The organism is Paenibacillus sp. MDMC362 (assembly GCF_003269305.1).
Lineage (GTDB): Bacteria > Bacillota > Bacilli > Paenibacillales > Paenibacillaceae > Paenibacillus_AQ.
In genome coordinates this window covers 1-57,671 of sequence record NZ_QLYT01000038.1, presented here as the reverse complement: position 1 = coordinate 57,671, position 57,671 = coordinate 1, and the positions used below count along the sequence as shown (strand labels likewise).

The 57,671-nt window shown below is 49.9% G+C and carries 47 protein-coding genes and 2 pseudogenes (1 of these 49 running past the window's edge); 6 read left to right on the top strand and 43 right to left on the bottom strand.

Translation table 11 applies throughout. From position 1 onward, the window contains the following. From DP091_RS19305 to DP091_RS19290, 4 genes are all read right to left on the bottom strand, one after another. Nucleotides 1-249, bottom strand: partial view of an RICIN domain-containing protein gene (locus DP091_RS19305; RefSeq protein WP_113059825.1) — the start only. The gene continues 1,455 nt to the left of window position 1, outside the view; 249 of the gene's 1,704 nt are visible here — the first part of the coding sequence; its start codon is at nucleotides 247-249; its stop codon lies off the left edge, out of view. A 36-nt stretch (nucleotides 250-285) separates the two neighbouring features. Then, entirely contained in the window at nucleotides 286-1,809 is a 1,524-nt protein-coding gene (locus DP091_RS19300; RefSeq protein ID WP_113059824.1) for a glycoside hydrolase family 43 protein, read from the bottom strand. 45 nt (nucleotides 1,810-1,854) lie between these two features. After that, the gene (locus DP091_RS19295; RefSeq protein WP_113059823.1) at nucleotides 1,855-2,895 is read right to left on the bottom strand and encodes an endo-1,4-beta-xylanase; all 1,041 of its coding nucleotides are present in this window, start codon (nucleotides 2,893-2,895) and stop codon (nucleotides 1,855-1,857) included. A gap of 94 nt (nucleotides 2,896-2,989) precedes the next feature. Then, a complete protein-coding gene (locus DP091_RS19290; protein WP_113059822.1) occupies nucleotides 2,990-4,297 on the bottom strand; it encodes an endo-1,4-beta-xylanase in 1,308 nt (435 codons plus the stop codon). Nucleotides 4,298-4,605: 308 nt separating this feature from the next. Between DP091_RS19290 and DP091_RS19285 the strand changes: the two genes are divergently transcribed. Next, a complete protein-coding gene (locus DP091_RS19285; protein WP_113059821.1) occupies nucleotides 4,606-5,385 on the top strand; it encodes a helix-turn-helix domain-containing protein in 780 nt (259 codons plus the stop codon). Between the two features lie 110 nt (nucleotides 5,386-5,495). Here the strand turns inward: DP091_RS19285 and DP091_RS19280 are convergent, their stop codons facing one another. The 13 genes from DP091_RS19280 to DP091_RS19220 all read right to left on the bottom strand — a co-directional run bounded on the left by DP091_RS19280 (nucleotide 5,496) and on the right by DP091_RS19220 (nucleotide 25,423). Beyond that, nucleotides 5,496-7,160, bottom strand: a complete 1,665-nt coding sequence (locus DP091_RS19280; RefSeq protein WP_113059820.1) for a glycoside hydrolase family 43 protein — start codon at nucleotides 7,158-7,160, stop codon at nucleotides 5,496-5,498. A gap of 171 nt (nucleotides 7,161-7,331) precedes the next feature. Continuing rightward, the gene (locus tag DP091_RS19275; protein ID WP_113059819.1) at nucleotides 7,332-8,954 is read right to left on the bottom strand and encodes a response regulator; all 1,623 of its coding nucleotides are present in this window, start codon (nucleotides 8,952-8,954) and stop codon (nucleotides 7,332-7,334) included. Beyond that, nucleotides 8,947-10,698, bottom strand: coding sequence for a sensor histidine kinase (locus DP091_RS19270; RefSeq protein ID WP_113059818.1), 1,752 nt, complete (start codon nucleotides 10,696-10,698; stop codon nucleotides 8,947-8,949). The genes DP091_RS19275 and DP091_RS19270 overlap by 8 nt, the downstream gene beginning before the upstream one ends. A gap of 86 nt (nucleotides 10,699-10,784) precedes the next feature. Then, the gene (locus DP091_RS19265) at nucleotides 10,785-12,470 is read right to left on the bottom strand and encodes an extracellular solute-binding protein (RefSeq protein WP_113059817.1); all 1,686 of its coding nucleotides are present in this window, start codon (nucleotides 12,468-12,470) and stop codon (nucleotides 10,785-10,787) included. A gap of 162 nt (nucleotides 12,471-12,632) precedes the next feature. Continuing rightward, the gene (locus DP091_RS19260; RefSeq protein ID WP_113059816.1) at nucleotides 12,633-13,577 is read right to left on the bottom strand and encodes a carbohydrate ABC transporter permease; all 945 of its coding nucleotides are present in this window, start codon (nucleotides 13,575-13,577) and stop codon (nucleotides 12,633-12,635) included. Between the two features lie 15 nt (nucleotides 13,578-13,592). Next, nucleotides 13,593-14,510: a carbohydrate ABC transporter permease gene (locus tag DP091_RS19255; protein WP_113059815.1), complete on the bottom strand. Its 918-nt coding sequence runs from the start codon at nucleotides 14,508-14,510 to the stop codon at nucleotides 13,593-13,595. Next, on the bottom strand, nucleotides 14,507-17,065 hold the full coding sequence (locus tag DP091_RS19250; RefSeq protein ID WP_113059814.1) for a DUF5696 domain-containing protein: 2,559 nt from the start codon (nucleotides 17,063-17,065) through the stop codon (nucleotides 14,507-14,509). Before DP091_RS19250 ends, DP091_RS19255 begins: the two co-directional genes overlap by 4 nt. A gap of 12 nt (nucleotides 17,066-17,077) precedes the next feature. Continuing rightward, entirely contained in the window at nucleotides 17,078-17,704 is a 627-nt protein-coding gene (locus DP091_RS19245) for a Yip1 family protein (RefSeq protein WP_007130191.1), read from the bottom strand. After that, nucleotides 17,701-19,161: an NHL repeat-containing protein gene (locus DP091_RS19240; RefSeq protein WP_113059813.1), complete on the bottom strand. Its 1,461-nt coding sequence runs from the start codon at nucleotides 19,159-19,161 to the stop codon at nucleotides 17,701-17,703. Before DP091_RS19240 ends, DP091_RS19245 begins: the two co-directional genes overlap by 4 nt. Nucleotides 19,162-19,178: 17 nt before the next feature. Beyond that, nucleotides 19,179-20,042 carry a carbohydrate ABC transporter permease gene (locus tag DP091_RS19235; protein ID WP_181469880.1) on the bottom strand — a complete coding sequence of 288 codons (864 nt, stop codon included), beginning with the start codon at nucleotides 20,040-20,042 and terminating at the stop codon, nucleotides 19,179-19,181. A 14-nt stretch (nucleotides 20,043-20,056) separates the two neighbouring features. Then, nucleotides 20,057-21,016 carry a carbohydrate ABC transporter permease gene (locus tag DP091_RS19230; protein ID WP_113059812.1) on the bottom strand — a complete coding sequence of 320 codons (960 nt, stop codon included), beginning with the start codon at nucleotides 21,014-21,016 and terminating at the stop codon, nucleotides 20,057-20,059. Between the two features lie 20 nt (nucleotides 21,017-21,036). Then, complete coding sequence (locus tag DP091_RS19225) at nucleotides 21,037-23,928, bottom strand: extracellular solute-binding protein (RefSeq protein ID WP_113059811.1); 2,892 nt, start codon at nucleotides 23,926-23,928, stop codon at nucleotides 21,037-21,039. Nucleotides 23,929-24,025: 97 nt separating this feature from the next. Then, nucleotides 24,026-25,423, bottom strand: a complete 1,398-nt coding sequence (locus DP091_RS19220; RefSeq protein WP_113059810.1) for an ABC transporter substrate-binding protein — start codon at nucleotides 25,421-25,423, stop codon at nucleotides 24,026-24,028. 295 nt (nucleotides 25,424-25,718) lie between these two features. Between DP091_RS19220 and DP091_RS19215 the strand changes: the two genes are divergently transcribed. Then, nucleotides 25,719-26,414 carry a helix-turn-helix domain-containing protein gene (locus DP091_RS19215; RefSeq protein ID WP_113059809.1) on the top strand — a complete coding sequence of 232 codons (696 nt, stop codon included), beginning with the start codon at nucleotides 25,719-25,721 and terminating at the stop codon, nucleotides 26,412-26,414. 73 nt (nucleotides 26,415-26,487) lie between these two features. Here the strand turns inward: DP091_RS19215 and DP091_RS19210 are convergent, their stop codons facing one another. The 6 genes from DP091_RS19210 to DP091_RS19185 all read right to left on the bottom strand — a co-directional run bounded on the left by DP091_RS19210 (nucleotide 26,488) and on the right by DP091_RS19185 (nucleotide 34,200). Beyond that, nucleotides 26,488-28,131, bottom strand: a complete 1,644-nt coding sequence (locus DP091_RS19210) for a response regulator transcription factor (RefSeq protein WP_258394631.1) — start codon at nucleotides 28,129-28,131, stop codon at nucleotides 26,488-26,490. Nucleotide 28,132: 1 nt separating this feature from the next. Next, the gene (locus DP091_RS19205) at nucleotides 28,133-29,884 is read right to left on the bottom strand and encodes a sensor histidine kinase (RefSeq protein WP_113059807.1); all 1,752 of its coding nucleotides are present in this window, start codon (nucleotides 29,882-29,884) and stop codon (nucleotides 28,133-28,135) included. A gap of 103 nt (nucleotides 29,885-29,987) precedes the next feature. After that, nucleotides 29,988-30,908 carry a carbohydrate ABC transporter permease gene (locus DP091_RS19200; RefSeq protein ID WP_007130200.1) on the bottom strand — a complete coding sequence of 307 codons (921 nt, stop codon included), beginning with the start codon at nucleotides 30,906-30,908 and terminating at the stop codon, nucleotides 29,988-29,990. Nucleotides 30,909-30,920: 12 nt separating this feature from the next. Then, nucleotides 30,921-31,820 (bottom strand): ABC transporter permease, encoded by a 900-nt coding sequence (locus DP091_RS19195; RefSeq protein WP_028404878.1) that lies wholly within the window; start codon nucleotides 31,818-31,820, stop codon nucleotides 30,921-30,923. Between the two features lie 70 nt (nucleotides 31,821-31,890). Further along, nucleotides 31,891-33,600 (bottom strand): extracellular solute-binding protein, encoded by a 1,710-nt coding sequence (locus DP091_RS19190; RefSeq protein WP_113059959.1) that lies wholly within the window; start codon nucleotides 33,598-33,600, stop codon nucleotides 31,891-31,893. 327 nt (nucleotides 33,601-33,927) lie between these two features. Next, complete coding sequence (locus DP091_RS19185) at nucleotides 33,928-34,200, bottom strand: hypothetical protein (protein ID WP_113059806.1); 273 nt, start codon at nucleotides 34,198-34,200, stop codon at nucleotides 33,928-33,930. Between the two features lie 841 nt (nucleotides 34,201-35,041). Here DP091_RS19185 and DP091_RS19175 point away from each other — a divergent pair. After that, complete coding sequence (locus DP091_RS19175) at nucleotides 35,042-35,251, top strand: hypothetical protein (protein ID WP_071219080.1); 210 nt, start codon at nucleotides 35,042-35,044, stop codon at nucleotides 35,249-35,251. A gap of 653 nt (nucleotides 35,252-35,904) precedes the next feature. Here DP091_RS19175 and DP091_RS19165 read toward each other — a convergent pair. The 10 genes from DP091_RS19165 to DP091_RS19120 form a co-directional block, all read right to left on the bottom strand. Continuing rightward, nucleotides 35,905-36,378 (bottom strand): HIT family protein, encoded by a 474-nt coding sequence (locus DP091_RS19165; RefSeq protein ID WP_113059803.1) that lies wholly within the window; start codon nucleotides 36,376-36,378, stop codon nucleotides 35,905-35,907. 148 nt (nucleotides 36,379-36,526) lie between these two features. Next, entirely contained in the window at nucleotides 36,527-37,003 is a 477-nt protein-coding gene (locus DP091_RS19160; RefSeq protein WP_113059802.1) for a GNAT family N-acetyltransferase, read from the bottom strand. Between the two features lie 65 nt (nucleotides 37,004-37,068). After that, the gene (locus DP091_RS19155) at nucleotides 37,069-37,662 is read right to left on the bottom strand and encodes a GNAT family N-acetyltransferase (protein WP_113059801.1); all 594 of its coding nucleotides are present in this window, start codon (nucleotides 37,660-37,662) and stop codon (nucleotides 37,069-37,071) included. 7 nt (nucleotides 37,663-37,669) lie between these two features. Then, nucleotides 37,670-38,281: a TetR/AcrR family transcriptional regulator gene (locus DP091_RS19150; RefSeq protein ID WP_113059800.1), complete on the bottom strand. Its 612-nt coding sequence runs from the start codon at nucleotides 38,279-38,281 to the stop codon at nucleotides 37,670-37,672. Between the two features lie 236 nt (nucleotides 38,282-38,517). Then, complete coding sequence (locus DP091_RS19145; protein WP_113059799.1) at nucleotides 38,518-40,392, bottom strand: cache domain-containing sensor histidine kinase; 1,875 nt, start codon at nucleotides 40,390-40,392, stop codon at nucleotides 38,518-38,520. Beyond that, nucleotides 40,385-42,025 (bottom strand): response regulator, encoded by a 1,641-nt coding sequence (locus DP091_RS19140; protein WP_113059798.1) that lies wholly within the window; start codon nucleotides 42,023-42,025, stop codon nucleotides 40,385-40,387. The genes DP091_RS19145 and DP091_RS19140 overlap by 8 nt, the downstream gene beginning before the upstream one ends. A gap of 25 nt (nucleotides 42,026-42,050) precedes the next feature. Continuing rightward, a complete protein-coding gene (locus DP091_RS19135; RefSeq protein WP_113059797.1) occupies nucleotides 42,051-43,307 on the bottom strand; it encodes an FAD-dependent oxidoreductase in 1,257 nt (418 codons plus the stop codon). Nucleotides 43,308-43,374: 67 nt separating this feature from the next. Beyond that, nucleotides 43,375-44,889, bottom strand: a complete 1,515-nt coding sequence (locus DP091_RS19130; RefSeq protein WP_113059796.1) for an extracellular solute-binding protein — start codon at nucleotides 44,887-44,889, stop codon at nucleotides 43,375-43,377. A gap of 156 nt (nucleotides 44,890-45,045) precedes the next feature. Further along, on the bottom strand, nucleotides 45,046-45,921 hold the full coding sequence (locus DP091_RS19125) for a carbohydrate ABC transporter permease (protein ID WP_113059795.1): 876 nt from the start codon (nucleotides 45,919-45,921) through the stop codon (nucleotides 45,046-45,048). Between the two features lie 13 nt (nucleotides 45,922-45,934). Then, on the bottom strand, nucleotides 45,935-46,882 hold the full coding sequence (locus tag DP091_RS19120; protein ID WP_113059794.1) for an ABC transporter permease: 948 nt from the start codon (nucleotides 46,880-46,882) through the stop codon (nucleotides 45,935-45,937). A 69-nt stretch (nucleotides 46,883-46,951) separates the two neighbouring features. On the opposite strand from DP091_RS19120, the gene DP091_RS19115 reads away from it, so the two are divergent. Together DP091_RS19115 and DP091_RS19110 are read left to right on the top strand one after the other, a co-directional pair. Next, the gene (locus tag DP091_RS19115; protein WP_306438127.1) at nucleotides 46,952-47,311 is read left to right on the top strand and encodes a helix-turn-helix domain-containing protein; all 360 of its coding nucleotides are present in this window, start codon (nucleotides 46,952-46,954) and stop codon (nucleotides 47,309-47,311) included. Next, nucleotides 47,266-48,342: pseudogene (locus DP091_RS19110) on the top strand (IS3 family transposase); the annotation flags it as partial. The gene DP091_RS19115 and the pseudogene DP091_RS19110, both read left to right, overlap by 46 nt. Before the next feature lie 54 nt (nucleotides 48,343-48,396). On the opposite strand, the pseudogene DP091_RS32385 reads toward DP091_RS19110, so the two are convergent. From DP091_RS32385 to DP091_RS19080, 7 genes and pseudogenes are all read right to left on the bottom strand, one after another. Next, a pseudogene (locus DP091_RS32385) lies at nucleotides 48,397-48,480 on the bottom strand (imidazole glycerol phosphate synthase subunit HisF); the annotation flags it as partial. A 278-nt stretch (nucleotides 48,481-48,758) separates the two neighbouring features. After that, nucleotides 48,759-49,637 carry an EamA family transporter RarD gene (rarD, locus tag DP091_RS19105; RefSeq protein ID WP_113059791.1) on the bottom strand — a complete coding sequence of 293 codons (879 nt, stop codon included), beginning with the start codon at nucleotides 49,635-49,637 and terminating at the stop codon, nucleotides 48,759-48,761. A gap of 211 nt (nucleotides 49,638-49,848) precedes the next feature. Further along, nucleotides 49,849-50,703, bottom strand: a complete 855-nt coding sequence (gene sigJ / locus DP091_RS19100) for an RNA polymerase sigma factor SigJ (RefSeq protein WP_113059790.1) — start codon at nucleotides 50,701-50,703, stop codon at nucleotides 49,849-49,851. Nucleotides 50,704-50,785: 82 nt separating this feature from the next. Then, nucleotides 50,786-51,610, bottom strand: a complete 825-nt coding sequence (locus tag DP091_RS19095) for an SDR family oxidoreductase (protein ID WP_113059789.1) — start codon at nucleotides 51,608-51,610, stop codon at nucleotides 50,786-50,788. Nucleotides 51,611-51,703: 93 nt separating this feature from the next. Further along, a complete protein-coding gene (locus DP091_RS19090; protein WP_113059788.1) occupies nucleotides 51,704-52,324 on the bottom strand; it encodes an FMN-dependent NADH-azoreductase in 621 nt (206 codons plus the stop codon). Between the two features lie 338 nt (nucleotides 52,325-52,662). Continuing rightward, nucleotides 52,663-53,307, bottom strand: a complete 645-nt coding sequence (locus DP091_RS19085) for a LysE family translocator (protein ID WP_113059787.1) — start codon at nucleotides 53,305-53,307, stop codon at nucleotides 52,663-52,665. Between the two features lie 56 nt (nucleotides 53,308-53,363). Beyond that, entirely contained in the window at nucleotides 53,364-53,696 is a 333-nt protein-coding gene (locus tag DP091_RS19080; protein ID WP_113059786.1) for an antibiotic biosynthesis monooxygenase family protein, read from the bottom strand. Between the two features lie 114 nt (nucleotides 53,697-53,810). Here DP091_RS19080 and DP091_RS19075 point away from each other — a divergent pair, with 114 nt between their 5' ends. Next, complete coding sequence (locus DP091_RS19075; protein WP_113059785.1) at nucleotides 53,811-54,692, top strand: LysR family transcriptional regulator; 882 nt, start codon at nucleotides 53,811-53,813, stop codon at nucleotides 54,690-54,692. 400 nt (nucleotides 54,693-55,092) lie between these two features. Here the strand turns inward: DP091_RS19075 and DP091_RS19070 are convergent, their stop codons facing one another. The 3 genes from DP091_RS19070 to DP091_RS19060 all read right to left on the bottom strand — a co-directional run bounded on the left by DP091_RS19070 (nucleotide 55,093) and on the right by DP091_RS19060 (nucleotide 57,246). Continuing rightward, on the bottom strand, nucleotides 55,093-55,425 hold the full coding sequence (locus DP091_RS19070) for a hypothetical protein (RefSeq protein ID WP_146747012.1): 333 nt from the start codon (nucleotides 55,423-55,425) through the stop codon (nucleotides 55,093-55,095). A 290-nt stretch (nucleotides 55,426-55,715) separates the two neighbouring features. Beyond that, on the bottom strand, nucleotides 55,716-56,084 hold the full coding sequence (locus DP091_RS19065; RefSeq protein WP_113059783.1) for a DoxX family protein: 369 nt from the start codon (nucleotides 56,082-56,084) through the stop codon (nucleotides 55,716-55,718). 295 nt (nucleotides 56,085-56,379) lie between these two features. Next, a complete protein-coding gene (locus tag DP091_RS19060; protein ID WP_199341199.1) occupies nucleotides 56,380-57,246 on the bottom strand; it encodes a helix-turn-helix domain-containing protein in 867 nt (288 codons plus the stop codon). Nucleotides 57,247-57,671 lie beyond the last annotated feature (425 nt).

Genomic DNA, 57,671 nt, shown 5'->3' with positions numbered 1-57,671 from the left:
ATTCCCCCCGCTCCGGTTCAGGTAGTAATCGCTTCCCTGATACGTCCAATACGAGCCCCCGGGCTGGTGCCACCCGCTGAGGACAACGGGCTGCCCCTCGCTGTTTACCAGCTGATTGCCGCTGACGCGAAGCTTGGACATCGGCATGCCCGACCATGCGTCGGCTGTGCCATTATGGAGCTCCAGCATTGCCGGCAGCAGGAGCAGCACGGCCAATAGCAGCTTTAGCGTCCATCCTGTTTTTTTCATACATCGATCAGCTCCTCTTCTCTTCGGTTACGCGCTCTAACGCTCGGCTTTTTCGTAACGAAAATAATCGAAGTCGGCATGGCCGCCGGTTTGCCTGGTCGCATAATAATAAAGCCCGATGCGATAACCCATAAAGTGATCCAAGGTATACCGCATGTTCAGCTCACCGCCGATCGGCATCCAATCAGCCCCGTCGACAGAATAATGAAAGGAGGCCACATCTTTGCTGTTCTCAAAATCAAAATCAATTCTCAAATGCACTTCCCTGCCGCGATACCGAATCGTTTCCAGCTCCTTCTCCCTGCCGCTCCCATCGTTTACGCTCATCGCTATGAACTTGTCGCCGTTCTCCGCGACCTTGACGCCGACGGTGCCGAAATGGCTTTGCAGGGCAACAAGCCCTGCATGATCACCGGGCTTCATATGCCCCGTGTCCAATAAGACAGTCCCCGTGCATGCCGGCCCTTCCGTGCGCTGCGTCAGCGTATTCCGGGCCTGCAGCACGCCCGCCGGTGCCAGGCTTCCTGTTGTCAGCCTTAGGAAACCGGGACGTTCGGTCACGGACCATAACCGATGATCCGGGTTGTGGTTCCACTGCCAATTCAGAGCCAGCTTATTCGATTCGTATTCGAAATCATCGCTGATCACGAGCGGCTTCACAACGGCTTGCGGCAAGTCGACCTCAAACCGTTCCGGCACCTTGCCTTCGATGCCGAACACGGGCCAATCCTCCTCCCAGGCTACCGGGACCAGGCAAGGGATTCTCCCGACGGCATCATGATCCTGGAACAGCATCGCGTACCACTTGCCATCCGGCGTATCAAACATCCCGCCTTGTGCGATTCCCTTGTTATGGTAGCCGAGATCGTCATCCAATACGATTCTTCGTTCATAAGGGCCGAGCAGTTCCCGTGACCGGTAACAGATTTGTCTGCGCCGGCCGCTGCCGAAACCTGCCTTCGGCCATTCGATGAACAGCAAATAATAGTAACCGTTGATGCGGTAGGCATGGCAGCCTTCGCAGCGCAAGCCGATGCCCTCCGTTTCCGTTTCAAAGAGCCGTTGGTGAATTCCGTTCGGCATAAGGGCGTCTGCATCGGCGGTCAGCTCGGTGATGTAAATGTCCCCGTTGCCGTAGATCACGAATACCCGGTCATCCTCAAAAAGCAGGCCCGGATCATGCCGCAGTCCATCGATAACGGAACGCTGCCACGGCCCCTGAACGATATTATCTGTGCGGTACACGTAAAATTTCCTGGTATCGTTGCTGGAGAAGCAAACATAGAATGTCCCCCGGTGATGGCGCAGGCTTGCCGCCCAAGAGCCTTGCCCGTAGATATTCTTGCCGCCTTCCAAACGATGGGCCTCGTTGTCTTCGAGCGTATCGTATACGTAACTAACGATTTCCCAATGCATCAGATCCTCGGACCTCATGATCGGGCAGCCCGGCATCGAATGCATGCTCGTACTGACCATATAATAGGCGTTCCCTACACGGATGGCATCCACATCCGGCACGTCCGCCCAAATGATCGGATTCGTGACATGCGTCTTGTTCATCTGATGGATTCCCCTTTCAACCTATGGCGACAGCCGAAATACGACTTACGAACGTATCTCTTGGAATGTTCTTTCGGGATTGGCTTCCTTCAACAGGTTCCAATAGGATTCCTTCGGAAGATGGTTCTCGTCGAAGACGAACGGCCAATTTTTGCGGCCCCTTACCGGAAAATGATCCAGCCAGGTATAATCGTCCGCCGCTCCCCAGAAGGTCACGGAAGTGACGCTGCCGCTGTACTCTTTAAGCAGACGGAACAATTGACCGTAACGCTCCGCCTGGCGCTCAAGCATTTCTTCCGTCGGCGCCGCCAGATCGGTCCGCTTATCCTCATGCGCGAATACGGATACGTCAAGCTCCGTGATATGCAGCATCATGCCAAGGCTTGCATATCTTTCAATTGCCCTGCGGATATCATCAAGCGATGGAAAATCCAAATTCCAGTGGGCCTGAAGCCCGACGCCGTGAATCGGCACATCCTGCTCCTTTAACGATTTAAGGAGCGTGTAAATCTTCTCCCGCTTCTCGGGCACCGATTCGTTGTAATCGTTATAAAACAGCAGCGCTTGCGGATCTGCCTCGTGCGCGTATTCGAAAGCCTTTGCGATAAAATCCTCCCCGATCAACGCAAGCCACGGGGAGGAACGAAGCAGATCGCTTCCACTGTCGGCAACGGCTTCGTTTACGACATCCCAAGCATAGATATCTCCTCGATAACGGCCAACGACCTCATCGATGTGCGCTTTCATCCGCGCGAGCAGCAGCTCGCGGCCGGCCTTGCCGCCGGAGCTGTCTTGAAATACCCATTCCGGCGTCTGATTATGCCATACGAGGGTATGTCCTCTCACCGACATTCCGTTCGATTTGGCAAACGATACGATCTGGTCGGCTTGCTCGAATGTGTACACCTCTTCCGATGGGTGCAATCGCTCGAACTTCATTTCATTTTCCGCCGTAACGCTGTTGAAATGGTGTGCCAATAAATCCTTTTGGGTCACCATCGTGATCGGATTCACGGCAGCTCCGGTTTTGAAGCTATTTCCATAGGCTTCATGAAGGCTGGGCAATCTTTCCATGCTTTTTCTCATCACTCGGCTTTCTCCTTATCAACGTTTTTTTTAGTGAGCGGCAGTAAGGTATGCGCATTCATCCTCGTTAGCCCGGCAATCCGAAAACTTCGGTCTATAACTCAAATCTTGCCGCCTTAACAACGGCCCAAAACGCCGGTTTGGGCTGATGCTGTCGGTCGAACAGCAAAGGCGCATTGGTACGTGCGACCGGAAAACCATGAAGCCAGGTATGGTCGTCGGCGATGCCCCAAAAAACGACGCCGCTGAAGATGTCCTTGTTTTGACGGAATGCCTTGAACAACTCGCCATACCGATCGGCTTGCAGGTTCAGGATTTCATGCGGAAGATCTTGGCCGTAATCACTACGGTCATTCCACGCATAAATGCTCATATCGAGCTCGGTGACAAGATTGTCGAGGCCCAGCTCCGCGAATTTTCGCATCGAGGCGATGATGGAATCCACCGATGGGCCATAAATGTCAATATGCGTCTGATGTCCGACCCCGTCGATCGGAACACCTTGCTCCAGCAAATCTTTCACCAGCTGAAACAAAAGGTCCCTTTTCACAGGGTTATCCGTGCCGTAATCGTTAATATATAGCTTTGCTTCGGGTCCTCCTGCTTCCCGAGCCGCTCGGAATGCCGTTGCGATGTAATCGGTACCGGCTATTTTATACCATTCGCTCGCGCGCATTCCGTCCGGATCCCCCGGTTCAATGACTTCATTCACTACGTCCCAAGACGTAATCTCGTCTTTATATCGGCCGACGATCGTCCTTACGTGGGTATCCAGGCGTTCAAGCAGCAATTTTTTGTTCGCTTCCTGGCGCTTGGGGTCTGTCTCCTCCACCATCGGCTTGCCTTCCGCATCTTGGAAAAACCATGCCCCGACTTGGGTATGCCAGACCAGCGTGTGGAAACGGACCTGCATGTTGCTCTCCTTGGCAAATTCCACGATCCGGTCGGCATTTGTCCATATAAATTGGCCTTCCGACGGCTGGATCGCATCCGGCTTCATGACATTCTCCGCCACCAGCCAGCGGACATGCTTCTTCAGCAATTCCGATGTTGGACCGCTCGTCTGGTTCGGTTCGATCGCGGCGCCGATCGGAAAATCCTCCTCAAAGAGTTCATGCAGCGAGGGAATATCTTGTGATGCGGACGGCTGTGCCTGTGGCTCGGTTGACGCCGTTTGGTTAGTTCCCGCAGGGGATTCGGCATTCGGTTTCTCGTTCGACGCTTCGGAATCCCCTCTTAGCTCCACTGCTTCTTCCCCCGGTTTTCCTGGAGACTGACTTTCGGCGGGCGGCTTGTTACGGCTGCCCATTTGGGGCAGGATTAACAGGACAACGACGGACGCTGCTACCGCAGCTGCCACTGCCGTGGCCGCCCATCGGCCGCGTTTAGGCATTCGAAGCAAAGCATGACCTCCTTTCCACTTCGAGCAAGTGATAGGGATCCCGCTATGGGACCCGGCCCGAATAAATCATAACTCCATATTAGCGCTTACATTTTGTTGAAACAACCTGCCAAATTTGGGATCGTTCACCCGTCCAATCTCGGGTTGCCAATGTTTCTTCCGCGTACACAGGCTCCTTATATTTCTGTAAGAAGTAAATATCGGTTAGAAATATAAAAATCGGCACATTGTGATTCGGGTTTCTGTTCCCCATAATGTTATCAAACCGTATGAAAGCGTTATTACAACGAAGTTGGGGGGAAGCTTTTGTGCACGATGTTCTGTTTGTTGATCTGCAATCCTATGATGAAGCAACACCGGGAATCCGGCCGGATTGGAATGAGTTGAGATGCTCGCGGCGCCGCTGCGTCAGGTCCTCCTCGTCCGCCATGCAATTCATTGCTTTGGAGCCTTACACCTTGGTGATTATCCATGCGCTCGGCTCAGATTCCGAAGGTATGGAGCTATGCGCAAACATCCGGTGCGTAAGCCAGGTTCCCATCATTGTTACCGGAGGCAGCACGGATTTTTATTGGACCCGGAAAGCCTTGCAGCTGCAAGTTAACGATTATCTGCCTGCACCGTTCACGGTCGAAGAGCTCAACACTTGCTTACGGACGATCTCGCCGACACCCCATTCAGGTGACGGGCATCCGGATAATAGATTGTCCCATGTCCATGCGGAAAAGGAGGATCAGGTCATTCAAGAGGTCAAGGAATATTTGAAGGATTCGATGTACCAAAACATCACCTTAAAAGAAATTGCCGAGCGGATGCATTTCAACTATTCCTACTTGGTGCAGAAGTTCAAGTTCCACGAGAAAATGACGTTTAACGAATATCTGCTGCAACAGCGAATGGAGAAAGCGAAATTCTTGCTGACGCATACCGACATGAAGATATACGAAATCGCTGACGCGGTGGGATACAACGATATGGATTGGTTCTATAAAAAATTCAAGTCTTATGCCGGCGTAAGCGCTAACAAGTATAGAAAATTACAAGGCTCCCGTACGGTTCCGGTTCCCGTTGCTTCTGGCCAGAACTAACTTGTACGTACATTTTTACCTGAAGCACCTAAAAAGGCGCTGCTTGACTCACGAGCGCCTTTTTAGCTTGCCCTCATCACGTTAAGTATGGACGGGCTGTATATATGCATTCACAGCTCAAATTGCCATGCTTCGAAGTCAAATAACTTCTGATCCTGCTTTCCGGTAAATACGAAGTAAAGATGATGGATGCCGGATGCGCCTGAAACTTCAATGGATATTTCCTGACGCTGCTTCGCACCGGATGCTGGCGGTACGTTCACTGTGCCGATCCGTTCTCCTTCCGGATGGTCCAGCCGAAGCTCCAGGCTTCCTCCTCCTTCCACTCCCGAGACCCAAGCCGTAAACGCGGATGCTCCTTTCCCAAAATCAACATTGGCCACTGCGATCCAGTCCCGGTCGTGGATGTCCGTGACCGCCAATATCGGGCTGTCCTGCGAGTCTTCAGCAGCCGTAGACGGATTGACTTGAATTCCGGCATTCCATGCCATCGTTACTGCCTCCGTTCGCTGGAAGGGATTGTGCGGCTGGATCCCCTTCACGCCTTCCATATCAGCGTCTATCTCCCGGATGGTACCGTCCGTCTCGAAATAAACGCGGTTCAGATGGGTGGAGCGATAGCCTTTCGGAACCCCCATGGACTTTGACAACGTTTGGGCGTGATAGGCAATATACCAGTGTTGTTGGAACTGAAAGATGGCGTGATGATTATTCCCTCCGACCCCGAAGAAATGCCCGGGATTTTTCAATATGGTCCCTTGATACGTCCATGGGCCCATCGGATGCTCACTGACCATATAGGCGATTTCGCCGGGAGGGGGGCTATTCTCCGACCGCGTTCCTTCCGAGAAATTGGAGCAGTAGGTATAGTAGTACTTTCCGTCAAATTTGTTAATCCCTGAATCCTCGAACATATAAGGAGCCGGAATCGTGACGGCTTCGCCAAGCACGCTGATCATATCGTCGCCAAGCTGCATGACGCGAGCCGTATTCGGCATTTCGGCTTCGCCTTCCGGAATGCCGCCGCCAAAGTAGATATAGGCTTTCCCGTCGTCGTCAACGAGCACGGCGGGATCAAACAGCCACGTGACACCTTCCACGCCCGGCGTGTTTCTTGTGATCAGCGGCTTTCCGATCGGATCCGTCCACGGGCCAACAGGGCTGTCGCTCATCAGCACGCCGATGCCGCTGGCATTGTTGGCAAAATACAAAAAGAAGCGGTCCTCGCCGTCAATCACCTTATGCGCGGCCGCTGGCGCCCACGATTGCGTTGCCCATGCGGCAGCGCCGGTCGGTCCCGCGACCTGGATTGCTCCGTGATCGGTCCAGTTGACCAGGTCCGATGAAGAGATGACGGACAGCTTGTTGATCGTGCTGTAGCTGTTGTCCTTGACATTCCCGCCACCGTCATACTCCAATGCGTCGTACGTGTTATATAAATAAACACGTCCGTCAACTGCCAGCGCATAGGGATCCGCGCCGAATTTATGGGAGACGACCGGATTCCCGTTCGGCGGAATCTTGCTGATTGCGGCCGCAGCCTCCCCGCGGGTGCTGTCAGCATCCCGGCTCGCAGCATTGCCGCTGCTTCCCTGGCTCATCATTTCAGTTCCTGTTTTGCCGGCTTTGATTTCATCACTCATCTTGTCACTCAGCTCCTGGTTTAACATTTTTGGATCGTCTTGGCCACGACTCGCTAGGTTTGCAAAAACAACGATTATGCAAACGAAAGCAAATACGGTAGATATGACCAGTAACGGCTTTCCGGGCTTCATCCCTGAACACGCCCTCCTTCATCGTTACTTGGTGACCTGTCATTCCGATCTGGTCAGTCCCCACGCGGGTCGACATGAACGGAATTGTTCGTAAAAAGTGTACCTTTTGGTAATCAGGACAACAACCGGACATTCCATCTGAAAACACCGGGCAAATGACAGGTTGCCTGCCTATTTTACGAGATGGTCCCGGTACTCCTGCGGCGTTAAACCCGTCGCCTTTTTGAAGAAGCGGGTGAAGGAATGGGCGGCGTCGTATCCGACTAGAGGAGCCACGTCCCTTACCTTCAAATCCCCCTCCTTAAGCAGCTCCTTTGCTCTCCGTATTCGGCACTTTTCGATATATTCCGAAAGATTGATTCCGCGTTCTTGCTTGAACAAACGCGAGAGATAGGAGGGATTGAAAAAATAGCGTTCGGCTAGATGCACGAGGGTGATGTCCTGATCCAGATGCTCCTCGATATACTGGCATACCCGATCAATGACATGCGCGGTTTTGCCTCGTTCATCCATGCGCTTGAAATCGAAAATATCTTCGGCCGTTCGCCTCAAATACCGAAAAGCTTCCTTCATGGAATCATGTCCTTCCAAGTCCAGCAGCTTCCCCCGTTCACCGGTGGGGTCCTGAAGCCCAAGCCGGGTCAGCTTCGCATACAGCACAAGAGCGATAGAGTAATAGGCTTGTGCAGCATGCTGATGATGATCGTCTCCGTTCAGCACGAATTCCGACAATTGCTCCAATTCATTCATGAATTCGTTCTCCCTTCCGGCCTCCAAGTGGGCTTCCAAGATGCCCGCCTTATGGCTCGTCTCCACTCCTTCCTTGCAGTGAGGCGCTTGGGAAGAGTCGATTTGATCCTTCAGGATCATCGGAATGCCGTCACCCATCTTTAACTGCTGGAGCCTTCGCAGCCGTTCATATTGAGGGGTTACATCCTCCCACCGGCAGGGGAAGCCGCTTATGGTGAACGATACGGCAAGTCCCAGAGAATCCAGGCAGGCTTCCTGGATTAGTTCAAGCGTCCCTTCCAAATAAAGTACAAGGCGATCACCGGATGGATTCTCGGACCGCGGCTGAAGCATCCATAATAAATCCCCGTGTTTGTCCAGGACTCCGATGCTTCGGACATGCTCATCCATAAAAGAATTCCAAATCAGCCTCACCGAGCGATGGCTGTTTTTCTTTTCTGCATACGCTTTGCCTGCTGAATAAGCTACGCGGCCAAGAGCCAGCAGCACAGGGAATTTCGGATCCAATCCGATGTTCAAGATCCGGAAATCGCTCAGCATGGCTTCCTTCTCCTGTCCCAGCAGGCTGCTGTCCGCCACGAATTGCCGGAAGTATTCTCCCTGCTCCATCCATTCCAGCGCTTCGATCTGCACGCGGGACTGCATGAGCCATTCATTCATGCGGTTGCCGCGCTCGATTTCATGAATGACTTCCTTCACGACCTCCATGACCTTATCGAAGCCTTCCATCTTCAACAAATAGCGGACATTGGGCATCTGAATCGCTTGATAGGCGTAATCGAAATCGCTGTAACCGGTCAGAAAGATAATTCTGCACCTTGGCCAGAGAGCCCGGATGCTCTCCGTCAATTCCAATCCGCTCATGCCCGGCATGCGTATGTCCGTCAGGACGATGTCGATTCTCGTGCGCGACATCCAGTTCAGCGCTTCCTTGCCGGAGTATGCCCGGCAAACGTCAAGCTTCTCGGGCATCCACTGATGAAATACTTCGTACAAACTGTTCGTAATAATCTCTTCATCGTCGACGACCAGCAGTCTATACATGTTCATTCCCCTCCGTCAGCCTGATTCGAATTTGGACCCGCAGTCCGTTCAATGGACTCCTTGAAAGAACTAATCCACTCCTTTCCCCGTACGTCAGGGCAATTCGCCGATGGATGTTGATAAGTCCCGTCACTTCAGGGGATTCGGCGGATTCGGCAGTGCGTTCAAGCCTCTTATTTAGCATGTCGATATCGTTATCCGTCAGCCCGTTCCCGTTCTCTTCAATCACGATGGAAGCTTCTTGGTCATCCAGATGAAACGACACACGCAGCAAGCCTTCATCCTGCATCTTTTCGAGGCTGTGCTCGTAGGCATTTTCGATAATGGGCTGAATGATCAATCGCGGCACCTTGATGGCCTCCATTTCCTTCGGCAGCTCGCCGAATTCTACGCGAATGCGCCTTGAAAATCGGAGCTTTTGAATCTCGGTATAAATGCGGGAATGCCTCGTCTCTTCCAGCAATGGAACGTTGTCCGCATCATTGCGGGTAATGAATCGAAAATATTCTCCCAGCATGTTCGTGAACAACTCGATTTGCGTGACATCCCCCGTTTTGGCCAGGGAGCTCAGGATGAAGAAGCTGTTATATAAAAAGTGGGGATTGATCTGGGATTGGAGCTGTTTCAGCTCCGCCCTTTGCATCATGAGCTTGTGCCTGAAATTCTGGTCAATCAGATGCTGCAGCTTGAAGAGCATCTGATTGAATCGATCGTACAAATAGCCGAACTCGTCCCTTTGTCCGTGCCTGATCCGGATATTAAACATGCCATCCTCCATTTTTCTGAAGCTTTGGACAAGCAGAAGCAGCGGTTTATGAACCAATTTGTACGTCGAAACCGCATAGATGGCAATCGCTAAGAGGGTCGTGCCTGCAAACAGCCATGCCCAGACATAAAATTTACTTAACGGCCGTTTCACAGCCTCAGTGGGCAGGTACGTAAACACGGATAGGTCCAGCTTGTCGGAATACGCCTTGTCGATCAAATACCTGCCTGTGCCGATAGTCAGAATTTGACGATTCGCATGTTGGATGGCCTGCTTGGCCTCTCTCATTAAACGATCCGCCTCCTCATGGCTGGCCAGGGCAAAGCCGGACGGCTCGGAGACGATAAAAGCCCCGCTTTCCGGATATACGCTGATTTGCATCAGGGATTCCCTGAGTTTGCTCGCATCCAGTTCGATCTGAACGATCAGAAGCGGCTCTTCCCCTTTTCTAGCTCCGTATTTGGCCGCCACAAGATGGAAAGTATCGTCGATCTGCAGCAGTCTTTGATTGCCGCTCGCCTCTCCTGCATAGACATGGTTATACCGTCTCGAGTCGAATGCATTCATCGCGGTCATGGCCGAAATCGTTTTATCCATGCTGCGGATATGAATGAATACGTCTTTTATGTAGACACTGCTGTTTTTGATGGAGACCAGCCGCGGCAGCAAATAATGCAGGCTTGCTTTTCTTTCGACCGTGCTCATCATATCCCATGTCAGCACCATTTTGTTCAGTTCCTCATCCTGCAAAATATCGTATTGCTGAATTTCCAGCCATTCGATTTCCCGGTTCAACCCGTCCAGGTATGCCGAAAGCTGCGCTTGCGTATTTTTGGATACTTCCTGGCTAGCGTATTGGTAACTCCAGTTATACAGATAAACACCGAGAATGATAAGCGGAAGAATGACGAAGAGATAAGTAGCGACCAGTCGAATAAAGATAGTATTACGAATGGAATTCACGGGTAACTTAAGCAATTAAACTCCTCCGATGTGTGTGAATATGCGTGTTAATCGGCCGCCGGCCGGCCTTTAGAGCCAACCGTGCGTGTGCGGCATATTTTTTATGGACGGCTTTTTTTGTCCTCATGCCATTGATTCACTTCAGCCGTAATGTCAGCACCGCCAAGCCGATACCATTCCTCCACGAACCGGTCGAATTGTTCTACGGGCTCGCCGAGTATGATATTGGCAAAATAATCATGCTGAAGATTGTCCAGAATCGTTTGTTTTTCAATCATCGTTTCGGTCGGAGCGCCGGCAAAAGCATCGAACAACAATTGATGGTTTTCCTCGTATTGGTCGAGAATACTCATCGCACCGGACGGCCCGTAGATCTTCTCCCAACCCCAGCCCGATTCGCCATCTTCTGTCTTATTCAGATATCGATCGATTCGGCCTTGTATGAATCCGGGCTCGCCCTGTAACTGGGACGTCGTGCCCTGACGACGCGCTTCGGTGATTTGCCGATACGCCTTGAGATTTTTATCAGCCGGGAAAGGAGTCACGGGAGACAATCCCCACACGGGCATGACATTGTTGTAGTAAGTCTCGTACTCTGCCGTTTTGCCCCAATTTTTTTCAAGATGCAGGTTGAACATTTTGAGAATCGCTTCCGGGTAAGCAAAATCCTTTCTTACGGCGTAAAAAGAACTTGTAGTAAATTTAAGCGGAACCTTTGACGCTATGCCCGAGTCAGTAACAATGGGAAAAGCCTGCCACTCCGCATCGGGATCGACGCTGCGGCTGGACTGAAGCAAGAATGCTCCCCATTGCTCGCCATAGACCATGCCGATCTTCCTATCGGCAACGAGCTGTTTTGCTTTGCCTCCGTTTTTAAAAATGAATTCACTGTCGATTTCACGATTGTTATACATATCCTGAAGCGCCTTGAGCGCCTGTTTCACTTCAGGCTGAATGCCTCCGTATACGAGCTTGCCGCTCTCTTCTTCAAGCCATATGTTCGGGTAAGCTCCATAACCGGCCATGAATCCGGTTAAACCCATGACAGGGTCCCACAAATATTGGGTAGCCGCTATTCCATAGGTGTCTTGATGGCCATTTCCGTCGGGATCCTCCTCTGTAAACGCTTTCGAAATTTCAAGAACGTCATCCATCGTTTTTGGTGGCAACAGCTCCAATCGGTCCAGCCAATCCGTACGAATCCACAGAAACATCGCTTTTTCAATGGAGGAATCGGTCTCCGGGATGCCCATCAGCTTGCCGTCGATCATGCCGGATTCCAAGGTACCGCTCCCTTCTTGACGGTGAACTTGCTGTGTCAACGGCGAAGCATATTCCTTGTAAACCTGCGTCAGATCCTGAATCAAACCGGCATGGCTCAGCTGCCTGAGCTGCTGGGCATTGACCTTGACGATATCCGGAATGTCCCCTGAAGCCAGCATAATATCCAGCTTTTTGTGGTATTGCTCGCTTCTCACAGACCATTTGTATTTGATTTGGATGCCCAGAACTTGTTCGTACAACTGACTCCAACGATTGTCCTCCAGCGTTTCATCAGGCAATGCCTTCAGAATATCTTCCAAGCCGTCGCCGATTTCTCTCACAAACGTGACTTCGATCGGCGGATGATAGGCGCTTAAAGACTTATCGCTGTATATGCCCTCTCCCAGTGTTTTCCGATCCTGATTAGGGTCGATACCGCTGTTTTGGTGGCAGGACGCCAGCGTTGAGCCTAACAGTAACGCGCTTAACATGACCTTGGACAAGTTCTTTACAATCAGCAACAGATAACACCCTCTCCTATCGATTAATTGTATTATTATACTTTAATGACCCAAGCCCACAATAAACATTTATTTACTTCCTATCCCGTTATTTACGCGTTGCTCGTATGCAAATAAAAAAACCGCAACCCCTAGATTCGGGGTGGCGGTCTTCAGCTTGAAATGTTAACCCACGATGCCGGTACGCTCGATACTTTCCACGAAATAGCGCTGAACGAACAAATAGATGACGATCAAGGGAAGGATGGCCAGCAAAATGCCGGTATCCTGTACCATACTCAAATAAAAAGGGTCTGCCTTCGACGGATCGCCGCCCAGCATAATGGACAGGTTGTACGGCAGCGACGACAGCTGGGTGGACATGACTTTGCTTGAAGTCAGATACGTCGTCGTGTAGAAGCTGTCGTTCCACTGCCAGACGAAGGAGAACAACGTCGTGGTAATGATGGCAGGAATCGCGTTCGGCATCATGATGCGGGTGAAGGTGGTTCCGACGCCCGCGCCGTCAATATAAGCCGCCTCCTCCACTTCCTTCGGAATGCCGCGGAAGAATTGCCGGAAAATAAAGATGTACAAACCGGCTTTAAGCGAATTGGCGGTCAGCGAAGTCAGAATGAACGGCCAATAGCTGTTCAACAGGTTGACGGACTTGCCGGTGAGGAGCGGAATCAGGCCCATCAGCGTAAAGTCTTTCAGATTCAAGTAAATGGGAATGAGAATCGTGGTTGGGGGCACCAGAATCGTCAGGACGACACAGGCGAATAAAAGCTGGCTGCCCTTGAATTTCAAACGGGCAAAGCCGTAACCCGCCAGCGCGCAAGAAGCGGCCGTCAAGACCGTCGTCGTCGCGGACAGCGCAAACGTGTTGAACAGCGTTTCCCAGTAATCCATGATGCGGATCGCATCAAGGAAATTGCTCATTGTGAAATTTTCCGGAATCCATACGACGACCGGTGAATAAAGATCGGCCTTGTCTTTGATGGCCGTCGAGATTTTTTGCAGAATCGGATACAGAATGACAAAGGACAAGCCAGCGATCAATGTTAAACGTATGAAAGACCAGAGCCATCGTTTCCAGTTTTCGAGCGATAGCCACCGAGAAACCGACATTGCATTCACCTTCTTCTATTCATGGTAAAAGACCTTTCTGGATACAAAGTACGTGCTGATCAACAGGATGATGGAGATGGCCAAGAAGTAAATCCAGGCCATCGCTGAGCTAAGGCCGAAATCGAATTGGACGAAGCCCGTGGTCTTGATTAAGTCTGTCAGCTCATTTCGGGAGAACGAGTCGATAATCGTATAGATCATGTTGACCAGAATCAGCGGGCTGACCATCGGAAACGTGATTTTCCAGAAGGCTTCATAACCCGTAGCTCCTTCCATCTTGGACGCTTCGTACAGCTGGGGGGATATCGTCTGTATGCCTGCCAGGAAAATAAGGATCTGCACGCCGGATTGGCTTACGATCTCATAAATACGATCCACGGCTCCCGTTAAATAGTTTACGATCGTCTCGCTTACGCCGGCCTGAAGCATTAATCGCTCGAGTTCAAAGCTTCCCAATGCGTTAATCAGCCCGCCGGAACCGGCGTTCTGATCATTGATCGCCTGAACGAGGCTGCTGCTTTCCAGGGTCAGAATGACCCCGGAAGCAAGAATGACGGGCAGGAAGAATATCGATCTGGCAAAGGAACGGCCAAGGAATTTCTGATTCAGGACGACGGCCAGAAAGAGACTGAATATAACGATTAGGGGCACGTTCACCGCCATGTTCACGATCGCCTCGGTCAGCATCCGGTTAAAGCTGGTGTTGACCGTAAAGGCAGTCACGTAATTTTTCATCCCCATAAACGTAATGCCGATTCCTTCGGAATTTGCCGTTACGGTGCTAAAACTGTAGGTTAGGGAAGTCAGCAAAGGGATCAGGAAGAAAAAGATAAAGCCGAGCAGCCAAGGCATCACATATGCAATGCCCCATAATGCCTTCTGTTTCCCATAGCTTCGCTGCTTTCGCCCAAATCGCTGGGTTATGGATTTCATGGCGCTTCACCACCCGTCACATAGCTTTCAGCTTCAATCGTTACGCCATCTATCGTCATCGGTGCACGATTGTAATTCACGATGACGTAAACGCCGCTCTCGTATGTCGTCTTGAACACGCCGTCAGCCAATTCGTCATGCCCGACGATCCGCTCATGGCGAACCTTTTTCAGAAATGCATTGACTTCCTCATAGATGCGGGAGGCCTCGTCGATCCATAACGCGTAATTGGCAGAGAACAGTTCGTTATGCTCTGTGTCCTTTATTTTGTGATTAGGTTCATGGAACCATTGAAAATACACGCCAGCACCGTACTCCAAACACTTCAAAATATAAGGTTTGGCGTCGGTATACGCGGACAGGTTGTAAGGCGCACCCGTGTAATCGATATGCCCGCGGACAACCATTTGATAGAACGGAATTTCCGCGTCTTCGATTTTAAATCTGCTGCTAGACATGGGCGCATGGGTGATATCGGTTAAGAAAGGCAGCGCATAAGCATTTCCTCCGTCAGCCATGACCTGAAGATTGGCATCTGAAATCTTGTTCAGCGCATCCAGAGACAACTGCTCGGCCTCCGTACGGTCAATTTGACGATGCTTGCGAAAATCGCTGTCCAGCTCGGCGGCAAGATCACTCAGCGACACGCCAATAGCGCCGTATTTTCCATAATCCTTTAAGAAAGCTTCCGTGTAGCTACCTATGAACCGCGGCGATATGACATAGGCGGGCGAACCGGTCCGATCCCGCCGGTTCAGCGCCGGATTGAAGGAATAGATCTCTGCGGGGATGCCTCGCAGCGTTCTGGACGCCTCCTTCGCCTCGTTGAACCCGGAACCGGACAGCGCGGTAAGGATAGCGACATCCGGATACAGCTTTACCCCATTCTCGTTCGCATAGGATAACAGACGCCGAAGTCCCTTCTCTCCTCCTACCTGTTGATCAACGGAGACGCTGCCTGGAACCTCATGAGCCAGCCCATTGTTGAACCAGCCGCTATATTTCAATTTGATGTCATGGATGCCTCGCTTGCCCATCTCTGTCAGAATACTTTGCGCTTGTTCGAACGTTGTGAGCGGCTCCAGCGCCCGATACGGAATTCCTGCAAAATGCTTTTTCTTATAAATGCTTCCTACGAGCTGCAGATAGAACGGCATATTCTCTTCATTCCTCTCGGCAATTGCCGGGAGGCCTCCCTGTTGCTCCAAATAATTCCTGTAATAGGCGGCGAGTCCCGGATAGGAAGCCGACTGCTTGCCCACGAACGCATACCGGACCGAAAAATCGCTTCGCATCGGATCTTCCTGGAACTTCGGGAGCGAGCGCTGCTGGCCGTTTGCATCCAGGCTTAAGTCGCCTTTGTTGATTACCGTGAACGTCGGATATACGTAGTTATAGCTGTTCAGTCTGCCGCTGACGTCGGCATTGATCGCCGCGGCCGGAGCCCCTTCCTCGATGATGCCGATAAATGCCCCGCCTTCACGGATGATGCCGAACACCGGCAGCCTGACGTCCTGGCTGCTGTCCGCCGTTTCGATTCCGCTCATCGTTCGGTCCATTCCGTACACGCTCTGCTGGTAGGAAGGGTACTGCGTCTTGCCGTTATTAAAATGGATCAGCGCTCCCGATCCGTCCGGAACGAGGATTGAGCCCTTATCCTCCGCCCCCCCTGCACCGAAGAAGCTCAGGAACGAGATCGTGTTCACCGGATATTCAGCGGGGAAATCAATGCTGGAAACCGGAAGCTTGGCGATCAGACTGTCGCCGTCCAGCGTATATTCGATCGAGGCGTGAAATACCCGCGGTTCAGGCTTGGTCTGATCCAAATGGTTCTCCTCGATGTCCACCAGCAAATCGTCCTCGGTATATCCGGCATCCTCAAAGGCTTTAAGCGCACGCTCCAGCTGCAGACCTTTGAGCGCGCCGTCGGACCGGACATACACCCCTTGCTCGGCATCTTCCGTGTACGCGATTTTCAGCGTTCGCTGGCCGGCGCTGTCCAGCTTGCTTAACAGGTTCTGTTCAAAGCGGGACTTGCTGATCTTCTTGGGCATGTCGTCCATCGTTTTATTGTCCGTGCCGAACCGGTAGTTAACGCGAACGCCGTTTGGGATTTCCTCCATGCCGATTTGCTTGTAAGCCGCGCTGTCGGCGTGCGAATTGACCGAATTTATCTGTCCGAAGCTGTTATAAAAGTCAAGCTTCAACTGAGAGGACAACAAGCTTTTGTTCACGCCCGCAGCCAGCGGATCCGACTGATGGCCGGGGGGATTGCTGTGCCAAATTTCGCCGCTTGCCTTATGCACGACGGCGATCGCCCCCGTCTGATCGTCCGCTAGCAGCTGGAGCTGATCGTTCTCGGCAATGCCTTTCATGCCGTTGACGCTCGGATTGACGAACGATGACTTAAGGGCTGCTCCCGGCGTAAAGCTGTTGGCGGGCCCGTTGCCTTCATCGCCAGCTGCCTTAGCCGGTCCTTTATCCGTACAACCGGCCATCATCAGCGCTGTCAGCACACTGGCAGCAAGCAGCATGTATTTAGCGAAATTGCCCATCCTTCCTCCTCCTTAAGTTCTCATGACCAATTCTTGATAGATGACGGAAATAAAGGCCACGATCTGTTGGACCAAACTGAAAAACAGCAAACTGATAAAAGCCATAAACCCCATGGCGACCAGGGTCAGCATCATAATTCCGATCGTTTTGGACGGGGAAAACTGATGTACCGTCATATTGCCGACAAACAGCAGGTAAACGAACCAGAGAACCGCAACGGAGTTGGAAAAATAATAGAATGCGGTCTCTTGCAGCGACACGAGATTGCTGAGCCAGATCCATGGAAACTGTATGATCACGAGCGGCAGGAGCGCGAAGCAGGTCGACGTAAAAATTTCGACGAATTTGCCCTCGCCGTCCATCAAGGTCGTAAGCGACCAGTTAGCCACGCACCAGAACAAGATCGGTACGATCACATATACGATTTCCATGACGCTGTTCATGCTCTCGGGATTGTACACATGGACTAGAAAACCGCTGTACTGGCTCCCCAAAATGTTCGTAACGGCAACCAGAAACAATACGCAAAACGAGATGATCAACGTGAATTTTCGATTGCGATCGTATTTCAGGTCCCAATAGCCCTCAAAGGGATGAACCATGAGATTTAGGGGAAACCGAATCCATTCCCTGCTCATGCGGAAGCCCCCTTTCTTCGTTCCTTCACTTTCCGAAGCCTGGATGCGGCAAATATCCCGATTCCGGCCAAGCACAGTATGGTCATGATCAACGGAAAATGTTCCCTCATGACCGCTTTGCGGTATAGCAGGAATGCTTTCGAATAGTTTTTCTGATCCAAGCTGCGTTTGAAATGCATCATGGCACCCTTATAATCGCCTTGACGAAGCAAGGCTTTGCCGATCCCCGCATAGGCGAATTCCAGATTGGCATTCATGGCGATCGTTCGATTAAACAACGCAAAAGCGGTCTCTTCCTCGCCACGATAATAGCTTTTGACGGCTTCATTCAGCGTTCGGCCGTATTCGGTCGTTCGGAAGACGGTAATTTCGCCAAGCGCTTTATCCAATACAAGAAAATCCTCGCCGATTCGGTCGATGGCGGCCGGCGTATGAAATTGGCCCATTTGGTTCCCCAGCCCGCCGAACACGTACATCAGATGTCCGTCCCCGTTGTAAGTGAACACCCGTCCCCGCTTGCCATCGAGAATGGAGTATATCTCGCTGTCGGTAACATCGATGTCGATCAGCTTAGAAGGACCTTCGCTGCTGAGGTAAAGAATGTCGCCCTGCGGGTCGGAATACCCCGTTCTTCTTAAAATATCGCTGCCTTGCGCATTAAGCTTCTTAATGTTATTCCCCCACTGGTCCCCGTTCGTGGCATAGATGAACCCTTCCGAGTCAATATCCAGATTCGTAAACTCCGTAGGCGTAAACATGACCATCTGGCTGCGCTGCGCCTTGGTCGAGATTTGCTTCCAGAAATATTCGATTGGATCGATATAAACGCGATTCGCGCCGATGAAGGAAGTAAACGCCCCTTCGGCGTCGAATTCCATGAACCCGTCAAACACGCCGGCAGCCATGACGTAAATTCGCTGCGCATGGTCCATGACGACCCGCACGGGTTCGAATTTAAACGAATCCTGCAATAGCTCCGACTCCGGCGAATCGATGATCTTGATCAGTTGAAACTCCGAATCCAAGTGAACCACCCGTTTGTTACCGGTGTCCGCTACGAGCACCTCGCCGTTATCGGTCACGAAGATTCCTTGCGGTTGTAGGAATGCATCCGGCTCGCCCTCTCTTGTGAAGGAATCCACGGTGGTTACCAGCTTTAGATCATGGTCCAGCACAACGATCCGATTGTTGCCGGAATCCAGCACGTATACGCGATTGTCGGCGGTGACGTGGAGATCGCTCGGCTCTTGGAAAGCTCCCGTCCCCAGATCCGGGCCGCTTATCCATTCAGTCGCTACATAAGCGGCCGGCGCTGCCGCAGCATCGCCCCAATAGGAATAAATATAGGAGTCCGAGGCGCTCTCGGCGCTTACGTTCCCCGCTCCTGCCCCAACCCCCAATAAGCAGCAGATCATGATGAGGAGAGGCGTTTTCAGTTTGCGCAAGCTGTTCATCAATCTGACATGCCTCCTTTCTAGTCCTTCATCCCTGAAGTGGCCATCGTCTGCATGACACTGCTCTGGGAGATGATAAAGAGCGTAATGGGAACGATCATCAGGAGCAGTGCAACAGCCGCGCCGACGCCGGCTCTTGCGATTCCGCCCTCCGTGATCTGTCCGAGCGCGAAGTGTAACGTCTTCAGATGCTCGCTGTAAATGAAGCTGCCCCCATCGCTGCCCCAAAGCGCCGGAAATTGTAAAATCATCAGCGTCAGCCAGGCAGGCTTCACGTTCGGCATCACAATGGACCAGTAAATCCGATATTCGCTGGCCCCGTCGATTTTGGCTGCCTCAAGCAGGGCATCGGGAATCTGCTCCATGAATTGCTTCATCAGAAACAGCCCGAGCGGAAATGCCAAGGAAGGCACGATGATGGAGGCATGCGTATTGATCCAACCCAGCCAAGACATGACCATATAGTTGGGAATCGCCGTAACATGGGGCGAAAACATCAAGGCGAGCACCACAATGGAAAACAGCGCCCTTGAGCCGGGAAACCGATATTTGGCCAGCGGATAGGCTGCTGCAGACGCCAGCAGGATATGTCCGGCCGTGCCAATGATGGTGATCAACAGCGTGTTTGCGAAATAACGCGATAAGGGCACCCACGAATTCCCCATTAACACCATCAAATCCAGGAAATTATCCATCGTTGGATTGTTCACGAAGAACCGCGGAGGGAATATGAACAATTCGTCCAGCGGCTTGAATGCGTTGTTCACCGCGTAAATCAAGGGCAACGCCATGAAGGCTCCGAACAAGGCGAGCAGCGCAAACAGCAAAATGCTAACGGGCAAAGAACGGTTCAGCGTTCTCGGCAGCCGGAAATATCGAATCATTTTCGCAGCCAACGTTACTCACCTATCTTTCTCAACATTTTTTGCGTTAATTTGTTGGTCCCGACCATCAGCAAGAACAGGAACGTCGCAATGGCCGAGGCGTAGCCGAGTTCGAAGCGGATCGTGCCGAAGTCCATCAGATGGGTAACAATGGTGTGCGCCGCATAGTTAACGCTCGGAAACCCGGCGAGCGCGATGGAGATATCCGCGACGGCAAATGCGGTTGTAATCTGCATGACGGCCCCGAACATCAGCTGCGGCCTCATGGACGGCAGCGTAATATACCAGAGCTCCTGCCAGCGATTTTTGATGCCGTCCATCGCCCCGGCTTCGATCAACGACTTGTCGATCGTTTGCAGGCCGGCGATAAACGCCAAGAAACTGGTGCCCAGGCTGAGCCAAAGCTGTACGATAATCACGATCCATAGAATATAGTTTTCATTCAGGAGCCATTGAATCGGTTCCAGGATAAAGCCTGCCTTCATCAGAAACCCGTTTAAATACCCGTAGCTGTCACCGGAGAAGATGATGAGCCAAATGAAATAAACGTTGCCCGATATCGAAGGCGCATAAAAGACCAACGTCATGAACGCCCGCACTTTTGGCGACAATTCATTAATGATCCATGCGAATACAAAACAGGCGATATAACTGACGGGACCCGTAATGACGGCGAACATCAGCGTATTTTTCAAGGCGATCATAAAGATATCATCATTCAGAAACAGCCTCGAATAATTTTGCCAACCGACGAACCTCGGAAATTCCAGCATGTTGAAATAGAAGAAGCTTAGTGCAAAGGAAAAAACCACCGGAATGACCGTAAACAGAAAGAAAATAATCATATACGGACTCATCAGCAAATAATAGTGCTTGCTGCGCTTCAACTCTTTTGTGAAAGAGACCCAACGGCTGTTCTTCTGCACAATCGCTTTGGGGCTCTTTACGGTTTGAATTACTGGTTCTCCTTGCATTGACTACCGCACCTCCCCTGTTAATATGGCAAATTGAACTCCTTCCGCTTGATCTCGATTTCATCGTTAATGTACAAAATATAATCGGATAAGGCTTCGCGCGGATTTTCGCTGGCATTTACCACTTTCCTGAAAGCATTGTCCAAATGTCGGCCCGTGAAATATCCTCCGGGCACCTGCGGAATGCCTCGTACCCATCGCCACTGGTTATCCAAATTCCGATAATCCTTCACCGGCCATGGCAGCTCCTCCAGCGCTTCGATGTTGGCCGTCGGATAGCGGGCAGCCTCTCCCATCAAGCCTTCCATCTCTCGGCCATACGCAATTTGCGTCTCCTTGTCGGTCCACCACTTCAGAAATTCCCAAGCGGCCGCTTTGCTCTTCGAATTTTGAAGCAGCATGACGGCGGTCGTATGGCTGGCAACTTCGTGGTTCACGGTGCCGTCCTCGCGTTCAGTCCCCGGCACAATCGTGAAATCCCACAGCCCCTTAATCTCAGGGGCCATGACCGTCAGCATGTTGTACGTCGTGTAATCCGCAATCCCGATCGGCATTTCCCCGGTCCGGAAACGGTTCGGGAAATCCGCTTGCAGCGGGAACTTGTAGCTGGTATAGAACTGCGTCCACTTCTTAAAGGCCTCCATGGAGATGTCCGAGTCGAGTGCACTCTTCGTATCGTTATCGCGGTAAAACTGCCCGCCGTTCTGGTACAGCAGCATGGCGAACGTCGCATTCGGAACCAGGCTTGCGTTGGTGGCTTCCAGCGGCAAATAAAATTGCATGTTGTGCTTCTGAAGCACGGAAATCATGTCATAGATTTCTTGCCAGATCGCTGGCGGCTTCAAGCCGAGTTCCTCCAAAATATCCTTGCGATAGAACAACATCGGGAAGGTCTGCTGTTCAGGCAAGGCGTACACCCCGCCGTTATATTTGTAAGGCTCCAGCCCGCTGTCGCGGAATCGGGTGACCACCTCTTCGAAATCATCGAATTTTGTTAAATCGGCCGCAGCGCCCCTCATCGCGTAGTTGACCGGCACGTCCTCGCCGATTTGCATGGCGACATCCGGACCTTCACCGGCAAGCGTGGCTGGCAGAAGGATGTTTCCCGGAACAAGCCGGAGATGCACCGGAATACCCGACTCAGGCGTAAACGTGTCGTCGATCAATGCTTTCAGTACTTGCGCCTGATCGCGTCCGGTCGTTATCCACACGGTAATGGCATCATCTTCATCGCCGGCGTTCCCGATGGTGTCATAATCTTCCGTATACGAAGCTGCGTAAGCGCCTAACTCATGGCCCGCGACCTCGAAAAACGACGCGTCCGGTTTGGGCAGCTTGCGATCCGGCGAGTGAACGATCAGATAATCGAGCGAGATGGGCTGCTCTTTAATCTGCAGCATCCAGGTTCCGAGACCGCCCACGTTCACCTTATACGTATCCAAGCGCTTGGCGACGGTTTCAGGATTTTCGGCGAGCTCGTTCAGCTGGTGCACCATTGAATGCAGAACGGCTACCTTGTCGCTTCGCTCGCCTGTCGCTTCTTCCAGGTAATCGGCCACGCTTTGAATGATTTCGGCCTGTTCGGTGAACACCTCCACCATATCCGGAATCCGCTTCTCCAATTGATAATCCCGGAACGGATCCGGCGTATTGGAGGTGATCATTAATATTTTGCGGTACATTTCGTTCAGTTCCAGCACGCTGGATTCAATCGTCTGCAAGAGCGGCGCGATCTCGCCGAGAGACACCATCATTCGGATCCGATGCGTCCCTTCGGTGAAATGGAATAAATAAGGTTCTTCCTCGCCCAACACGTTCATTTGCCAATCGCGGTCATAATGAAAGCGGATTCGTTTCATTTCCTCAAAGGGAAACTCCCCGTCGATCATAAGGCTTCGTGTGGCAAATACGCCCCGGAGCTGGTCCTGCTTTTGCTTCAAGGCGATTTGGTACAAACCGTCTTCTTCCACCTGGAACTCCCATTCGATCCATTGCCCCGGCAGCTTCCAGTTAACGCCTCCAATCGTGTTGATTCTGATTTTGGAAACGTCGTACGGCTCAACGGTCGGGCTGGATCTGTCGGATGTAGGATACAAGGTCGGCGATGATTTCCGCTTGGCATCCTCCGCCTGGATCAGAATGTACTGATCCCGGGTCGGTTCCAAGCCCTCGGACTCATATTCATTCGCCAGCTCCTCGTATGTTTTCAAAGCATGATCCTGGTACAGCTCGATATAATCAATCGCCATCGGCTCCCGCAAGGACGTTAGCGTAAGCTTCTGCTTTCCCTTGTCTAAATAAAAGGAATACGGCTCATCATAGTAGCCGTACCGATCGGAGAGCGGCGCAAGCTGCCAGGAAGGCTGCTCGATCTGCCTTGGCCGCAGATCGTTTCCGCGGTTATCCTGCCTGATTTCCTCGTCCCGGTTTCCCCATACTCTGTCGAATAGCACGATATCCGCTCCCTTGAAAGGCACCTTGTCATTGATAGAGAACTGCCTTTCAATCGCCGAACTCTTCCCTTCAATCGGATAATATCGGATCCGGACATGGTATAAGCCCGGTTCTTCTACGTTTACGTCCCATGAGATAGAGCCAACCTCTGGCGTGATCACGGATTTTCCTTCGGAGCCGTGTAATTTCTCCGCAATCTCGAATCCCTCCCCAGAGATTGATACAAAGGACTCGCCTTCGATGCGGACGATGCGGTCCGGGCGGCTCGCCGATGCATGAGCGTCTAAATACTGGCTGTACCCGTCCTGCCCTTCCGTTTCTATGACCGCTTCAAAGTCGGAGGTCGCTTGAACGAAGCCTTGGTTTGTCGATTTCGAAGGGTAGAAGGCCCATAGAGACAAAAAAAATAGGACGATGACAAGTATGGCGCTACCGAAACGCTTCTTCCTGGTGTTCAATTTCTCTCCCTCCCATACGGTTAATCCATCCAATGACAGTCCCTGCCGCAGCAATGCGCTGCGCAGGGACGATCGGTTCGTCGGCTAATGTTCAAGATTACTGACCATATACTTCGTCGATAGCCGCTTGGAACGTTGACTTGTACTTCTCAACAACGGTGGAAACGGATATCCCCTCATTCAGCTCGCCGACGAAATCGTAGTACTTCAAATTCGGGAATGTATTGTGGTCAAGAATAATCATGTTTGGCGCCACCATTTTGGCGTTATTCAAGTCGTCTTCGCTCGAGAATAACGTTTCGTACGAGGCTTGGTCCGGATAGTCGTACACGGAATCAATGTCGTTGATTTTCTCCCAGATATAAAGCAGCTGTTCCGGATTTTCGACTGCTTTTGGAATGGTAAGCGCCTGGAAGAGTGCTTCGGCAGAATGGTACTCTGTTGCATTCGGCCCTTTTGGAAAAGGTACGAAACCGATGTCGTAATCCGGCATATCCGTCTCCATGCCGCTCATCTCATGGAGGGCACCGGCGTACATTAATGTATTGCCTTGACGGAAAAATTGACCTGGCTCCGTCCAATCGCCGCCCTCGGTCGGTCTTGCTATTTTCTCGGTAGCAATACGGGAAATGAAATGAAGTGCATCCAGTGTTGCAGGATCATCGAGATTTTGCTTATCTTCTTTGGTCAGACCTGTATTGTTGGAATACAATGCATGATCCATAAGCGAGGAGTTTGCTAGCCCCCAAGTGTCCAGCTTGCCATCGTTGTTCGTATCTTTGTTGGCTTCTTTAGTCACTTGTACGAATGTTTCCCAATTCCAGTTATCTTCGTTCACGTACTCTTGAAGCGGCTTTAAGCCAAGCTGGTTCATAAGTGTACGATTGTAAAAGATGCCTTGAACCAGATTTGCTTGATTTTCTGTGAATCCGTACCCCTTGCCTTCATACGTGTAGTATTCTTTCGTAACCTTTTGGTTAAAGGCGACGGGATTTTTGGTGTATTCGTCAATCGGCCAGAGCAGATCCTGTTTAACCAAGGTAGGCACCGTATAGGTTTTGCCAAGGCGAACGATATCACCGATCGGCTCGCCGGCGAGCAGGGAAGCGGTAACTTTCTCTTGGTACTCGCCGTAGTCAATGGGCACGTACTCCACTTTAAAATTATGCTTTTGCATCAGGTCTTCAAGGTTCTTCTTGCGCTGGATATTGTCCGGGGTATCCTCCGGAATCGTCATATCCCACCAAGAAACGACCTTAATCGTCTTACCGCCTAAATCAAAATCCATTTCCGGCGTTCTGTAGACTTCCTCTTCCTCCTCGCCGTTGTTCCCCGTCTCGCCCGGTTCCTTCGACGTACCGTTGTCGGCGCCGCTATTCGTCTCCGATTCCACGGTTTCTTGGGTGCCGCTGCTCGGGTTGCCCGAGCCACCGCTGCAGGCTGCAAGCAGCAGAACCAATCCTAATAACAGAACCAATAATTTGCGAACACGCATCTTTAATCCCCCTCAACGTTTGATGTTTGGTCCAGATTCATCCAAAGTTTAGCGCTTACATTTCCATGCAACAACCTGGGGAAATCGAGATATTCTACCCCTGAAACGCTAGAAGGCCGCCTCCTGCAACGACTTGTCCGCCGATCTTTTTCAACCCAAGCTTTGCAAGAAGTAAAGAACGGTTAGCAATGCAAAGAAAAGCACATTGTGGAAAAGGGGCTCCGGATAACATAATGTAAGCGTAAACATTTTTATTGATATTCTGCTTATCGCAATATACGGGGAGGGAGTCATCATGTCTAAGTTACTGTATATCAATCTGGGCTGCTGCTCCGATGACATGCTTCGCCTGCAGGATTGGGGCAAATACGGGATGATCATGGAAATCTGCGAAGATGATTCTGAGACAACGCTGCATCGGATTGAGGAGAATGGCTATTCACTGACGGTTATCAACATGAACGGCAGCCCCAAGAAAGGGCTGGAGCTGTGCGGTCGGATCCGGAGGATAAGCCGTTTGCCCATCATTGTTGTCGAGGATACCATGGAATTTGCCTTCATCCGCAAAGCGCTGCAGCTGCAGGTAAGCGATTACGTACCGAGCACGTTGCCGGCTGAGGAACTGGTGAAGAGCGTAGCTGCTGTTAACGCGAACCAACGCCGCACTGAGGATGACGTAATTCACAGAGTCAAGGAATATGTGGGGAAAAAGCTTCACGAAAATATTACGCTCAAAGACATTTCAAGCAAATTCCATTTCAACCGCTCCTATCTTGGCCAAAAGTTCAAAAACCATGAAAATATGAGCTTTAACGAATATTTGTTCAATCAGCGCATGGAAAGAGCGAAAATGCTGCTGGAACAAACGGATCTGAAGATTTACGAAATTGCGAATGAGGTGGGCTATACCGAAATCGACTGGTTTTATAAGCGATTTAAATCCTATACCGGCGTAAGCGCCAACGAATATCGTAAGATGGTCGCCTCCTAATATGCCAGGCCAATGCAAATAAGTCCTTGGGTTATCCAAGGACTGCTGCCTGACCTACGCCTGGTCGCTGCACTTATTGCGCTCCATCCCGGCTTAGCCTGACGGTTCGGTATTCCTGCGGCGTCAGGCCGGTCCATTTTTTAAAAAAACGGGTAAACGATTGCGGCATTTCGTATCCGATCAAACCACCGACTTCGGCAATCTTCAGTTCTTCCTTCTTCAGAAGCTCCTTCGCTTTGCGGAGTCTGAGCTCGTCCATATAATCCGATAGATTGACGCCCCTTTCCTGCTTGAACAGCCTTGATAAATAAGATGGATTGAAATGAAATTCATCCGCCAGCCTGACAAGGGACAGATTTTCGCTTAGGTTTTGTTCAATGAATGAACTAATTTTTTCAATGACGCCGGCAGCCCTCTTCTGTTCTCCGCTTTTCCGGAGGGAAAACAAAACGTCGGCAATGCCTTTCAAATAACCGAAGGCTTCCCTCCATGAACGATAGTCTTCCAGCTTCATCAGGCCGAACGAACCGATCTCACGGATTTCCCACCGATTGATGTAAGACAGAAGCACAAGCGAAACCGTAAAGCAAAGCTCCGTCATATTGGGGTCTCCCCGCTCGAGTTCATAAGCTGCCGGTTCGGTCAAGTCATCGAACAGCCCCATGAACTCCTCTCTTCTGCCGGCTTCCAAATGGACGGCCAGCGCCTCGAATTTATCGCGCAAGGACCTGTTTAGGTTCGAAGCGGACGGCGCGGATTCCTCGCTTGGAAACACCTTCTGGACCATCCGCGTTCCGTCACCGGTCCGATCATGCTGGTACCGTCTCATTTTATCGTATATGGAAGGCAGTCCTTCCCAGGCGAATGCCTCACCGCATAGTGTCACGGCAACCGACGCGTCAAGCGATTCCAGGCAGGATTGCTGAATCAGCTCGAACGTCCCCTCCAGAAACATGACCGTCTGTGCGAAAGCGTCCGTCCATTCCGATTTGCTCCACCGCTTGGGCTGGATGAGCCAGATCAGATCCCCGTATCGATCGATGAATCCGATGCTGCTCGTCCGCTCTGCCAAGAAAGCCTCTGCCAGAAACTTAACCGCAAGCGCCGTCTCCCGACGGTCGACATACGTGGGGGATCTCCCCGCGGACCCGCCAGACGTTACGCTGCCCAGCCCGATCAGAATTGGCATGGACGCATCCAGCGGAATTTGCAGGCGCCTGAAGTCTTCATCCAATTCCCGTTCGAAAAGCACGTCGTGGAATAACAAATTTCGAAAATAGTCCCCGTGGGCAAGCGTCTCCAGCGTATCCAGCTGCTCTTTCGACCGCCGGATCAGATCATTCGCCCGCAGCTTCTCTTCCAATTCCTTGAGCGCTCGCTCGACGGCCGCGATCAATTTCGGATAGCCTTCGTTTTTGAGTACGTATTGCACGTCCGGCGCTTGAATCGCTTGATAGACATAATTGAAGTCATTATGCCCTGTCAGGAATACGATTTTGCACTGCGGCCAATTGAGACGTATCGTTTCCATCAGCTCCAGGCCGTCCATGCCTGGCATGCAGATGTCGGATAGTACGACATCGACCCGCGTCCGGTTCAACAGTTCCAGTGCCTCTTGCCCCGAATAGGCTTTATAGATATCCAGGTCAAGGTTCAATTTTCCGAAAATATCCGCCAGCCCATCGGTGATAATTTCTTCGTCGTCAACGATCAACATTCTATACACTTGACGGTTCACCTCCATTGCCAAGAAGAATCGTTACGGAAAGCCCCCCAAGCTCGCTACGTTCTGTCCGTAATCCGGCATCCTCCCCGAATGTGATGCGGATCCGGCGATGAATGTTCACCATCCCTGTCGTTTCAGCCTGGTCCTGTTCCTTATACAAGGACTTCCGGATCTGTTCCAGCGCCACGTCCGTCAACCGGTCTCCGTTATCCTCCACGATGACGCGAGCCTGGCCGTCCGCCCTTTCGAATCGCACCACAATCAAACCATTCTTCGTCTTCTTTTCCAAACTGTGCTTGAACGCGTTTTCAATGATCGGTTGAACGATCAACCGCGGTACGGGAAGCGGCCGCAGCTCATCCGGCAGCGGATCAAAGCGAACCTGAATCCTTCTCGAAAACCGTAACTCCTGAATTTCCGCATACATTCTCGCATGATGAACTTCCTGTTCCAATGCAACCAAATCCGATCCATTCCTTGTCACGAATTCGAAATACGCCCCGAGCAGCGTCGTAAACTGTTCGATCCGTTCCGTATCTCCCGTCTTGGCCATCGTATTCAGGATAAAAAAGCTGTTATATAAAAAGTGCGGGTTGATTTGCGATTGCAGCTGCTTCAGCTCCGCCCGCTGCGTCATGATTTTCTGCTTGTAGACTTGATCGATCAACGAGCGCAGATTGTCCACCATCTGGTTAAACCTGCCGTATAAGTACCGAAACTCGTCCTTGGATTCATGGGCGATATGGATGCTCAGATCCCCGTGCTCGATCCTTCTGAAGCCTTTAACTAAAGCCAGCATAGGTTTGTGGATGAACTTATAGGTAGACAGCGCAAAAACGCCAAATATCCCCAGCGCGGCTGCGGCAAATCCCCATGCCCATTTGTAGAACTTGCTCAGCGGCTTCTGTACGACCTTCTCGGGAATGAAACGATAGATCGACAGCGCTAGCTCCGGCGAGTGCGCCTGCACGGCATAGTACCGGTTCCCATTTACGGTCAGCCGCGAAGGAGTGTCCTCCAGAAGCTGCGGGAGTTCCCGCAGGAAAAGGGGGAGGCTAACGTTAGCCAGCTCCCCTGTCCCGTTCGCGACGGCAACCTTGGCGCTGTCCGACAGGAGCAGCGTTCCGCTGCCGGGGTACGTATTGAATTGGGCGAGCGCTTCCTGAAGCCGCTGCTCGTCCAGCTCGATCTCGACCGTGAACAGCGGCTCTGCCCCTTTGATTCCCCGCTGTTTCATGGCGCCAAGGAACAAGCCTCCGTCCCATTCAATGAGCTGAGAGCCGCTGCCAAAGACGGAACGGATTTCCCGGAAGCGTTCGGTCCTGAATTCACGCACCCCATCGCCGGCTGAAATCGTGCGGCCGATCGCCGCGATATGAACACTGACATCCTTGATATACATGCTGCTGTTCTGAACGGTATACAGCCGCTTGATCAACGAATTCATGTTCTCGGTACGGGCGATCGTCGCCATCGTCTCCCAGGTCAGGACCAGTTCATTCAGGTTATCATCCTCCAGCAGGCTGTACTGCAGCATTTTCATGCGTTCGATTTCGTTTTCCAGATCGGTCAGGTAGAATTCGGATTGCGCGGCTGCCGTCTTGGTAATGTCGGAGCTGGCCGTTTGCACGTTCCAATGGTAAAGATACACGGCAAATAACAGAATCGGCACCATAATGAGCAGAAACGTCACGATCAACCGGAGAAATATCGTATTGCGCAGCGAAAAGTCCAGTCGGAACATCAATGGCATTGCCCCCAGCATTTTTTATTCGATTATAGCCTACATTTCGTTAGGGCAGCCAGACTTATGTCGGGCAACATCGACTTGCGCTGTGTCCTTAGCCTTAGCCCTTCACGCTTCCGAGTACGATGCCCTTTACGAAATATTTCTGCAAGAACGGGTACGCCAAAATAATCGGAAGCGAGCCGAGAAAGATCTGCGACGATTTCAGCGTCCGATCGGAGATCAGCGCCAGATTCAGCATATCGTCCCTCGACATATTCGACAGGTTTTGCTGGATTACGATCGTTTGAATATAGCTTTGCAGCGGATAATTGGACGGGTCTCCCATCAGCAGCAGTCCGTCGAACCAGCTGTTCCAGTGCTCAACCATGGAAAACAAAGCAAGCGTGGCAAGCGCAGGCTTGGATATCGGGACAAAAATCGACCACATGGTCCGCCAGTGGCTTGCTCCGTCGATGAGCGCCGCTTCTTCAAGCTCCTTCGGAATTTCCCTGAAAAAATTAAGCAGCAGAACGACGCTGAACACGGGAACCGCGCTCGGCAAAATCAATGCCCATATCGTATCCAGCATGCCGTATTCTTTTATCGTTGAATACCAAGGAATCAGGCCGCCATTAAACAGCATCGTGATGAAAAAGATCCAAGCGTACGCGCTCCGAAGCCGAAAAGAACGTGTCTCTTTCGATAACGGGTAGGCAATCAACACGGTCAGCAGCAAATTAAGCGGAGTCCCCAAGCCGATCCGGGTGAGCGACACCAGCATCGAATCCCAAAACTCGTGACGGCTTGCCGTATACATGTAGGAAGCCAGCGTCACGTCGACAGGCCACAGCTTCACATATCCCGCCGAAGCTGCCGCGCTGGAGCTAAAGGAAACCGCAATGATATGAATCAAAGGAAGAACGCAAATCAGCGAGATCAAAATCAAGAAAATGGCATTGATCAGGGAAAACCATTCAAACCGCCTTTTTTGCCGGATACGGCCCCCTTCAGCCGAAGATGGCACCAATCGTTGCTGCATCGTTTCCCCCCCTTAAAATATCCTGTATTTCGCAAACCGATAAGCCAAAAAGTAGGAGCCCGATATCAGCGTGAGCGATATGACCGATTTAAAAAATCCGACCGCCGTCGCCACCCCGTACTGGGCATCAAGCAAACCGATCCGATAAACGAACGTATCCAGAATGTCTCCGCTTTCGTACACTTGCGGGCTGTATAAATTAAACACCTGATCGAAGCCGGCATTCAGCAGCTGTCCCAGGCTTAACACCGACAACAGGACGATTACCATGCGCATGCCCGGAATCGTGATATGCCATATTTTCCGCCAGCGGTTCGCCCCGTCGATCGTTGCCGCCTCGTATAACCCCGGATCGATCCCCGTAATCGCGGCCAAGTACACGATCGTGCCGTACCCGAAGTTTTTCCACACGTCGGAAGCAATGAGCGTGAACGGAAACCATTCGTTATCGCCCAGGAAAAAGATCTTGGGGATGCCAAGCAGGCCGAGAAACCCGTTGACGATGCCTCCCGACGGGGAAAGGATATCGATCAGGATGCCGCCAAGCACGACCCAGGACAGGAAATAAGGCAAGTAAATGGCCGTTTGGACCGATCGCTTGATCACATTGTTTTTGAGTTCGTTCAACAGGACGGCGAATACGATTGGAACGATGAGCCCCAGAATGAGCTTGAAGCTCGAAATAAACAGCGTATTCCACAAAACCTGCGTAAAATTCGGCAGGCTCATCACATACTCGAAATTGTCCCAGCCGACCCATTGCTGATCGCCGAAGAGGCCTTTGGCAGGGATAAACCTCTGAAATGCGATCGTGATGCCGGCCATCGGAATGTACGAAAATAAAACGATCAAAATCAATCCCGGCAATATCATCACATGGAGCGGCAGCTCTCTTCGCCATTTCGCTTTCATTCGTGAACCTCCAATTCGTAGGTAACAGATTCGGAGGGAGTAACGACAAGGTTCTCCCTCCGGCCCCGGATTATCGCTTCGCCTGTTCGTACCACTCGTTGACTTCTTGCGTGATTTGATCCCCGCCGAGCTTTTTCCAATCCTCTACGAACCGGTCGAAGGTGTCGATGGATTCGCCTAAAATAATCTTGACGAAAACCTCGTTTTGCATTTTTTCGAGCGTCGTCTTGCGCTCGACCATCGTCGGGGTCGGAGCGCCGACGAATTTTTCCTGCAGGAATTGGTCGTTTTTATCGTATTGGTCGGCGATTCCCATGGAGCCCTGTTCCCCGTAAATCCGTTCCCAGCCCCATAGCGCAAAGCCTTCGGATGAGCCCGATTCGTAAGCCTCCAGTTTTTCCTGGATCGTCTTGGCCTCTCCGGTTAACTTCGAGAAGTCGCCGGCCTTGCGCGCCGCATCGATTTCCCGGAACGCATCCACGTTCTTCATGACCGGATACGGCGTGACCGGAGACAGCTGCCATACGCTTTCGGCTTCCGGCGGCGCAAAGTATTTATCGAATTCGGCGGTTTCCCCCCAGTTTTTCTCGAGATGCAGATTGAACATTTTGATGACGGCTTCCGGATGTGCCGCATCCTTCTTGACGGCGAAGAATCGGGTGGTGCTGAATTTGAGCGGCACCTTCGGTGCTTCCCCCGATTCGGATACGATCGGGAACGCTTGCCACTGCGCATTCGGATCGTTATCGCGGTTCAGCTGAAGCGGCCAGATGGAATTCCACTGCTCGCCGTACTCCATACCGATCTTGCCGGCCGAGATTTGCTCCGAAACCTTGCCTCCGTCTTTGATACCGAACTCTTGGTCGATCTGTCCGTTTTTGGACATCTCTTGCAAAACCTGAAGCGCTTTTTTCACTTCCGGCTGGATGCTCCCAAAGACGAGCTTGCCGGAGTCATCCTCGATCCAAATGTTAGGGTAGGCATTATAGCCGGCCATAAATCCCTCAAGCCCCATCGCGCCCCCCCATAAATCCTTCGTAACGCCAAGTCCGTACGTATCCTGCACACCATTCCCGTCCGGTTCGTTCTCCGTAAACGCTTTCGATATGGCCAGCACGTCAGCCATCGTTTTCGGCGGCGCAAGTCCCAGCTTCTCCAGCCAGTCCGTCCGGATCCAGATGTACATGGAACGCTCGATCGAGGATTCCAGTTGAGGAATTGCCATCAGCTTTCCGTCGAACGTAGCGGCGTCAAAAGCACTCGTCCCTTCTTGAAGCAGCACTTCCTTCGTCATCGGGGAAGCGTATGTTTCGTAAAGTTCCGTCATATCCATGATTTGGTCCGAATCCGCCAATTGCTTGAGCTGGGTGGCGTTGACCGGAATCACGTCCGGAAGGTCGCCCGAAGCCAGCGTCACGTTAATTTTCTGCAGGTATTGGTCGGAGGTTGGACTGCCTTTGACCACCCATTTGTACTTGACTTTGATGCCAAGCTCCTGCTCATACAATTGCGTCCATCGATTGTTGTCGATCGTTTCATCTTTAAGCACGCCCAGCACGTTATTTTCCACGACGTCGCTAAGATCCCTTACGAACGATACCTCGATTGGCGGATCATATTTGCCGAAAGGGCCGTCATTTGCTACGGTGCTTGGATCGGTCTTGGCCGTTTCGTTCGAGCTGCCGCTGCCGGACCCGCTGCCTCCGCAGGCCGAGAGCAGGAGTGACGCCATGAATAATACGGATATCGCTCTCCGCCATACTGAATTCCTTTTTTGCATTTGCATCCCCCGTTCCAATGGATTCATCATCTGTACTTGGTTACGCTTTCATTATCACCGACCTCCCTTTGTTCCAACAAGCCTCAACTCTTTACATCACTTCTCCGCTGTTTACCCTTATGCAATTTTGTACATGACAAAGCCCCGACTTCATGATTGAGGTCGAGGCTTCGCTGATCCGTAAAACAGCTTTTATTTTCTGTTCCTCTACTTAAACGTTTGTTGAAGCGTTAACCGAACTTCCCAAATCCTCCAGAGTATAAGCGTACCATCATCTGTTCTTTTTTTCGGCTGATGAAAAATAACGCTTAATTAATACCTTGTTTATTATTTGTTTAGTGTAATCTTCTTTCGACCATCTTTCGATTCAAAGATTACTTCCTTTTCATTCAGCCATTTAGGACGATCAAATCCTAATGCTCTCTCAGCATTTGGATATAAATCATGATCATAAACCGTAATTCCTACATCCTCTTCAGGCAGTCTTCTCATTAGAAAGGGAAACGACTTTTGATAAAATTCATATGAATAATGGCTTTCGCCTGAGGTTGCTACTCGATGCTTTATAATCAGAGCTTCCGTTCCTCTAGGGGAGTCCACGTAGTCGTATTCCCATTCCATAAATAAAAAAGCAATCAATCCGATAACCTATTAATAAAAAGAATAATATGACAATAGGCAGCCATATAATCTTCTTTTTAGATATTAATAACATTAAAGTTATTACTACTATATTAAATACGATAAAACTATTCCATCCCGAAGTATCAAAGATTAAGTAGTATTGTTTAAGACTTACTAATAGCAATGTTGCATCAACTATCAACGCAAGCATGAGCAAAAATAAACCGTATTTTTTACTTGTGCTTGTATCCACATCTTTCAACTAACGTCACCTCCGATGGACAAATTATAATAACAACCCCCTCCTCTCCAACATATTACCATTTTGGTAAATTCTATTACGAGGAAGTCTTTTTATTATGCATACATGCCCTTTAGTTTAACAAAGGCAGCCGATCACGATGACCGACTGCCTTCTTCTTTTTGATTGGCCCAACATTTCCCATTAGTTTATCATTTGTTAGCAAGTCATCATATCGTTGCACAACTGTCTCCTACTTGATTCGTCAGGATGGCGCTCGCGATAATGCTGAAGAGATGTTCAGCCCGTGACGCGGATGAGGGCTGATTGCTCAGCCACGCAGAGGTCACCAGAACTTACTGGTTGACCTCCTTTTTGTGTGGTTATAAGTTCTTGTCCCTCGACAGTATTCCTCCACACTCTATTTTGTTGTCACGTAGCAGATCTCTAATCGCCATTAAAGTTATTCGCATTGAAAATGGTTTAAATACAATTAATACAATATAATGATTATGAACTTTCATAAGAGGATTTAATTTCAAGGGTTGTTCATGTTAAGGGTGGTGAAAAATAGTTATGCGTAAAAAAGATAGGAACGTAACAGGTATTCTATTGGCCATAATTTACTGTGTTGTTCTTTTTGAGATTTTAATTGATGCACCCCCTGGTGAAGCTCCAAATAATCCGCCTTGGGCTTACGCAATGATTCCACTTGGAGCTGTTGTAATCACTTCTCTTTTTGATTTTGTGATCAAATTCGATTTCTTCAAAAAAAAGAAAAAGTGAATGGAGTGCACATGTATTGGATCTCACAACTTCTCCGACAGGGCCGGCCGCGATGCGGTTAGTCGGAGCGGATGCGTCCGCCTAATCCTGCTCCACTACCTATCTCCTTTTATTTTTAATGATAAATGATATGAAAATCTCTATCACTTGTTCGGGATTGAACATATAATTCTAAAATGGTCCTTTCGGTAAAACGATTGGATCTTTTTTTTACCATTTCTTTTTCTTATTTCCAAATAGGGCTAGCTTCAGCAAATAGGCTCCGTCTTTTTTGATAAAAGGAATGGTTGCAATTCCTAATACGACGATATAAATAGATGCAATCGTAAAACAAGTTGAGGTAATTTTAGAGTATTGGAACAAACTCGGAGTATCCGTAAAGTAGCAAATCAATTTCAAGATAGATATGTTCAAGGCTATGGAGACCAAAGCCACAAACCCTGAGAGTGTACGTTTTCCCTCATTTTCAAGTTTTTGGGCACGAAATATCATCGACCAGAATAAGGATGTCCATATATAATACAGAATAACAATCAAAAACCAAATAAACCATAAAAATGCTAAGATTAACAATAGTATGTTCCCCAACTCCTTCGGTGAAATCGTTGACAGGTTCATCTCCTACTAGGGTTATCATCCGCTACTCCTAGACCTTAAGTGTTTTCCTTTATCCAAGAACGCAACTTATCTGCATAGAAAGAGCGTTCATCTGGATCGGACTGAGAACCCATTGTCAGATAAAGTTGATCATTCTCATATCTAGGGTAAACATGGAGATGATAATGCCACACGTCTTGATTGCCAGCAGGTTCATTATGTTGCCGCGTAGATATTCCATCACATCCATATGTACTTTTCATTGCAAATGCTGTAAGCTGAGCCGCGCGGTGAATTTCCACAGCGTAATCCATAGGAAGTTCAAAGATGTTCTCGAAATGTTGATTAGGAACAACAAGAACATGCCCTTTATTGTTTGGCCACCATTTGCTCGCGATAAATGCCGTTACCTTTTCATTCTGATAGATGATTTCCCTTTGTTTTGTTCCCTGATTAGGTCGCTCGATACCCCAAATACGACAAAATGGACATTCGTATCCTTCGGGCTTATGTGAAAATGATGCTGTCATCTTTCTCACTCAACTCCTTTCATTTTTCTCCAAACAGCTATTAGACGCAGGCAGCTTCTGTCCGTTGCGTTATTGTTAGCAAAACGCGGCTTCCGATCCATCCGGCAGCCGCGTTGTAGTTATTTATCAAGCTAAGGTCACCCGTCCGTTAGTTCAACCTAAACTCCATTATTCTACACTTCGTTGTCATTCCAAATGATGTATAAACCGAATATGCAGAAGCATTGTTCTCCGATACCCCTAATTCAATACTATTGACTTTCAGGCTTCCTCCGAAATCAATAACATATTGCATAAGTCTCTTTCCAACGCCCTTATTTCTATACGTTTCGGAAACACATAAACTATTTTCATATAATAGCTTTCTCGCATTTACAAATGAATTTTCCGTTATGTCTTCTTCCTTCGTCACTACTAGTCCGATTATCTCTAAGCCTATGGTAGCAACAAAAATATGCTGTTTGGGATCAATTAGCTGGCTTAAGAAAAATTCCTTCCCGACTGGAGTTGAGTTTTCTTTATACAAATCGGGTCTTTCAAAAACGTGGAGATCATGAACCTGCCTAAACAAAGGTAGCAAAGACTCGTAGTCATCTTGGTGAGCGTTTCGGATAGATATATCCATATTTCTGGCCTCCAATATTTTAACATATTATATCATTTTTTATTTTCGGCTTTTTCTAATCTGCATTATTTCGAATATTTCAATGATATAAGGTAGTTGATCCCGATCTTCTTTGCCCTTTTCATAGGTATTTGCCTGCGTTTATATTCTTCAAAACCTAATTTAGAATAGAGTTTCATGGCTGGGATATTGGTATCAGCAACTTCTTCAATCAAGTAAGCCTCATAAGGTGTATCCTCAAGGATATGACGAATCATTTGAGAAGCAATACCTTCCCCCCTGAATTTGGCAGCTGTTCCTACGAATTCGATTGAGCCTACACCAGGTGAAGGATTAACAAAGGGAGTTTCAAATTCTTTTTTCAGGAAAATACCAGCTAAACTTCCTTTATAAAAGCCTAAATGTTTGCGAAGCTCCTTTGTATCAAGTTTAACCGAGAGTGAAGTTCCATCCGTGCAAGAAGCCATCCCGATCACTTGTCCCTTGTATAAAGCCACATAAAATTGATCCAGAGCGAACATATGAGCGAACGCTGCAGCAATCTTCTTAGGATCCTTGGAGAAAAACCCTAGCCATTGTGTGAATCCCTCTGCGAATATTTCAGATATCCCTCGCCTCACATCAAACTCGGCCTGATTAGCTTTAACCACGTTAATCATGGTTTGGTCACTCCCTTTCCTTAAATAGAAATGCGGTGAGGATAGATGGAGAGGGCATGGTAAAATTGCTCTTTAGTAATACTTTCATCTGAGCCAATCCCTGAATTGACGCATAAAAAAGTGCTGCCATTTCCTGCGCATCACCCGAGTGAAATTCCCCACGCTCTTGCCCCTTTCGAATGAGGTGTGCCGTAGAATCAAGCAGCCTGGCATTTACCTGGAGGATCTCTTCATAATGTTTCGAGGCTGTGGCGGCTCCAGCTAATAGAGATTGATTAATAAGGATCAGTAGATGGGTTAGTTCCTCCCCGCTGATCATGTCCGTGTAGACTTCGTCGACAAACTGTGACATCAACTTTTTAGGGGATTGGTCGGATTCAAAGAATGTAATATTGCGTTTCAATCCTGCAACCGCGTAAGCAACCAACTCATTAAATAACTGATCCTTGTTTTTGTAATGACGATACAGCAGCCCAATGCTAATGCCAGCTGTATCCGCAATATCTTGAACATTCGTCGAGCCAAAACCTTGATTAACAAATAAATGCATCGCGGCTGAATGGATTTTTTCCCTAGTAACATTGCGCATTTCTTCAAACTGTTCCTTGCTGCGTGGCAAACAGTTCCCCCCCCTTTTTTTAATGAATGAAATTTCACTCATTATATAATATTGAGAGCGAAACAACAAAGTTCAACTCCAAATTAGCGAAATCAACTTTTACTTATCTATCCGGTAACCGGCCTTTACGGCAATCGGGACAAGAACTTATACTGATAAAACAAAAAAGCCGCTAAAATAGCGACTTTCAAAAGGACCATCTCTTTTTAGCCTGGGATACTTTGTGCAGCTAAACTTCATGAATTCCGGGAGGTCGCAAGCTCTGCTTTCATCCGGACGGTGACGGAGGTACCTACACAGAGCTTCGACGAGACGCTCAGGCCATACCCCTCGCCAGAGTATAGCTTGATCCGCTCGTTCACGTTAAACAAGCCGTAGGAGCTTCCGTTGCCCGAATGATCGCCAGAGCCGACTCGCTCCTCCGTCAGCAGACGGCGGGACAGCTCCTCGTCCATGCCGATGCCGTTATCCGAAATCACGAAAACGATGTCACCTTGATCCAACTCCACAGTAATATTGATAAGTCCCTTCCGGTCCTTCACCTTACGTATGCCGTGCAGCAACGCGTTCTCGACAATCGGCTGCAAAATAAGCTTAGGCATACGATATGCTTCCAACTCATCCCCCGCTGCCACTTTGAAGTCGAACGAGCCGAAGAAGCGGCTCTGCTGAATTTCGAGATATACCTCTGCCAGCCTTAGCTCGTCCGTCACGCTTACGATGGTATTGCCTTTATTGAGACTCAGGCGGAAATACTTCGCGAGACTGTCAATCATCATGCTGATGTCGGTCGCGCCCTTACCGATGGCGATCCAGTTGATCGTATCCAGCGTATTGTAAAGGAAGTGTGGGTTGATCTGCGCCTGCAGCGCCGACAGTTGGGCTTCCCGTTCGCGAATCTCGGCTGTGTAGTTTTCTTCGACGAGCGTACGCACACGCAGGATCAGGTGGTCGACGCTTCGCTCCAGCATATGGAAGTCACCATTAACCGCCGGTAACTCATGTAGACCGTCAATCGCATCCTTGCCCTCCTTGCCTTCCTTCCGGATGACAGTGATCACGTGGTTGACGCGCCGATTCATTCCCCTCACGATAATCGCCAGAAGGACAAACGGAAGGATCAGGAACAACGCGACATATTCGATCAGCGAGCGCCACTCTGACCGCTTTGTCAGTCGCTGCGTAGCCGGCGACAGCTGGGATTCCGTTCCCTGGGCGACAAGCTTCCAGCCCGTCGGGTCAAGCGTCGTATACAACACATCGCTTTGTACATTGTTCAGCAGAAGCGACTCTGTTCCTTCCGCCCCCTCGTTCAGCGCATCCAGCATGTGAGGTTCAACCGCCGTGCCGATAAGCGCCGCATCAGGGTGATAAACGATTGCGCCATCCTCAGCAACAAGGTATACCGCTGTGCCCGGGGCGAACTGCAGCTCAGATAGAATAGTGGAGAGGATGTCTTGACGGACGTCGATCATGAGCACACCGGACACTTTGTCATAATCATCGGGATCCCGCAGCATACGCGCAGCAGATAATATCGTCTCATTGGGCGCACCGAGATACGACTCCTCATAAACGCCCGTCCATACGATTCCGCCGTTTCCATCGATGATGGAATGAAACCACGGTCTAACCATCAAGCTATCCAGCGTGAAGAAATTGATTCTCTCTTCCGCATACAGCTTAGATTTGTCCACGAACACCCGAACATGGAACACGTCAGCATTAGACTGTACGGTCTCGACCAAATACCTCAAATCCTCAATCACCTTGATCTGTGTACCGATGGACTGATCATCCGAATTAATCGATAAGTACGAATGCAGGTTTGCGTTCATGAAAGCGGCGTCGCTTATATCCTCGATGCGCTCCAGCCGGTAGGAGAGATTGCTCCCGGCCTGCTTAAGCGCTTGCTGCATCGTCCGGATGACCTCGCCCCTCAGAATATCCGCAGAACGCGCGTAATAGCCATACAAGAAAATGCCCGCCGGAAGCACAATGAGCAGCAGATACGCGATTAACCAAGAACGGGGGATCGAGAAACGGCGAATCGCCGCTGGCAGGCACAGCGGCGAAAGCAGGCCTGTTACAACGTTCCAGGCTCTACGCATGAGAATCCCGGTACGCGCTAGGTGTAACACCCGTCACCTTTTTGAAAAGCTTTGTGAAGTAACTGGGGTCGGTATATCCGATCGCGTAGCAAATATCATAGAACTTGTACTGCGGATCGCGCAGCAGATTCTTCGCTTTGTCCACTCGCACCTGGGTTAAATATTCGCCGACGGTTTGTCCCGTCTCTTGCTTAAACAGGAGACTGACGTACGTGGAAGACAAATAGACCGCCTTGCCGATATCGGCCACGGTAAGCCCGCCGTTAGCGTAGTTCTGATCGATATACCCGCGTACTCGCTCAATGACGTTTGCCACCTTGCCAGTCCGCTTCTCCCGGATGTGTTCGCTGACAGTCGCCAGATACGATTCGATCAGCCCCCGCAAATCCTTTAACGTCTCCTTCGCGTACAAAGCCTCCGTTAGCTCTGCTTCCATGATTTCCAGATCGGGGTCCCCCGCGCCAAGCTCCATGAGCAGCTGTCCAATCCCAAGCACCAGCTGCATGCACAGATTGCGGCCGTACTTCAGGCCGTCCGGGCGTGTGTAGGACAAGCTGGAAAAAATCATCTCCACGGCTTCGCTAATCTTGTCCTCATCGTCCGCCTTAAGTGCGGAGATCAGCTTCTCGTTAAGCTCAAAATCGTATCTGCGCATGGCGCCGTCCTCCGGCACCGCCCCCTCCAGACTGTCCATTGTGATGATACGGTTTTTGCCGAGGTACCACTTGTAATCGGCCGCTTCGCGGGCTTGCTTGTAAGCTGGCGCCAGTCCGGATAAGCCGCCTGCCAGATCGCTAATGCCGATCGTCACGCCGATCTTGAGCCAGCGCTCCAGATTGGAGCGAAGATCGCCGGCCAGCGCAAACAATGCCTCCGCCGCTTCGGTTGCTGAATCGCCGCCGGGCTCCGATCCCTGCAGCACGCCTACAAATTCGCCGGTACGATGCTCGAAGGCATACCCTCGCATATGCGTATCCAGCAGCTCCTCGTAGACGTTCAGCACCGAATACCACAGCAGCTGGCGGTCGCGCTCGGAACGGCTGGCCATCACATCGGCAAGATCATCCACGGAGACAACCATCACCCAATAGGAAGCGTCCACGGGCAAGTTCAGTCCCAGAAACGACACCCGCTCCGCCAATTCCGACTTCGGCGCACCCTCACTGATCATGGAGAGCAGGAACTTCTCACGCAGGAGCGGCATACCTTCCTTTAGTTTAACAAGCAGCTCCTGCTTATGAATCCGTTCGGAGCTCTCCGCGTCCAGATCGGTAACGACGCGTTCAATGACCGTACTCAGCTCCTGCAAATTAACCGGCTTGAATATATAGTCGACCGCGCTGACCTTCATCGCCGACTTGAGATAATCGGCGTCGTCGTGCCCGCTGACGAATATGATCTTAATGGAAGGATATTCGGCCGAGATACACTGCGACATTGTAATGCCGTCCATGGTCGGCATCCGCACATCCGTCAGTATAAGATCGGGCTGATCGCGGGTGATCATCTCGAGAGCCACGTCTCCGTCATCCGCTTCGCCCGCCACTTCAATTCCGTAAGCAGCCCAATCGAAATAAGTGCGCAGGCCCGCCCGGACCGCCGGTTCGTCATCCACGATAAGCAATCGATACATCGCCCGCCATCTCCCTTCTCCTAATTTATCGGCCTAACAGTCTAGCGTCTTGATTGGCAAGCTCGGCTTGCACCTTGTCGATGTCTACTTCGCGAACGGACACGCCGTCTTCGAGGGAGATCGCGGCCGCTATGCCCGCCGCTTGACCCAGCGCGTAACAAGTCGCTTGGACGCGCATCGAGGACATGGCGACATGCGTTGCGGAGATCGATCTGCCCGCAACGAGCAGGTTATCGATATCGCCTACAGGCACCATCGTGCGATACGGTATATCGTAGCCGTCCACGCGGCGCTCGTCGGTTGTCTTGCCCGCGTCCGGGCTATGAATATCGATCTCGTAATTTGTCTGGGCGACCACATCTGGGAAACGCGTACCGCTTACAACATCTTGTTCGGTCAACGTGTATAACCCTTCGATTTGATTGGTCTCCCTAACACCTGTCTGCGGAGCGATGTGTGCGATGGCGTATGTCTCGAAGCCCGTTCTCTGCAAATAATGCGCAATGGAGAACACCTGCTTAAGCGCTTCGGTCTCCGCGTAATTGACTTGCTCCATATCGGCTCCGTTCGCTTTGACGCGCGACATGTTAATGAGCAACACGCCGTCGTCGCGCTGCTTCCAATATAACCTTCGCCCCTGCGGCAGGTCGGATACCTCCTCGTAATAATAACAGCCTTCCGGAAGTATCTTCTCTACTGGCTTTCCCGTATCCTGCATCGTAAACATAAGTGTCATCGGCTGCGTGAGTCCATCAGACTCGCGGCCCGAGCGGTAAGGCACACCCGCGTCGATGGCTACTCGCGCGTCGCCCGTGCAATCGATGATGACATCACCTTCTATCGCTCTTAGGCCTTCGCGCGTCGATACGATAACCGCACCGATCCCGCTGCCGCTGCGTATCGTGCCAACGAATTCACAATGGAAGTAGACCGATACGCCTTCCTTTTTCATTTTGTCATTCAAGTATTGGCGTAGCAAAAATGGCGAATATTGCGGCGCGATCGATTCGTCGTGGCCGGCGGGCAGATAGTCGGCCAGCATCTCCTTGACGATCTCGCGGTAGATGCCGGTCACATTGCCGACAGGCATAAACACGCTTACGTTGGCAAGCGTCCCCATCCCGCCGAGCTGAGCGGACTTCTCCAGCAAGATCACTTGTTTGCCGCGTCTGGCCGCGCCAATGGCAGCGGCTGTCCCCGCAGGTCCGCCTCCGATGACGACGACGTCCGCCTTGGTATGGGTTTTCACGTGACGTTCGAACGAATACACTGCATTATTCATAGTGATCTCTCCCTTAGATAGAAGAAGCGGTGTGCGCAAAAAAGGATCACCACCGCTTATCCTGTTTTTATTTAGTCGTTGCGTACCAGTCATTAATTTCCTTTGAAGCCGCTTCCCCGCCCGCTGACATAAATTTGGATTGAAAGTCGGCAAGGCCGTCGATGGACTCCGCGCCGGCAATCAGTTTGACCGTGTAGTCGCCAACCATTGTGCTCAATTGCTGATTCGTCTTCGAATATTGCTGCATGTACGGAGCAAGACCGAGAACGTTTTTGATTTTCACTTCGGCAGGCTGCTCGTTGTTGAGGAAGTTAAACGCTTCGAACATAACCGGGTTTTTGCGAACGCGCGCTTGCCAGTATTGCGGATAGTTTTCTTCATCCGTGCCCGCCATGTAGTTATTAGCCAGGTTGCGCTCGTCGGTGAAGATCGGCTGGATTGGCTCGTATGCTCCGTCTACTATTTTATAATGCGTGCCTTCCACGCCGATCGCCATATTTTTGAACGTTTCCGGCTCCAGGCTTGCATTGATCCATTTGATCGCATCTTCCGGATGCGTTGATGCTTTCGGGATGTACGTCAGACGGTCAAATCCGGCGTTTGCCGCGAAGCCGGCTTCACCGTTAGGGCCCTTAAGCGCCGGCACGAAAGCGAATTTGGCCTCCGGCTTGGTCTTCGCAAGCGAATCCGAGATGGCCGGAATGTCCGCCCAGTGAACGACAATGGCGCCAGCCACGCCGCTTGCGAATTTCTCCTTCGCCGTAGCGTCCTTGTTGGCTACGAATTCTCGGTCGATCAATCCTTTCTCATACAGGTTGCCTACGTAAGCGACATAATCCTTAAATGCCGGGTCCATGACACGCGGCACGAGCTTGCCGTCTACGTCGTTCCATGTGTTGGCGATGCCGAACGCGCCTACGAGGTTGTCAATCATCGATTGGTCGCCCTTGATCGTAAGCGGCACATTGCGGTCGCCGTTGCCGCCTGGGTCCTTCTCCTTGAACTGCGTTAGAACGTTCGTCAGCTCTTCGGTCGTCGTCGGCATGGACAGACCCAGCTTGTCGAGCCAATCCGTACGAATAAGAATGGAGCTGTTGATATCGTACGTCACGGTTACCGGGAGTGCATATAGCTTGCCATTTACCTTAAGCGCTTCCAATGATTCCGGCTTTATAGCCGCCTTAATATTTGGGCCGAATTCGTCGATGAGCGGCGTCAGGTCGACGAGCGCACCCTTCTGCGCATAATCCGAATACAAGGCCATGTCGTTATAGGAAGTGACGATGTCATACGCTTCGCCGGAGGACATGATCAGGTTCAGCTTCTCCGCCCACTTGTCTTGAGGCAGCATATCGTATTGCACTTTGTAGCCCGTTTTTTCTTCGAGCAGCTTGGCTACCGGGTATGCATTGTATTCTTCGTTCTGCCATACGTTCAGTCGCTTTAAGACTGGCTTCTCCGCATCCGGTTTGGTCGTCGCTTCGTTGCCCGTGTTCGTTCCGTTGCCGGAACAAGCAGCCATCGTCATAACCAGAAGCGCAGACATGGCCATGACAGTCATAAGTTTCAATGCTTTTTTCATAATGAGACCCTCCTGCAATTAGTATAATCTATATCATTAATTTCCCCACAACGTCCCGATGACGGGGCGATACTCCGGTACCTGAAGTCATGCCATGACGTGCATCGCATTGCGGGTAAAGTTAATGCCTTCGGAAGCTGCCTTACATGGCCGCAATCACCCTTTAACGGAACCGATAAGCACGCCTTTGATAAAATATTTCTGCAGGAACGGATATACGAGCAGAATCGGGATCGTGGATGCGATGACCGTTGCTGACCGGACACCTTCCGCGGGCACGTTCATCAGATCGTCGGCCGTCTTATCAAGCGCCGAAGATGTATCGGCGTTCATGACGATGTCCTGCAGGTACAATTGCAACGGCTTCAGCGACGAGCTGTTGATGTACAGCATCGGGTTGAAGTAGTCGTTCCAGTAATAAACGGCATAAAACAGACCAATCGTCGCAAGCACGGGACCGCTTAGCGGCAAAATGATACGGAACAGAACCGTCAAATTGCTCGCGCCTTCGATCTTGGCGGATTCCTCCAGGCTGGCCGGCAAGCTCTCGAAATAACTCTTGATGACCAGCATGTTGAATACGCTGATGAGCGCCGGCAAAATGAGTGAGCCTAAATGGTTAATGAGGCCCAGCTCGCGGATGAGCAGATAGTTGGGGATGATTCCCCCGTTAAACATCATCGTGAAGATGAACAAAATGATAATGATGCCCATGCCGGGAAGCTCGCGCTTCGACAACGGGTAAGCGGTCAGCGCCGTAATGAGCAGCGACGCGAGGGTACCGATAACCGTAATCAGCACCGATATCCACAGCGAGTTTAGAAACTGGCTGTTCGTGACCACGAATTTCATCGTGTCGAGCTGAAACCCGACTGGGAAAATTCCGACCTGGCCCGAGAGGATGGCCCACTCCTCGCTGATCGACTTGGAAAATACGTTTACAAACGGAAGCAGTGTAATAAGCCCCATCGCAATAAGCACAACGTAGATAGAGCCATCCAGCATAACATCTTTGACGGTTTTCCTATACATGGTCGTTCCTCCTTTACCAGATGCTGCGATTCAGGAATTTGCGGCTGAGCATGTTGCCGATGACGATTAGCAGGAATCCGACCGCTGAATTGAATAGGCCAACCGCCGTACTGAAGCTGTAATCCTGCTGGCCGAGTCCCATCCGGTACACATAGGTGCCGATGACGTCCCCGGTCTCGTACACGAGCGGATTATACATGGTCAAAATCTGTTCCGTCCCCGCCTCCAGCAGGCTGCCGATCCGCAGGATGAACATCAACACGATGGTAGGCAGCATGCCCGGCAGCGAGATCGACCACATCTGTCTGATACGCCCCGCTCCGTCAATGGCTGCGGCTTCGTATTGCTCCTGTTCGATGCCCGCGATCGCGGCGATAAATACGATAGCGTTCCAGCCGATTTCCTTCCACCCGGCCGTGAAGACAACCAAGCTGCGGAACAGGCTGTTGTCAGTAAAAAACGAGATCGGCTCTCCGCCGAACGAACGGATGATTTCGTTCACGATGCCGCCGCTTGGTGACAGGATGTTGAGGAACAACCCCGAAATAATGACCCAGGAAAGAAAATGCGGCAAATAAATGATCGTCTGGATTGTCCGCTTGAAGAACATGCGCCGTACTTCATTGAGCATAAGCGCGATGACGATCGGAATCGGGAATAAAATCGTTATTTTGTACAAGCTGATTAGCAGCGTATTAACTAGCACTTGCAGGAATTCATCCGATTGCAGCAACCTTTCGAACTGCGCCATCCCTACCCACTCGCTGCCGGATATGCCGCCGAAGATGTTGAAATCCTGGAAGGCAATGATGATCCCGTACATCGGCGTGTATTTGAACAATAACAAAAACATCAGACCCGGTATAAGCAGCAAATACATATCCAAGTTGCCTCTAATCAGCTTCCAACGCCGTCGGCCGGCGTCTAGGAGGGTTCCTTCTCCTCCGCTGCGTTTGTTCACGATCTCCACCTACTTTTCTCTGTCTTGTCTCTTATTGTAGGGAAGGCGGCCCAGAGGGAGTAGAGGTCGATCCTTTTATTTCTGGTCTTTTCCGACACAGTTTTTGGGAATGGACCAGGGACTTTAGCGGCACCGGCAGCTTCGCGTGTCACTTATGAGACGAAGTTAGAGGCGGTACGCCTTCACCTAGTAGAAGGGTGTACCTATCGCAAGATCATGGAGCGGTTTGGGATTGCTGACAGACATCGTCTAAAAGTATGGATGAAGAAGTATAAGGAACTGGGCGAGTTTGGACTTGTGGATCAGCGGGGGCGACGTAAGGAATATATCGACCAGAACAGATACGTACAAGCGCTCGAACGGGAGATCAAAATATTAAAAAAGTGCTTGGAAATCTGGATGCAGGAGATGAAACGTATAGATATCTAACGATAGAGAAGGCTGCCAAAGACTACCCGGTCAGCACACTCTGTAAGATCTTTGGTGTCTCCAGAAGTGGTTACTACGCTTTTTTAAAGCGAAAGAAACTAGATCGCGATCGAGAAGATAAAGCGCTCGTGATGAAGGTTTATAAGCACTACAATGGTGTTTACGGTTACCGCCAGCTCCAGTTGTTCTTGCTGCAAGACCATGGGGTCTGGATGAATCATATGAAAGTGCTTCGGCTCATGCAGGTGTTAGGTATACGCTCTCGTATTCGACGGAAGCATCGTTGTAACTACGTTTTTTCTACTGAAGGACGCGTAGCTAAAAATTTATTGAAACGGGATTTCCAAGCAGAGGCGCCCAACCAGAAATGGGTTACCGATATCACGCAATACCGTGTAGGGGAATTCTGGCTGTATCTGTCCGCCATAAAAGATTTGTTCAATAATGAAATTATTGCCTACCAAACAAGTTATCGAAATGACAATGAGCTGGTACTCCAAACGTTCCAACAGTTGGGACCATCGGGAGGTTGTCTAGATCGACGCGGTATTCCCTACCGGTTGCCCGTTTTTCAAGAAGTAATGGCTCAAGCCGGGATCCCCTTGGACAAACTCAAAAAAATCATTTTAACCCACCATGACTTGGACCATATCGGAGGGTTGACGGAGCTTCTGAATGCCATACCGCACAAAATCGACATACTTGCCACCGAAGAGGAAAAACCTTATATCCAGGGAGAGAAGCCGCATCTGAAGATAACCCCTGCACTCATCGACCGGTTTCGCGCCGCTCTGCCAATAGAAAGACGGGATGCAGTCCTTCATTTATTAGAACATCCGCCGACAGCCAAAGTGGATCAAAACGTAACCGACGGGGAGGAACTCCCCTTATTTGGAGGGATCGAGGTCATTCATACGCCGGGACATACCCCCGGACATATCAGCCTCTATCTGAAGCAGCACAAGCTTCTTATTGCCGGAGACGCCATGATGATCGATAACGGGCGTTTTGTGGAACCCGACAACTGCGTAGATGTGGATTTGGCAAAATCCTCGCTGAAAAAATTACTCCCTTATGACATCCAGACCGTCATCTGTTTGCTCCGGCTGCTTGACCGCTGCCGTATTGATCCCGATCTTATCCGCTCCCGCCCGCAGAATCCGCTCCAATCAGCTTTTCGAATTACAAAATCGTCAAACATCGCAAAAACTAGTATTAAACTAACGGCAAAACAGAAACAGCGGCAGCTTTGGACGAGAAAATTAAGTCCTAAAACTGCCGCTGTTTTATGGGGCTATCGTTGCACGTTAGCTAAATTCAATATAGGTATGGCCGCAAAAAAGTTGTTGAGCTCAAGTATGCCAGATTACACCTCAAACGGATAACGGCCATTTCCGTCGCATTAAACGGAAATGGCCTGTATGATGGTACCGAGGTACCTGTGCCGTCAGCTTGCCTTCGCAATTTTTGTGCTGCGAACCGATGCCGTAGCGTATACGACGAGCGCTGTCCAAATGAGTGCGAAGCCGATGAGTAAAACCGGCGAGACCGATTCCTTGAACACGAATATGCTCAGTAACAGCATGATCGTCGGCCCGATGTACTGTACGAAGCCAAGCGTGGACAGCGTCATCCGGGCGGCCGCCCGCGCAAAGAAGAGCAGCGGCAGTGCCGTAACCACGCCGGAGAGAAGTAGCTCGACGAACATAGGCGCAGGCAGCGTCCATGCCGTCGTCTTTCCCACGACGGCCAAATAGATCCAGTAGCCGAGCGCGACGGGCAGGACTACTGCCGTCTCTGACAACAAGCCCACAGAAGCGTCTTGAGCGATCTTCTTCTTCGCGAGACCGTACAAGCCAAACGACACGGCCAGCGAAATAGCGACCCACGGGAACCGACCGTAGTCGATGGCGATGATGAGCACCGCGGCACCAGCGATGGCAATCGCTAACCATTGGCCGCGGTTTGGCTTCTCACGAAGAAAAACGACCGCTAATAGTACGTTGAGCAACGGGTTCAAATAATAGCCGAGACTTGTCTCGACAACATGGCCGTTGTTGACCGCCCAGATGAAGATGAGCCAATTAGCAGCGATCAGTAGTCCGCTGGCGGCAAGCGACATCAAGAGCGAACGACTAGCCGCAATCCTCTTTATGTCACCCCAGCGGCGCTGGAGGGCGACGAGAATACCCATGAAGACGAATGACCAGACAACCCGATGTGATAGAATTTCGCCTGCCGGCACATCGTCAAACAACTTCCAATAAAGCGGGAGAACTCCCCACATGATATACGCGATAATAGCGTTAACCAACCCACTGTTCATAATTAGTTCCCCTCTTCTCACTCCGATGCCTTATCGAATTATACGCCTCGATCCTCGCTTAAGTAAAGGAAATAATGGGCCAGCTTGCAGGCATTCACGCTCTTGTCCGGCTGCCGTTGTATTAGCTATAGTCCTCCCGTTAGCTTAGTTAAGCCGCATAGAGTGCGACTTTCAAGGATTGTTATATTATCTCCGCAGACACAGCTCCCGGCTAAACATGCGTAAGCTTATCCGGGTTTCTAACGACATAGATTCTGTCAAACTTTCCACGTCGGTGTTGTAAAAATATAACGGCTGCTGTTCTGCCCTCAGCGCGTAGTACGATACCTGTCTCACCGTTCAAAGGGCTAAACTCGGCGTGTACGCTGCCCTGAGACTTTAGCGCATGGAGCGCCCCGGCTAAGATTAGGGCCACTTGATCGCGAGTCTGTATTGGAGAAGTAGCCGCGACTACCTTTCCACCTCCGTCGGTAACGAGGATGACATCTTCACTCAGTAGGGACAGTACGTGATCGACGTTCCCTTGCTCAAGGGATGTGAGGAATCGGCTAACCCAATCCAAATCGACTGCTTCGGCGGCGACCTGCTCTTCCTCGGATATTCCCAACTTGCTTCTTGCCCGGCTCACCAGCATACGGCAATTCGTTACTCGCTTGCCGAGTAGTTCGGCTATTTCGGGATATTCGAATCCAAGTGCCTCACGCAAGACGAACGCCGCCCGTTCTGTCGGAGTCAACCGCTCAAGCAATACTAGCATGGCGTACGATAGCATATCCCGACGGACGACCTTATCGACCATATCCTCCTCCGGTGTCCGAATCGGTTCGGGAAGCCAGGGGCCGACGTACACTTCCCTCTTTCTCCGAGCCGACTTCTGCAGATCAAGACAGCGATTGGTTACCATTTTGCACAAATACGCTCTCGGCTCCTTCAATCGCTCGGGCTGAATGTCGCACGCCTTAAAAAACACATCCTGCACCGCATCCTCAGCATCTGCTGTAGAACCTGTCAATTGATACGCCAGCGTGAACAGAAGCGCTTTATATTGATCAAACAATTCCTCCATACACATTCTCACCTTTTCCGGATTGCAAATAATAATGCCCGCTTCCCATGCAACATTGCTCAATTTTCTCGCAGGCTCACCATTACAGGAAAGCTTCGGAGTGATCGGTCACCCACTGTTGGAAGGTGCGAGGTGCCCGGCCGGTTACTTCTTCCATTGTAGGAAGCACTTTAGAGAATCGTTGACCTTGTTTAGACAGATCAAAGAGAGCTTCCACCATTTCCGGAGGCATATGTCGAAGTAACTGTTCACGTGCGAGATCGTCTGTGATCGATTCAAACCCGATTTCTCGCCCCAAAACCTCGCCAAGTATTCGCATTTGTTGCCGACGAGTTAGCGATTCTGGTCCGGTTAACGTATAAACCTTCCCTTCATGTCCGTCAGTGCTTAGCGCTTTTGCGGCGACGGCAGCAGTGTCCCGCGAATCGATCACTGGAATGCTGAGGTCGCCAAACGGTACCCGGACAACCCCCTCGGACCTGATCGAATCTGTCCATCGGAGCGCATCGGTCATGAAGCCGCTCGGCCGCAGGATTGTCCAGGATGCGCCCGATTCCCGGACTGCCTGCTCGGCATTTAAGTGAAGTCGCGCAATGGCATTTTGTACCCCAACTTCAACGGTTGCCGCTGAGAGCAATACGACATGCCGAACCCCGGACTGCCGGGCGATCCGCGGGAAGTTAAAGTCGGCGGCTAGCGGTAACATCCAAAATACTTTTTCCACGCCGTCAAATGCGGATAAAAGTGACTCCGGCTTCGTTAGATCTCCGGCCACCCCCTCAACTTCTACAGGAAAATTCGCCTTCTCGGGATCACGGGTGACCGCCCGCACCCTATAACCGTCCTGGTGCAGCAACCGCACCACTTCACGGCCTACAGAGCCTGTGGCACCTGTAACTAAGATCATATATATTTCTCATCCTTTGCTATTCTTTGTAGGTTAGGTCGATAGATCACTATACCGCCTGAGATGGCGGTATAGTGTGATGCTTGTAGTGCATTAAAATCCAGATGCTACTTTTGCTGCTTCAGTCAATCCGGTTTCAATGATTTGCTGGGCGCGGTCTTGGAATTGATTGTGGCCTTCTACGACAACCGTTTCAATCGTTGTGATTCCCCAAAAACCGAGCATGCTTTTTACGTAATTAACCGACATCTCCTTTTCAGCCAGCGGGCCTTCCGAGTAAACGCTGCCACGTGCGTTAAGGAGCACCACTTTCTTTTCACTTTGCAATCCTACCGGACCTTGTGCTGTGTATTTGAATGTTTTCCGCGGTTGGCTAAGATAAGACAGGTAGGTGAGCAATTGAGCCGGAATCGTAAAATTCCAAAGCGGGAACGCGATTACGACTTTATCTGCTGCGATAAATTGATCTGTGTAGCGATTAGCGATTTGGACTGCTTTTTGTTCCTCGGCCGTTAGTTCACCGCCGCTGGCAAGCTTGATAATGCCCGAAAACATTTCGCCATTGTAATAAGGCAGCTCCACTTCGAATAGGTCCAATTCCGTAATATTGTCGCCCGGGTTTTTCGCCCGGTAAGCATTTACGAAAGCGTCGTAGAGCTTTATGCTGACGGATTGATCACGATCATTAGCTTTAATGAATAGTACATCTGCCATTTATATTCCCTCCTGGTTTTTCTGGAGAATTTTCCTGCTCTTGAAATTAGGATGATGACAGTATCAAGGTAAGAGATGCTAGCTCTCTCCGAAATCAACTCATGTCAAACCGCTCATTCTTCCTCAACTCCCTGTTCCGTTATGCACATATAACGATGCAGGGCTCTGATTTGTAACATCGAGATCGAATCACTTATGAGCAATCTCGACGTTTATGACTGCAAATTCTTGTCTCCATTTCGGGGCTCAAATAAGCGACAGACGTGGATTCAGCTAGACTAACAGTCATCGAATAATCTGTAATTGAGCGGGATTTTGCTATTTTTTTCTGCCACCTTCTACTTATTCATTTTACCTTCTAGTGCTAGCCATGTACCTAATCCAAGCAGTGTAACTCCACTTATTGTTTGCTGCCACCAAAGAGCAACTTTGTTTCTGGATAAAAAATTACCGAACAAACTTGCAATGAGTGCTACTGAAATATCAACCGTTAGTCCAATAATGCCTAATATTATGCCTAAAATGATAAATTGACTATTTATATTAGAAGTATCCGGATTTATAAATTGTGGAATGAATGTTAAGAAGAATAAAGCCACTTTAGGATTAAAAATATCCGTTAACGCTCCTTCCCAAAATGCTTTATATATACTAACTCTTATATTATTTGATGTAACATGAATTCCCTCTCTATTTCTCAGCGTTTGAATGCCCAAATAGAGTAAATAAATTGCACCCATGTACTTAATTATTAAGAAGGCCCAAACTGATGTCATTAATATCGCTGAGAGGCCAAGAACCGCTAAAAGGATATGTACTAACGTTCCCATTTGAATACCAATGGCTGTTGCAATCCCATGCCTGCGCCCCTGTGAAATACTCCGGCTGATAACAAATGCCATATCCGGACCCGGGGTGATACAAACTATAAATGCCGCTAATATAAATGCAGGCAAAAGAGAATAGTCTAGAAAATCAAACAAATTCGCACATCCTTTAAAAAGTTAATTAAATACTTGCCAATGTAATTATACGAGAGTCAAATATTCATATAGTCGTCTCTTTCGACCTTACTCACCCGCAAGCCGAACCTTGCATACCACTCGCTCTTTCCTTTGTCTTGAGCCACCCTGTGCAGGGAGTTCTCCTTCCATGCCTTGATCGCCTCGAGCGATTCCCAATAAGAGACAGTAATCCCAACTCCATCCGTACCCCGAACGCTTTCGACTCCAAGAAAACCCGGCTGCTTCGAAGCCAGATCGACCATTTTATCTCCCATCTTCCCGTACCCTCTGTTCTCGCCTTCGGACATTTCTGAAGTGAATATGACCGCATAATACGGCGGTGCCGGTGTCTTTGCAATAGCTCCCATCCTTGTTCCCCCTTATCATGAATTTAATTTGAATTATATCGAGCCTCTTACAATAAATAAAATGAATGTTTAAAATGGTTATAATGATTATTTCTCATGACAGGAGTGCTCAACATGACCTTGGCGAAGTACGAAATTCTCGGGAAAGTGGTCGAGACCGGGAATCTGACCAGAGCGGCGGAGCAGCTGAACTTAACCCAGTCGGCGGTGAGCCGTGCCATCATTAGTCTGGAGCAGGAATTGGGTATCAAAATCCTCGCCCGGGGCCGGTCAGGCGTCCGGCTGTCCCATGATGGAGAACGGCTGTGGGGATATATGAAGGAAATGCTTCATTTACAGAAAAAAATGCTGCAGGAAGCGGATCAGATCAAAGGGCTGATGAGTGGCACGGTTACGATCGGCACGTTTACGAGCATATTTCATTGGCTGCCGGATATTCTTAACCGTTTTCAGCAGAAGTACCCATTAATAGAAATCAGGCTGCTTGACGGGCATTATCACGATATCGAGCGCTGGATCGCCGATGGGACTGCAGATTTTGGATTCGTGAATATGCCTTGTTCACATGGTCTGGAAACCACAATGCTCATAAGGGATCAGATGATGTGCATTTTACCGGCTGGTCATGAATACAGCATGAAATCTGCGATATCGCTGCAGGATATTGCGGATGAACCGTTTATTATGCCCGCTAAAGGATGCGATACAGTTGTGAGAACATGGTTTGACGAACAACGCGCGGTTCCGAGCGTCCGGTTCGAGATTGAGGACGATCATGCCATTATGGCGATCGTGCGAAGCGGACTCGGCGTCAGCATCCTGCCGGAGACGATCCTTGCCTCGGCTCCTTCAGGTCTGGTCGCCCGTCCGCTATCCCCGGAAGCTTCGAGGTCGATTGCTTTAGCCGCAGTTTCCTTTAAGAAATGTTCCCCCGCGGCAGCGAAGGCGATATCTTGTATTGTGGAGATGATGGGGGCGCATTCCGCGTCTTACTAGTAAAGTCAAAAAGTCCGTTCGCTGTGATCCCAGGTTAGGGATGTCATGGCCTTAAAATATTCGTTGTTCTCCAGCGCTTCCTTAATGTGGGGGTTTGCTCTTCGATCAGGTTGTACTGCGTGATGATCACCCCCTGTTGTCCGAACCTCAGCAAGTCCGGCTGCGAGAAACGGTCTACCCATGGAATAAGCCTTGTACAAGTCCGGATCGTCGCTCGGCGTAAGTGAGATTTGTCGATTTTTGGCCGAGCCGGTGGCCTGTTGTAGGTATTTTGACCCATGCGCTCTTTACCTCGTTCAAGGCTAACGCCAGCAGAATCAGGATCGGAAAACCGACGATCAATTGATAGAACGAAATAATACAAAAAAGCCGCTAAAATAGCGACTTTCAATGGATTTATTTACCATTTTCTTTTCTTCCTATTTCCAAATAGGGCCAGCTTCAGCAAATAGGTACCGTCTCTTTTGATAAAAGGAATGGTTGCAATTCCTACTACAACGATATAAATAAATGCCGCCGTAAAACAAGCTGAGGTAATTTCAGAGTATTTGAACAATCTCGGAGTATCCGTAAAGTAGCATATGATCTTCAAGATAAATATGTTCGGGGCTGTGGAGACCATGAAGACAAAACCTGAGTGAGTACGTCTCCCCTCATTTTCAAGTTTTTGGGCACGAAATATCAACGACCACACTTCTGTATGAATATTAACGGCTTCTATGGTCTTTTTCAAATTCATAATTATCCTTAGTTTCTTTCAACATTATCCATCCTACTAATCTTTTTTCGCTGTACTGCCCTAATCTCTTGTCGTTTCACTAAAGCAAAAAGCGATAAGAAATAATACCTCATCGCTTTATTAGTATAATCTCGTGTAATCAAAACCCACCAACTAGGGTGGGTTTAATGCTTGGTTCATTGCAATATCGGCCTCATAGAGGCTAGCGAATGCGCTCTCCCGCCACTACCGTCTTCACTACCACAAAACTCTTTTTCAGAATTTTACAATATGGGATGATGATTTTATACAAAGGAAAGCAAAAGATTGTCTGCATTCAACATGGTTAATATGATGATGAACACAAGAAACACAACGGGTGTCACCGTTTTGCCGAACTGATCTTTAACCCTTATATGCGCAAGGACCGCTACCAGCATCGTAATTCCAAGCCAAATCCCGGCCCATGCGACCGCCCCCTCAACCCAGTAGCCGATGATAAGCACGATGGCACCTACTAACTGGACTAATCCGGTGACGATACGAAACCACTGAGGCAGTCTAAGCGTGTTGAAAATATCGACCCAATATTTTGCGCCTATGACTTTTGCAGAGCCCGAAAAGAGGTAGTACAGGATCAATAAACTTTGAAGTACAATCGAAAATATGGTCATGAGGTACCCTCCCTTTATTTTACCGGTCTATTAACAGCTTTTGAGCTGTCCGACCATGTTCACCAACCTTAAACCACTCCTTCAACTCCCGAAAAAAAGGATCAAAAATGTTCTCATACGATCAACTCCTGAATTGTTTTGTGTGATACAATTTGGCCACCTGTTGAAAGTATAGAGGAATTGCGGATTGCGGGATTGTAAGATTCGAACATCTTTTTGTACATAATTGCCATCCTGTAACTCGTAGAAAAAGAAAAAAACCACAACGAATTGTGGCTAATGATCCTTAAACTATTCAAGTTGACATGTATTCTCTTGGAGAAAACCCTGTAATTCGCTTAAAATGACGATTCAGATGGCTTTGGTCGGTAAATCCGAGCATCACTGCAACCTCTCCTACTGTAAATTCACGGCTCTTGATTAACGTCTTAGCTTTATCAATCCTTAAGTGTAAGAAGTATTGATAAGGACTTAGTCCCGTCGTTTGTTTAAACATTCGAATCAAATGTGTCTGACTTAAATTGACCAGTTTAGCCAATTCTTCAAGCGAAATATCCCGATCAAAATGGACATTCATATACTCAATGGCTCTTGCCAGCTGTTGTTCCGATAATTTTCTCGAAACATAAAGCTGCTTATGAGGGGAAGTTTTATTCATCTCCAACAGGTGAAGGGCCATCAGATTGGATAATGATTCGACGTATAACTTCCCTCTTGCTCCGTTGTTAGTGATTTCATCTTCTAACCATTGACTTAATTGAAATAGTTTCGAATCATATAAAGATATTTTGTTTGTTAATTCATCTTGACCTACAAATTCCAAGTCAGCTTGAGTTGCCACTTGATGAACCAATGAAGGAGACAGCATAATACAACTAAAAGAAGCCTCCACTTTCTCCAACCTAAAGTATTCTAAATTGCCTGGTATGAATAAAGCGGTCTCACCCACTCTCGCCACTCTCTCGTTGTCACGCCCTTCGAAACGAGACACCGCCTTAATTGGTTCTGGGGTTGAATTTACGGTAATCAAATAATAAGGCATGGATTCAACGTAGCTTTCCTGAGGGGCAACTTTATTCCACTTAACGTATTGAATGTGTTTCCATTCCAGATGATGGCTATTTAATACCGGCATGCCATCTATCATATAACTTACCGTCATGTCGATTCCCCTTCTCAATGGCTCAGCCAATCCAGGATTTACTACAATTATAACCCATTGCTGAAAAGTTGAGTACTGGATTTCCTATCATGACTTTGGGACTAACATTGGAGTTGTTCAATGGATATTCGCAGCTTTTATGCCGGAAAAAAAGCCGCGAATAGCGACTTTTAATGGGACCTTGCTTATGTCCATCGGCATCATTTTATTGGCATTTTCACCTCACAGCCTCAATGCCACCAACCATTTATTCCGTTATTCTCTTATTGCTTCATGTTCGTTCGGAATTAATTCATACAAGGCACCTACTTCACAACCGATGGAATCAGCGATCGATATGGCAATTTTGAGTGGCATCACTCTTTTGTTTTGACGGATTGTCAAACCAAGTGCGACAGTTCCTCTGTGAAAGATTCGTGAGCAGT

Bases quoted from the DNA above. Each gene is read 5' to 3' on its own strand.
- DP091_RS19165 (WP_113059803.1), bottom strand. From the start codon at position 36,378: ATGACAGCATCATTTTCACATAAGCCCGAAGGATACGAATGTCCATTT.
- DP091_RS19235 (WP_181469880.1), bottom strand. From the start codon at position 20,042: ATGATTCGATATTTCCGGCTGCCGAGAACGCTGAACCGTTCTTTGCCC.
- DP091_RS19275 (WP_113059819.1), bottom strand. From the start codon at position 8,954: ATGTATAGACTGCTGGTCGTCGACGATGAAGAGATTATTACGAACAGT.
- DP091_RS19300 (WP_113059824.1), bottom strand. From the start codon at position 1,809: ATGAACAAGACGCATGTCACGAATCCGATCATTTGGGCGGACGTGCCG.
- DP091_RS19255 (WP_113059815.1), bottom strand. From the start codon at position 14,510: ATGAAATCCATAACCCAGCGATTTGGGCGAAAGCAGCGAAGCTATGGG.
- DP091_RS19155 (WP_113059801.1), bottom strand. From the start codon at position 37,662: ATGATTAACGTGGTTAAAGCTAATCAGGCCGAGTTTGATGTGAGGCGA.
- DP091_RS19135 (WP_113059797.1), bottom strand. From the start codon at position 43,307: ATGAATAATGCAGTGTATTCGTTCGAACGTCACGTGAAAACCCATACC.
- DP091_RS19090 (WP_113059788.1), bottom strand. From the start codon at position 52,324: ATGGCAGATGTACTATTCATTAAAGCTAATGATCGTGATCAATCCGTC.
- DP091_RS19210 (WP_258394631.1), bottom strand. From the start codon at position 28,131: ATGTTGATCGTTGACGACGAAGAAATTATCACCGATGGGCTGGCGGAT.
- DP091_RS19060 (WP_199341199.1), bottom strand. From the start codon at position 57,246: ATGACGGTAAGTTATATGATAGATGGCATGCCGGTATTAAATAGCCAT.
- DP091_RS19195 (WP_028404878.1), bottom strand. From the start codon at position 31,820: ATGAAAGCGAAATGGCGAAGAGAGCTGCCGCTCCATGTGATGATATTG.
- DP091_RS19140 (WP_113059798.1), bottom strand. From the start codon at position 42,025: ATGTATCGATTGCTTATCGTGGATGACGAACCGGCGGTCCGGGCGGGC.
- rarD (WP_113059791.1), bottom strand. From the start codon at position 49,637: ATGAACAGTGGGTTGGTTAACGCTATTATCGCGTATATCATGTGGGGA.
- DP091_RS19245 (WP_007130191.1), bottom strand. From the start codon at position 17,704: ATGAGCAGGGAATGGATTCGGTTTCCCCTAAATCTCATGGTTCATCCC.
- DP091_RS19200 (WP_007130200.1), bottom strand. From the start codon at position 30,908: ATGCAGCAACGATTGGTGCCATCTTCGGCTGAAGGGGGCCGTATCCGG.
- DP091_RS19250 (WP_113059814.1), bottom strand. From the start codon at position 17,065: ATGGGCAATTTCGCTAAATACATGCTGCTTGCTGCCAGTGTGCTGACA.
- DP091_RS19075 (WP_113059785.1), top strand. From the start codon at position 53,811: ATGACCTTGGCGAAGTACGAAATTCTCGGGAAAGTGGTCGAGACCGGG.
- sigJ (WP_113059790.1), bottom strand. From the start codon at position 50,703: ATGGAGGAATTGTTTGATCAATATAAAGCGCTTCTGTTCACGCTGGCG.
- DP091_RS19160 (WP_113059802.1), bottom strand. From the start codon at position 37,003: ATGGATATATCTATCCGAAACGCTCACCAAGATGACTACGAGTCTTTG.
- DP091_RS19215 (WP_113059809.1), top strand. From the start codon at position 25,719: ATGTCTAAGTTACTGTATATCAATCTGGGCTGCTGCTCCGATGACATG.
- DP091_RS19130 (WP_113059796.1), bottom strand. From the start codon at position 44,889: ATGAAAAAAGCATTGAAACTTATGACTGTCATGGCCATGTCTGCGCTT.
- DP091_RS19280 (WP_113059820.1), bottom strand. From the start codon at position 7,160: ATGAAGCCCGGAAAGCCGTTACTGGTCATATCTACCGTATTTGCTTTC.
- DP091_RS19080 (WP_113059786.1), bottom strand. From the start codon at position 53,696: ATGGGAGCTATTGCAAAGACACCGGCACCGCCGTATTATGCGGTCATA.
- DP091_RS19205 (WP_113059807.1), bottom strand. From the start codon at position 29,884: ATGTTCCGACTGGACTTTTCGCTGCGCAATACGATATTTCTCCGGTTG.
- DP091_RS19175 (WP_071219080.1), top strand. From the start codon at position 35,042: ATGCGTAAAAAAGATAGGAACGTAACAGGTATTCTATTGGCCATAATT.
- DP091_RS19295 (WP_113059823.1), bottom strand. From the start codon at position 2,895: ATGAGAAAAAGCATGGAAAGATTGCCCAGCCTTCATGAAGCCTATGGA.
- DP091_RS19095 (WP_113059789.1), bottom strand. From the start codon at position 51,610: ATGATCTTAGTTACAGGTGCCACAGGCTCTGTAGGCCGTGAAGTGGTG.
- DP091_RS19145 (WP_113059799.1), bottom strand. From the start codon at position 40,392: ATGCGTAGAGCCTGGAACGTTGTAACAGGCCTGCTTTCGCCGCTGTGC.
- DP091_RS19230 (WP_113059812.1), bottom strand. From the start codon at position 21,016: ATGCAAGGAGAACCAGTAATTCAAACCGTAAAGAGCCCCAAAGCGATT.
- DP091_RS19190 (WP_113059959.1), bottom strand. From the start codon at position 33,600: ATGCAAAAAAGGAATTCAGTATGGCGGAGAGCGATATCCGTATTATTC.
- DP091_RS19220 (WP_113059810.1), bottom strand. From the start codon at position 25,423: ATGCGTGTTCGCAAATTATTGGTTCTGTTATTAGGATTGGTTCTGCTG.
- DP091_RS19260 (WP_113059816.1), bottom strand. From the start codon at position 13,577: ATGTCGGTTTCTCGGTGGCTATCGCTCGAAAACTGGAAACGATGGCTC.
- DP091_RS19065 (WP_113059783.1), bottom strand. From the start codon at position 56,084: ATGACCATATTTTCGATTGTACTTCAAAGTTTATTGATCCTGTACTAC.
- DP091_RS19125 (WP_113059795.1), bottom strand. From the start codon at position 45,921: ATGTATAGGAAAACCGTCAAAGATGTTATGCTGGATGGCTCTATCTAC.